The 57671-nt window shown below is 36.7% G+C and carries 47 protein-coding genes and 2 pseudogenes (1 of these 49 running past the window's edge); 17 read left to right on the forward strand and 32 right to left on the reverse strand.

The genetic code is table 11. The features are described from left to right. The 19 genes and pseudogenes from MP478_RS15995 to MP478_RS16080 form a co-directional block, all read right to left on the reverse strand. A pseudogene (locus MP478_RS15995) lies at nucleotides 1-218 on the reverse strand (hypothetical protein); the annotation flags it as partial. A 363-nt stretch (nucleotides 219-581) separates the two neighbouring features. Then, nucleotides 582-905 carry a hypothetical protein gene (locus tag MP478_RS16000; RefSeq protein WP_257200973.1) on the reverse strand — a complete coding sequence of 108 codons (324 nt, stop codon included), beginning with the start codon at nucleotides 903-905 and terminating at the stop codon, nucleotides 582-584. Nucleotide 906: 1 nt separating this feature from the next. Further along, complete coding sequence (locus MP478_RS16005) at nucleotides 907-1491, reverse strand: hypothetical protein (protein ID WP_257200974.1); 585 nt, start codon at nucleotides 1489-1491, stop codon at nucleotides 907-909. Between the two features lie 138 nt (nucleotides 1492-1629). Next, nucleotides 1630-1815, reverse strand: a pseudogene (locus MP478_RS16010) (RHS repeat-associated core domain-containing protein); the annotation flags it as partial. Between the two features lie 194 nt (nucleotides 1816-2009). After that, on the reverse strand, nucleotides 2010-2183 hold the full coding sequence (locus MP478_RS16015; protein ID WP_257200975.1) for a hypothetical protein: 174 nt from the start codon (nucleotides 2181-2183) through the stop codon (nucleotides 2010-2012). A 240-nt stretch (nucleotides 2184-2423) separates the two neighbouring features. Beyond that, nucleotides 2424-3005 carry an Imm53 family immunity protein gene (locus tag MP478_RS16020; protein WP_047495325.1) on the reverse strand — a complete coding sequence of 194 codons (582 nt, stop codon included), beginning with the start codon at nucleotides 3003-3005 and terminating at the stop codon, nucleotides 2424-2426. A gap of 1 nt (nucleotide 3006) precedes the next feature. Beyond that, the gene (locus tag MP478_RS16025) at nucleotides 3007-4392 is read right to left on the reverse strand and encodes an RHS repeat-associated core domain-containing protein (RefSeq protein WP_257200976.1); all 1386 of its coding nucleotides are present in this window, start codon (nucleotides 4390-4392) and stop codon (nucleotides 3007-3009) included. A gap of 214 nt (nucleotides 4393-4606) precedes the next feature. Then, nucleotides 4607-5071, reverse strand: a complete 465-nt coding sequence (locus tag MP478_RS16030) for a hypothetical protein (protein WP_230038520.1) — start codon at nucleotides 5069-5071, stop codon at nucleotides 4607-4609. A 5-nt stretch (nucleotides 5072-5076) separates the two neighbouring features. Next, nucleotides 5077-5433, reverse strand: coding sequence for a hypothetical protein (locus MP478_RS16035; protein ID WP_230038519.1), 357 nt, complete (start codon nucleotides 5431-5433; stop codon nucleotides 5077-5079). Between the two features lie 110 nt (nucleotides 5434-5543). Beyond that, nucleotides 5544-5789: a hypothetical protein gene (locus MP478_RS16040; RefSeq protein ID WP_257200977.1), complete on the reverse strand. Its 246-nt coding sequence runs from the start codon at nucleotides 5787-5789 to the stop codon at nucleotides 5544-5546. A gap of 6 nt (nucleotides 5790-5795) precedes the next feature. Next, a complete protein-coding gene (locus MP478_RS16045) occupies nucleotides 5796-6599 on the reverse strand; it encodes a hypothetical protein (RefSeq protein ID WP_257191395.1) in 804 nt (267 codons plus the stop codon). Nucleotides 6600-6904: 305 nt separating this feature from the next. After that, nucleotides 6905-7363, reverse strand: a complete 459-nt coding sequence (locus MP478_RS22610; protein ID WP_373691721.1) for a transposase — start codon at nucleotides 7361-7363, stop codon at nucleotides 6905-6907. After that, the gene (locus tag MP478_RS16050; RefSeq protein ID WP_257200978.1) at nucleotides 7326-7595 is read right to left on the reverse strand and encodes a hypothetical protein; all 270 of its coding nucleotides are present in this window, start codon (nucleotides 7593-7595) and stop codon (nucleotides 7326-7328) included. The genes MP478_RS22610 and MP478_RS16050 overlap by 38 nt, the downstream gene beginning before the upstream one ends. Before the next feature lie 3 nt (nucleotides 7596-7598). Then, nucleotides 7599-8120, reverse strand: coding sequence for a transposase (locus MP478_RS16055; RefSeq protein ID WP_257200979.1), 522 nt, complete (start codon nucleotides 8118-8120; stop codon nucleotides 7599-7601). Nucleotides 8121-8477: 357 nt separating this feature from the next. After that, nucleotides 8478-8990, reverse strand: coding sequence for a hypothetical protein (locus MP478_RS16060; RefSeq protein WP_257200980.1), 513 nt, complete (start codon nucleotides 8988-8990; stop codon nucleotides 8478-8480). Beyond that, nucleotides 8956-18789 (reverse strand): SpvB/TcaC N-terminal domain-containing protein, encoded by a 9834-nt coding sequence (locus tag MP478_RS16065; RefSeq protein WP_257200981.1) that lies wholly within the window; start codon nucleotides 18787-18789, stop codon nucleotides 8956-8958. The genes MP478_RS16060 and MP478_RS16065 overlap by 35 nt, the downstream gene beginning before the upstream one ends. A gap of 8 nt (nucleotides 18790-18797) precedes the next feature. Beyond that, complete coding sequence (locus MP478_RS16070) at nucleotides 18798-20765, reverse strand: T9SS type A sorting domain-containing protein (RefSeq protein ID WP_257200982.1); 1968 nt, start codon at nucleotides 20763-20765, stop codon at nucleotides 18798-18800. A 7-nt stretch (nucleotides 20766-20772) separates the two neighbouring features. After that, nucleotides 20773-23013, reverse strand: a complete 2241-nt coding sequence (locus MP478_RS16075) for a S8 family serine peptidase (RefSeq protein WP_257200983.1) — start codon at nucleotides 23011-23013, stop codon at nucleotides 20773-20775. A 2-nt stretch (nucleotides 23014-23015) separates the two neighbouring features. Further along, nucleotides 23016-23903: a hypothetical protein gene (locus MP478_RS16080; RefSeq protein WP_257200984.1), complete on the reverse strand. Its 888-nt coding sequence runs from the start codon at nucleotides 23901-23903 to the stop codon at nucleotides 23016-23018. 882 nt (nucleotides 23904-24785) lie between these two features. Here MP478_RS16080 and MP478_RS16085 point away from each other — a divergent pair. From MP478_RS16085 to MP478_RS16125, 9 genes are all read left to right on the forward strand, one after another. Continuing rightward, nucleotides 24786-25280, forward strand: a complete 495-nt coding sequence (locus MP478_RS16085) for an AraC family transcriptional regulator (RefSeq protein WP_257191384.1) — start codon at nucleotides 24786-24788, stop codon at nucleotides 25278-25280. A gap of 117 nt (nucleotides 25281-25397) precedes the next feature. Beyond that, on the forward strand, nucleotides 25398-26279 hold the full coding sequence (locus tag MP478_RS16090; protein WP_230038503.1) for a cupin-like domain-containing protein: 882 nt from the start codon (nucleotides 25398-25400) through the stop codon (nucleotides 26277-26279). A gap of 188 nt (nucleotides 26280-26467) precedes the next feature. Continuing rightward, complete coding sequence (locus MP478_RS16095; RefSeq protein ID WP_257191383.1) at nucleotides 26468-27181, forward strand: hypothetical protein; 714 nt, start codon at nucleotides 26468-26470, stop codon at nucleotides 27179-27181. 69 nt (nucleotides 27182-27250) lie between these two features. Then, the gene (locus MP478_RS16100; RefSeq protein WP_257200985.1) at nucleotides 27251-27793 is read left to right on the forward strand and encodes a TetR/AcrR family transcriptional regulator; all 543 of its coding nucleotides are present in this window, start codon (nucleotides 27251-27253) and stop codon (nucleotides 27791-27793) included. A gap of 231 nt (nucleotides 27794-28024) precedes the next feature. Beyond that, nucleotides 28025-28906 carry an AraC family transcriptional regulator gene (locus MP478_RS16105; RefSeq protein ID WP_257200986.1) on the forward strand — a complete coding sequence of 294 codons (882 nt, stop codon included), beginning with the start codon at nucleotides 28025-28027 and terminating at the stop codon, nucleotides 28904-28906. A 67-nt stretch (nucleotides 28907-28973) separates the two neighbouring features. Beyond that, a complete protein-coding gene (locus MP478_RS16110; RefSeq protein ID WP_257200987.1) occupies nucleotides 28974-29711 on the forward strand; it encodes an SDR family oxidoreductase in 738 nt (245 codons plus the stop codon). A 212-nt stretch (nucleotides 29712-29923) separates the two neighbouring features. Beyond that, the gene (locus MP478_RS16115; protein ID WP_257200988.1) at nucleotides 29924-30307 is read left to right on the forward strand and encodes a hypothetical protein; all 384 of its coding nucleotides are present in this window, start codon (nucleotides 29924-29926) and stop codon (nucleotides 30305-30307) included. A 121-nt stretch (nucleotides 30308-30428) separates the two neighbouring features. Continuing rightward, a complete protein-coding gene (locus tag MP478_RS16120) occupies nucleotides 30429-33239 on the forward strand; it encodes a TonB-dependent receptor (RefSeq protein ID WP_257200989.1) in 2811 nt (936 codons plus the stop codon). Between the two features lie 7 nt (nucleotides 33240-33246). After that, nucleotides 33247-34293, forward strand: a complete 1047-nt coding sequence (locus MP478_RS16125; RefSeq protein WP_257200990.1) for a phytase — start codon at nucleotides 33247-33249, stop codon at nucleotides 34291-34293. Between the two features lie 94 nt (nucleotides 34294-34387). Here MP478_RS16125 and MP478_RS16130 read toward each other — a convergent pair whose 3' ends face one another. Then, on the reverse strand, nucleotides 34388-36640 hold the full coding sequence (locus MP478_RS16130; RefSeq protein ID WP_257200991.1) for an excinuclease ABC subunit UvrA: 2253 nt from the start codon (nucleotides 36638-36640) through the stop codon (nucleotides 34388-34390). 50 nt (nucleotides 36641-36690) lie between these two features. Between MP478_RS16130 and MP478_RS16135 the strand changes: the two genes are divergently transcribed. Next, nucleotides 36691-37113 (forward strand): MarR family winged helix-turn-helix transcriptional regulator, encoded by a 423-nt coding sequence (locus tag MP478_RS16135; RefSeq protein ID WP_257200992.1) that lies wholly within the window; start codon nucleotides 36691-36693, stop codon nucleotides 37111-37113. A gap of 169 nt (nucleotides 37114-37282) precedes the next feature. Here the strand turns inward: MP478_RS16135 and MP478_RS16140 are convergent, their stop codons facing one another. From MP478_RS16140 to MP478_RS16175, 8 genes are all read right to left on the reverse strand, one after another. Beyond that, nucleotides 37283-38005 carry a sterol desaturase family protein gene (locus tag MP478_RS16140; RefSeq protein WP_257200993.1) on the reverse strand — a complete coding sequence of 241 codons (723 nt, stop codon included), beginning with the start codon at nucleotides 38003-38005 and terminating at the stop codon, nucleotides 37283-37285. Nucleotides 38006-38090: 85 nt separating this feature from the next. Continuing rightward, nucleotides 38091-38360 (reverse strand): hypothetical protein, encoded by a 270-nt coding sequence (locus MP478_RS16145; RefSeq protein ID WP_257191373.1) that lies wholly within the window; start codon nucleotides 38358-38360, stop codon nucleotides 38091-38093. A gap of 85 nt (nucleotides 38361-38445) precedes the next feature. Further along, nucleotides 38446-39783 (reverse strand): S41 family peptidase, encoded by a 1338-nt coding sequence (locus MP478_RS16150; RefSeq protein WP_257200994.1) that lies wholly within the window; start codon nucleotides 39781-39783, stop codon nucleotides 38446-38448. Nucleotides 39784-39789: 6 nt separating this feature from the next. Then, nucleotides 39790-40530 carry a hypothetical protein gene (locus MP478_RS16155; RefSeq protein WP_257200995.1) on the reverse strand — a complete coding sequence of 247 codons (741 nt, stop codon included), beginning with the start codon at nucleotides 40528-40530 and terminating at the stop codon, nucleotides 39790-39792. A 184-nt stretch (nucleotides 40531-40714) separates the two neighbouring features. Further along, nucleotides 40715-41638 carry a T9SS-dependent choice-of-anchor J family protein gene (locus MP478_RS16160; RefSeq protein WP_257200996.1) on the reverse strand — a complete coding sequence of 308 codons (924 nt, stop codon included), beginning with the start codon at nucleotides 41636-41638 and terminating at the stop codon, nucleotides 40715-40717. 79 nt (nucleotides 41639-41717) lie between these two features. After that, complete coding sequence (locus MP478_RS16165) at nucleotides 41718-43016, reverse strand: hypothetical protein (protein WP_257191369.1); 1299 nt, start codon at nucleotides 43014-43016, stop codon at nucleotides 41718-41720. Nucleotides 43017-43312: 296 nt separating this feature from the next. Then, the gene (locus tag MP478_RS16170) at nucleotides 43313-46597 is read right to left on the reverse strand and encodes a TonB-dependent receptor (protein ID WP_257200997.1); all 3285 of its coding nucleotides are present in this window, start codon (nucleotides 46595-46597) and stop codon (nucleotides 43313-43315) included. A 63-nt stretch (nucleotides 46598-46660) separates the two neighbouring features. Then, entirely contained in the window at nucleotides 46661-47608 is a 948-nt protein-coding gene (locus MP478_RS16175) for a FecR family protein (RefSeq protein ID WP_257200998.1), read from the reverse strand. A 242-nt stretch (nucleotides 47609-47850) separates the two neighbouring features. On the opposite strand from MP478_RS16175, the gene MP478_RS16180 reads away from it, so the two are divergent. Beyond that, the gene (locus MP478_RS16180; RefSeq protein WP_257200999.1) at nucleotides 47851-48477 is read left to right on the forward strand and encodes an RNA polymerase sigma factor; all 627 of its coding nucleotides are present in this window, start codon (nucleotides 47851-47853) and stop codon (nucleotides 48475-48477) included. Between the two features lie 97 nt (nucleotides 48478-48574). On the opposite strand, the gene MP478_RS16185 is transcribed toward MP478_RS16180, so the two are convergent. Then, nucleotides 48575-49195, reverse strand: a complete 621-nt coding sequence (locus MP478_RS16185; protein ID WP_257201000.1) for a metalloregulator ArsR/SmtB family transcription factor — start codon at nucleotides 49193-49195, stop codon at nucleotides 48575-48577. 194 nt (nucleotides 49196-49389) lie between these two features. Between MP478_RS16185 and MP478_RS16190 the strand changes: the two genes are divergently transcribed. The 4 genes from MP478_RS16190 (at nucleotide 49390) to MP478_RS16205 (ending at nucleotide 51678) form a co-directional block, all read left to right on the forward strand. Next, the gene (locus MP478_RS16190) at nucleotides 49390-50016 is read left to right on the forward strand and encodes a superoxide dismutase (RefSeq protein ID WP_257191364.1); all 627 of its coding nucleotides are present in this window, start codon (nucleotides 49390-49392) and stop codon (nucleotides 50014-50016) included. Between the two features lie 16 nt (nucleotides 50017-50032). Continuing rightward, complete coding sequence (locus tag MP478_RS16195) at nucleotides 50033-50527, forward strand: DUF2480 family protein (RefSeq protein ID WP_230038459.1); 495 nt, start codon at nucleotides 50033-50035, stop codon at nucleotides 50525-50527. A 6-nt stretch (nucleotides 50528-50533) separates the two neighbouring features. Then, nucleotides 50534-51106: an NADPH-dependent FMN reductase gene (locus MP478_RS16200; protein WP_257201001.1), complete on the forward strand. Its 573-nt coding sequence runs from the start codon at nucleotides 50534-50536 to the stop codon at nucleotides 51104-51106. Nucleotides 51107-51327: 221 nt separating this feature from the next. Next, complete coding sequence (locus MP478_RS16205) at nucleotides 51328-51678, forward strand: 4Fe-4S dicluster domain-containing protein (RefSeq protein WP_230038455.1); 351 nt, start codon at nucleotides 51328-51330, stop codon at nucleotides 51676-51678. A gap of 218 nt (nucleotides 51679-51896) precedes the next feature. Here MP478_RS16205 and MP478_RS16210 read toward each other — a convergent pair whose 3' ends face one another. Next, complete coding sequence (locus MP478_RS16210; protein ID WP_257201002.1) at nucleotides 51897-52832, reverse strand: ketopantoate reductase family protein; 936 nt, start codon at nucleotides 52830-52832, stop codon at nucleotides 51897-51899. Nucleotides 52833-52895: 63 nt separating this feature from the next. Then, nucleotides 52896-53477, reverse strand: a complete 582-nt coding sequence (locus tag MP478_RS16215) for a Crp/Fnr family transcriptional regulator (RefSeq protein WP_257191361.1) — start codon at nucleotides 53475-53477, stop codon at nucleotides 52896-52898. A gap of 748 nt (nucleotides 53478-54225) precedes the next feature. Here MP478_RS16215 and MP478_RS16220 point away from each other — a divergent pair. Next, nucleotides 54226-54981, forward strand: coding sequence for an AraC family transcriptional regulator (locus MP478_RS16220; RefSeq protein ID WP_257201003.1), 756 nt, complete (start codon nucleotides 54226-54228; stop codon nucleotides 54979-54981). Nucleotides 54982-55008: 27 nt separating this feature from the next. Then, a complete protein-coding gene (locus MP478_RS16225) occupies nucleotides 55009-56163 on the forward strand; it encodes an NAD(P)/FAD-dependent oxidoreductase (protein WP_257201004.1) in 1155 nt (384 codons plus the stop codon). A gap of 115 nt (nucleotides 56164-56278) precedes the next feature. Here MP478_RS16225 and MP478_RS16230 read toward each other — a convergent pair whose 3' ends face one another. Further along, nucleotides 56279-57671, reverse strand: the 3' portion of a protein-coding gene (locus MP478_RS16230; protein ID WP_257201005.1) for a tetratricopeptide repeat protein. The gene runs 32 nt beyond the window's last position; 1393 of the gene's 1425 nt are visible here — the last part of the coding sequence; its start codon lies off the right edge, out of view; it ends in the stop codon at nucleotides 56279-56281.

A 57671-nucleotide genomic window follows, 5' to 3' on the forward strand; every position in this document is an offset into this window, starting at 1 on the left:
GTCTGTTTCCCATTAGGGTCAGTATAATTTATAGGGCTTTGATAACAATAAATATACGGATTATTATTCCCAGAATTATACACTCCAACATTATGTTCCCCATCAATATAATGCTCTGCATTATAGAAAGGATTGTAGTCCGCCAGCGGATCCACATTCAACCAAAGGCTCACTCTAGGGTTATAATATCTCGCACCATAATAGTAATACCCAGTTTCATCATCCTGCTCCTTACCATTAAACTTATAAGGTGTATTGTAAGAGTTCTTATGATTTTGCCTCTTTCCTTATTTATTGTTTTTAAAAGAATCGGCGAATCTCCTCCGTCGATTTCTACAAAGACCTCTCCACTTGGGAAATACTCGATATTCTGGGTTACTTCACCGTCTAAATCGGTAATAAAAGAACTGCTGCCTATCCCCTGGCGCGAGCTTCAAGCTCGTACTAAACTCATAAAATTAGCTAATTTCGTGAAATATCCTTTCTAATCATATTCTAAAACACGAAAAATGATCATAATAATATTCCTTTTATTCTAGACACGAGCAAGATGCCCGCGCTAGCAAGGGGAATTACAAGTCTTATTCATCGCTATTTAAAATGTTAAGGATTTCACGGGCTTTATTACGGGCTTTATTCCAAATAGAATTATTAAGTGTTGAAAAAAAAAATAATCTCCCTTCATCTATTTCATCTAATATTTGCTCTAACTCAAAAAAAGCTTTCTCAAGATTAGGTTTATATAAATATTCATCTTTCAAATATTTCACATCCTCATAATTTAACAAAATCTCTTCAGCATTCTCATAATCTACATCTTTAAATAGTCCTTTTATATAATTCTTTTGCCCAGAAGGATCCTTAGAAATTATTTGTAATGATTCAATTAACTTTTTATTTTCCATACTATTTACCTTTTATTGGTTCAGATTTTACATTTCCATTTGATACTCTCCAATAAGGGGCCCCCTCTTTTCTACCATATTTTGAACCGGGATTATATCTTATATATTTTCCTGTTGGATTTCCTTTTGGATCGTATTCTGTAGCCTTGTATCCACCACCTTTATTACTTCCTCTTTTGAGAGTTTCAGCTTTCCAATTATTAGGTAGTTCAACATTAGTTATAAAGTTCTCAGCAGATTGATTTTTCAACAGATTCGGATTCTCCAAAACTTCATTTACACTACTGTATCTAGAAGTTGATGCTCCAATTGCTCCCATCATTACAGCTCCGCAATTACAACCTAATTCAGAAATAGATTGCCCAGTTATAGATCCATCGTTATAATTTTGAGGGCGTTTAGAAGTGTCATATATATCACTTCCTATTTTAGCAGATGAATTAAATGTGGCGTGATGAGCTTCATTATTGTTAATAGCATCCAAGTTATTAATAGCCTTAATATAAGCCCAAGCAGTTGTATTATCTTTGAAATAAAAACTGTCATAACCAATATTAACTTGAACTCCTGAGACAGGATAATTCATCCTAGTATATTTACTTAAGCCATATGCAAGATTGAACGACGTTGATCCCGTACTTCGGCTCGATACATTCCAACCTCCAAGATATCCACGATAAGACAGAATTAACATTCCTGGTCTTGGATCTCTTCCATCAGGGTCAACAAATTTAATAGGACTGCTAAAAGCATACTCATAAGGTGAGCGTTCTGCAAATTTCTCTGCCAATGGGTCCACATTCAACCAAAGATTCACCCTTGGATTATAATATCTCGCTCCATAGTAATAATACCCCGTCTCATCATCCTGCTCCTTACCATTAAACTTATAAGGTGTATTGTAAGAGTTCTTATGATTTTGCCTCTTTCCTTATTTATTGTTTTTAAAAGAATCGGCGAATCTCCTCCGTCGATTTCTACAAACACTTCTCCGCTTGGGAAATACTCGATATTCTGGGTTACTTCACCATCTAAACCGGTAATAAAAGAACGCCTACGCGACAGTCTGGCTCGTTCGCTAAAAAGGTCCACCGGACCTTTTCTTTACGCTCCGCCCTCCAGGTGATCAGGATGATACCAATACGTATCTTTCTCCTCTACACCTGTATACGAAGGTACACAATTTTCATTATAGCCTGCATTTTGTCCATAGTTAGGGGGAGGCGTAATTCCATTTGCTGCCATAATCGCTAAACTGGCAGCAGTATTGGCCTCCAACTTTTCTTTAGCTACCGCTTTTTCATTGATTGCTGCACTTCCTGCTCCAAAAGGAATAATCAGCCATCCGCAATTAAATTGCCCTACATCTTTTCCTTTTCCTAATTTACTGTTGATACGCTGGCTGGCTGCATAGATTCCTAAATTTAAAAATTTGTGTATATAAACAAAACCACCACAATTTGCGGTGGCTTCGTTTTATCTACAGACACGAGCGAGACGTTCGCACCAGCGGGGCTATCATACATTCGATTGAATAACTATAGCTGGAGAATCATAAAACATTTCAGACTTATATTGAACTTTTTTATTTATTAAACCAAGAACAATATTTTTGAGATTTTCTTCATTAAGATTTTCAAGCATTTCAAATTCTTGAACATTCTTAACTTTTATTTCATTAATAAAGTCTTCCTCTAATGAAATCACTAAAAATGTTTGATAGTCAATTGAGATAGCTTGTAATGGTAAAAATATATCTAATGAATTTTCTAATCTATGTTGATAAAATATACTATATATAACATCCTTTCTATTTGACATTTTAAAAAAATCATTCAAAAAAAATTCTATGACATATTCAATTCGATTCAGAGAACAATAAGATGTAAAATATTTACCATTTGATGATATTTTATACCAATCCATATCATCAATAAAGCTATCATGTTCATATATATAGTCTTCTAATGAAGTACGAACAATAGGTATTGATATACTCCAACCAGGGTTATCTGTTGTTGATATTTTCACACTATATTCATGTTCCCAATCTCCATCAGATTGAGCTTCTAACCATTTTTGTAAATTTAATAATGTCATTTTATTTTCCTTTAAATCTGTTGTTACGAGGATATTCTTCTGACGTAGGTTTTCGAACTGGAGTTTTTTTATCCTTAAAATTAATATGTGGAGTTGTTATTCCATTATGATCAGCTCCATCAGTACCATCCTTTTGACCTCCATCAAAACGTTTCTTAGGATTAAAATGACCTGTTTTTGTCTTTTCATAGGTTTCGTATTTATAAATATCGCCATTGTCATCTGTTTCAAATGTACTATGATCTCCAAAAGCACCTTTATCTGGTTCAAGCTTATTATCTTTTCTCTTAGAGGCATTTAAAATGATAATTCCTTGCTGTTCTTCTTTTGGAAAAGTCCTAATAGTTAATTTGTCTTTCTTAGCAGCTGGATAAATTTCTGCTCTTAAAGATTCTTTTTTATCCCTAAATATTTCCTCTCTTGTTATTTTGGGACTCTTAGCTGGAATTGTCTCACGATATACAGGAGGAGTTTCATATCTTGAAAAGTCAGCTTTTTTAGCCGCCTCTGAAACATTATAAGCTGCTACAACAGCTACAACAGCTCCAACCAAATAGACTACGGCTGGTATTTCCCAAGCTCCAGTCTGTTTCCCATTAGGGTCAGTATAATTTATAGGGCTTTGATAACAATAAATATACGGATTATTATTCCCAGAATTATACACTCCAACATTATGTTCCCCATCAATATAAGCCTGATCATTCATAAACGGATTATAATCCGCCAATGGGTCCACATTCAACCAAAGACTCACTCTAGGATTATAATATCTCGCCCCATAGTAATAATACCCTGTCTCATCATCCTGCTCCTTACCATTAAACTTATAAGGTGTATTGTAAGAGTTCTTATGATTTTCTACAAACACTTCTCCGCTTGGGAAATACTCTATATTCTGGGTTACTTCACCATCTAAACCGGTAATAAAAGAACTGCTGCCTAAGTGATCAGGATGATACCAATACGTATCTTTCTCCTCTACCCCTGTATACGAAGATACACAATTTTCATTATAGCCTGCGTTTTGTCCATAGTTAGGGGGAGGCGTAATTCCATTTGCTGCCATAATCGCTAAACTGGCGGCAGTATTGGCCTCCAACTTTTCTTTAGCTACCGCTTTTTCATTGATTGCTGCACTTCCTGCTCCAAAAGGAATAATCAGCCATCCGCAATTAAATTGCCCTACATCTTTTCCTTTTCCTAATTTACTGTTGATACGTTGGCTGCCTGCATAATAATGCTTGGTATAATTCAGAATATACTTTCCGGTTTGCTGATCTAACGTAAGAGCGGCAGAAAGCATACCATTCGGGTAGATTGTATACCTGTTATTGTTTACTATACTTTCATTTCCTCCTGTATTAATAATAACGGCATCACCCAATACATTTTTGATAATTCTTTCTCCTCCGGCATCATAAGTATAGATAGATGCTCCGTCTACTTCCGGAGTGGAAGGATTGGTATCTACAAAACGAAGACGGTTCTCTTCATCCCACAGATCCTATAAAAACAAAACCCTCACTATTGTGAAGGCTCTATTTTTTTTTGCTGGGTAAGAGCTGGAAGCTCATACCAGTGAAAGGAGAATATAATTTTTAACAATCAATAAAATACTTTTTGAAAGCACTATTCTCTTTTAATTGAGGAAATGAAACAATTAATTTATTCAATGTTTTTTTTCTGAATTTTTTGTAGCTCTGTTTAAAATCATCATAATTACAATTGATCTTAAATAACCCGGCATTACTCTCAGAAATTACTAATTCATTAGTATGCTCATTATAAAGGTAATCAAGACTATTACTATAAAAATCATACGATACAGTAAAAGCCTCATTATTTCCTTCATCAATATGAGAAAACATAGAGTCAAATTGATTAATGTAATCTAAAATCCCTGTTTCAAGTATTATTTCTTTTCTCTCCCCAGTACTATAATGAATATGTATATATATAACTCCACTGAAGCTTTTTTTCAAATCGTATATATCATAGTATTTAATTTTAATATTATCAAATATCTCGTTCTCTAATTTATATTCAAAAAAAATTGAATTCATATAATTTATTTTGTAGGATAAGCATTTTTAACATTCCCTGCATTATCGAAATATACAGTAATTGTTTTTGTTTTATGGCTCATTATTTTAGTCCTTTCTATACCATCTACCACGTTTTTCACTTTCGTATCATAAGTCCCAATTACTTCATCAAATTCATATATTACTTTATAATTATCTTTAGTTCCACTATGTTTGCCTTTCGTTATAGCTTCTTGAACTAATTTTTTGACACTTTTTGTATTACTCAATGCTTGTGAAAAACGACTGCTTTCTCTACCAATTCTTGATTTAAAAAAATGTCCCGCTGCAATATGTTCTATTGCTGTAGTTCCATAATCTGCAACAAAGAAAGGTTTCAAGAGTTTATACTATTATAGTTAAAATATATCAAATGAGTTGATAAATTTTAAATTATGATTTTTTTAAAATCAGCTATATATTATTTGAAACAGATTAGCCTTATCAATAATTATTTGAATATTTTTTTTATTGACCAATATAAAAAGGTTATTAGCAAAGACCCTCCTACTATTATTATCCACCAATAAGGCAAAACCCAAAAAATAAAATATTTTATAGAATTAATAAGGTATGATGGCACATTTTTAGAAGGATAAACTATTTGGAAGGCATCATCTGTAAGTCCTAAAAAACAGGCAATTACTGATAATACTATAATGCTTATAATAAATACATTAAAAATTGGTTTTTTCATATTACATTATTTTGCTGCTTTTCCAGATTGGACATTTCCATCTTGAGGATTTAATTTTTGAAATTGTACATTCCATTGATTAGGAGAATAATTTTTACCCTTATAATTGACACCTTTAAATGTATCATTTTTATTTAATAAAACTTTGAATCTAAAACTAGACATAGGTCTCTCATTATCTCCTGCTAAAGAAGTATAAGGAGAGCCATCTGCTCCAGAAGCACCTAAAAATAAAGAATTTCCTTTTGTATCTGTGATGAATGTTTCATTTGATGGGAACTTATCTCCATAAACAGTTCCTTCAATGTCAAAACTTTGTCCTTTCATTACATTTGAAACATTAAAACTCACATTTGTATCAATATCAGGAGATACAATTCCCCATAACATGGCTTTATTCGATCCATACATATGTACATAAAATGATTGTTTATTGCTATTATAGGCATTACTTCCTTTAACATTTGTAGGCGAAGTAGCACTACTAAATTCAGTTCCCAGCCAGTCTGAATGAGTTATATGAGGTGTCATGGTCATACTTCTATTATCCAGATTAATTTTTGCCGTAGCAGCAATTCTATATGTATCTGATTGACTTGTAGAAAATTTTCTATTATTTCCATCTCCTTCGAACCCCATTCCAAATCTATTAAATGGTGCAAAACTTCTGGTTTGCATAAAAAATGTTTGTTTGCCATTAGGGTCAATATATTTAATAGGATTTTGGTATGTATAGATATATGGATTTAGGTTTCCAGAATTATACACTCCACCATTATGTTCCCCATCAATATAAGCTTGATCATTCATAAACGGATTATAATCCGCCAGCGGGTCCACATTCAACCAAAGACTCACTCTAGGGTTAGTGATCAGGATGATACCAGTAGATATCTTTCTCTTCCAAGTCTATATACGAAGGTATACAATTTTCATCTTGCTGTAAAGAGGCTGTCTCAAAAGTGTGGCAACCTCTTTTTGTTATTGCTCAAAGTCACAGACTTTGCGCAGCGGGTGACTGGACGAACTAGAAAGTTTACCCGAAGATGAAAAAAAACACGTATTCCACTACATGGATTTAATTAGTCATTCCTTAAAAAGCCACCCATTTAGTTTCAACAAAAATATTGGTTTTGTTTTTTGATAAAAGGTTGAATACTATTTGAATCCACAAAATTATTTGAGCTTTGATTTGATTTAATTTTAATTTTAAATTGTAGCCAATTCCTGCTAATAGGTAGGGCATTATGAATATCTCCTGCAATACCTTTTAGGAAGTTTAAGCCCATAGAATGATTTCTTTTTAAATGCGATATTGTGGGTTCAATCGCGGCTCTCGCCCGGAATCTTTTTCTCCCAATTTCTTGCTGATATTTGGTGGTTGCTTTTTTGTTTTGCGGAATTAATATTTGGGTATTTTCAACTTCCTTTATTCCTCGGAATCCACGATCTGCACTTGCAGTCTGGGGTCTTGTTCCGCCAATTAATTCTCGTACTCTTTGGCTTTGGGATAAAGATTCTTCTAAGGTTTTGCTGTCATGAGGGTTGCCGGAAAATCTTTTTATCGAAGTGATTACTCCTGTTTTGGCCTCTCACAACAGCTATCTTTGTCCCAAATTCATAAGATTTATGGGCTTTTCCTTTTGCAATACACGCAGTTTGTGGCTCATGTAAGCTGTAGATTTTATCTTTCGTATTTCGTTCCTGGGTTACTATTTTCTTAAATTTCTCAAACTCCAATTTGTAATTTCCCAAAACATCTTCCGGCATTTTTCTTTCTAATTCCCGAACCAGTCTTTTTCCCAACGTTCAGAGCTTTTTCCTTGCCATTACTGCCTTCTTTTTCCGCCTCAGATGATGACCGAAATACGCATCCCGAAGCAATTGTTTGCTCACTCTTTTGTACGTCTGTCTTTGTTTAACACCTTCTTTTTTAGCAATTTTTATGCAATTGTCAATCACTTTTTTAGCCAATTTTGCATCCGTCGGGAAAGTGATATTTTTCTCCTGAACCGTAGTGTCAATCTGAACTTCTTTCTCAAATTTTGCCTCTCGATGAAGATTTACACTTTGGCTCAATAAATATTCTAAACCTTTTTCGCCAATACGTTTTCTAAAATGTACAAACTGACTTGGATCAAAGGGGCCTTCAGTTTGAAAAAAGGTTTCCCCTGTAAAATATTGCCAATAGGCGTTCTCAATCCATCGTTCCACAACACTCTCATCACTTTCTTTAAACATCTCTTTTAAAAGCAATAAACCAGCAACTTTTCGAATCGCAACACACGGTCTTCCTTGGGTTGAAAATAATTTTTCAAACTCTTGCTCCATTTTATCCAATCAATCTCATTGGACAATTTCACCAACGGATGATCCATATTAATGAGTTCCGTGAGTCTCGTTTTGAATAAATTCTGCTGTAAATCCGGTTTAATCTTTCCTAACATTTTGCCAGTTTTTATACTGTAAAATACCGCTTTTTGGCAAGTATTCCTAATGATTTTTTGATTATTTTATCACTAAACAATTGAATTTAAAATAGTTAAAATGTTTTTAAGGGATGACTAATTATTAGAGACTACAAAACTAAAACTACTTATGGTAGATAACAATAAAAACCACCGCTATTGCGGTGGTTTCTTCTTTTTATCATCCCAAAGTCACAGACTTTGCGCAGCGGGGGACAAATTACTCATAAACCAAACTATCTCTTGGACTTAAAATTCTTACAACTTTATATATTTTATATTCATTATCAAAGAAAAGGCGAATACCTGTATTCCCAGAAATAGATGTATATAAATATTTATTAGGTCCAATGTTTCTTATTGATACATTCACTTTCCCATCAAAAGAAGGCATAGGCATAGGGATATTATATGTATAGTTATCATTATATTTAATCAACACTTTCCTGTAGTCCCTAATGCTATCGTTATTAACCAAGTCAACATCTTCATAGTACCCATCTTCTTTTTTTGTCAGATAATTTTTTGATTTATAATATTTTCCATTCTCAAATGTTGTCAATACTTCCTCAATTCCATTAGAACGATAGCTAAAGAATATAGTATTTTTAGGATTAATATTATTTTTCAATAAAACGCTATTCTCTTTATTTTTTTCACAAGAGATGATAATGAAAAACAACAATCCAAGCAAAACCCTAATCATTCTTATAATTCTTATAGTTTTTTTCATAATTCTTATGGCTTGAATCAAAGGTTTGTTGGTATTTAAGATTCCTTTTTATTAAATCTTTTTTCATACTGTCATATTTTTTATATCCAGAATGTTTTAAGTTCTGATCTCTTAGAGAAATATGATCTTCTTTTCCTTGGTCATTTTGTTTTAGGTATTGATTAAAGCCTTCGACACCAGTTTCTTTAAGCTTTTCAAGATATCCTTCATATGAGTCTCCATGAACTAGTCCCTCATGTCCCATTACTTCTACAATACCATCATATGCTTTATCATCACCAGAGTCTAAATAAATATTTAAATTTAACTTATTGTCATTTTTTGCTTCAAAAACTGCCATTCCGTCCCATGGCTGGCCAGTAGCTCCTGTAGCGTATGCTTTTTCCATTTGAGTAGCATCATTCATATGCAGATCAACAATATTCAACGTTTGATCGCTATACTTCCCATTCTCGTAAGCACTAACCCCTGCAAATGATTGTCCTTTCTTTAAAAACTGTCTAAAAAAAGCGGTACCAGCAGCTGTTTTACCAAACTCATACATAGACTTTAATGTTGTATTAGACAAATAACCTTTTGTCATCCTTGGTCTATTAGTATTTCCATTTTTAAACGAATTTATTAACCATGGAACAATATCTCTCCCATCAGGATCAACATACATCAAAGGATTATTCGCTGCATAAATATAAGGAGACATTGAAGGATACTTCTCCGCTAATGGATCGACATTATACCAAAGGCTAACCCTTGCATTATAATATCTCGCCCCATAATAGTAATACCCTGTCTCATCATCCTGCTCCTTGCCATTAAACTTATAAGGTGTATTGTAAGAATTTTTATGGTTTTCTACAAACACTTCTCCGCTTGGGAAATACTCGATATTCTGGGTTACTTCTCCGTCTAAACCGGTAATAAAAGAACTGCTGCCTAAGTGATCAGGATGATACCAATACGTATCTTTCTCCTCTACACCTGTATACGAAGATACACAATTTTCAGTATAGCCTGCATTTTGTCCATAGTTAGGGGGAGGCGTAATTCCATTTGCTGCCATAATCGCTAAACTGGCGGCAGTATTGGCCTCCAACTTTTCTTTAGCTACCGCTTTTTCATTGATTGCTGCACTTCCTGCTCCAAAAGGAATAATCAGCCATCCGCAATTAAATTGCCCTACATCTTTTCCTTTTCCTAATTTACTGTTGATACGTTGGCTGCCGGCATAATAATGCTTGGTATAATTCAGGATATACTTTCCGGTTTGCTGATCTAACGTAAGAGCGGCAGAAAGCATACCATTCGGGTAGATTGTATACCTGTTATTGTTTACTATACTTTCATTTCCTCCTGTATTGATAATAACGGCATCACCCAATACATTTTTGATAATTCTTTCTCCTCCGGCATCATAAGTATAGATGGACGCTCCATCTACCTCCGGAGTGGAAGGATTGGTATCTACAAAACGAAGACGGTTCTCTTCATCCCATAAGTACTTTGTTTTAGGTTCTGTTGCTTCACAGGTTTGCTGAGCAATGGCTGTAGGGTTTCCTTTTTTATCATAGGTATAGTTCTGGAACTTCACCTGAGGATTGTTTACATCACAGCATAAAGCACCCGGCACATTAGGCTCATCTACAATGGTTGTTGGCGCATGAGGTTTTGTGCTTTCATATTTGTAGTTCAATCGGTAAGAACTCACTTCTATAGTATTCCACACATTCCCGGTATTTCCCATCGCTTTTTCATGCTTTTGGGTTTTACCCATCACATTATGCATGTTGTCGTAAGCCATGGTAACGGTGTAACGCTGACGTTCTTCCTGGCTTTGCGGATTGATGCCACGCCAGTTTCCACTTGCAGAAGTCAGTCTGTATAAATCGTCATATCCATAAGTATGGTTGGTCCCTCCACCCAATAATCCGGCCTGTGCTACAGGAGCATTGTTATGGATCTGAAGAACATTACTTACCACATCATACTGATACAGGTTCTTCATAAAGTAACGGTTACCGGGAGTCTGGGCATTCATTTTCAGCAGTCTTCTTCTCTTGGTCTCATACTCATAGCTGGTTGCTGTTCCGTTTCCGTATTTCAGGAATACTCTCTGGTCAAATTTATCATAGCCTAATTCATTAATGATATTTCTGGTGAAACCATCTTTTACCGAAGCCATATTCTTAAGGTTTCCGGCCAGGTTGTAGTTATACGTTAGTTTTTCTCCATCCGGATAGGTAATCGTTTTCACACGGTTCCAGGTATCGTATTCCCATTCTGTACCGAACCAGTATACTCCTGCTCCCGGAACGGCTACTGAACGGCGCTGATGGGTAAGTTCTCCCAATCTACCGTATTTCATATACTGTGTTCCGGTAGCATCTACCTGATACCATAGCCTGCCTACCGAATTATTATCCATAGCTGAAGCGTCCATCGCCTGGCCATAATAGTATTCCACTGTATTTTCAGGATATTTTGGATACATCACAGCATTCAGACGGCCAAAATCATAGGTGTAAGTAACGGTTTCATTTTCAGCATTGGTTCTGGAAGTCATATTGCTGGCAGCATCATATACAAAGGTGGAAATTCCGCTGTCCGGATGGGTCATGGATGTTCTTCGACCTAAATCATCATAAATACTGGTTGTCAGATTATTCTGTACATCTCTTACTTTTAACAACTCGTCAATAGCATCATGGGTGAAGCTTGTAAAAATATCTCCGGTATTGGAAGGTTCATGTACAGTTGTTGTACGCCCTTTAATGTCTGTATACGCTTTCTTGATCGTTCCTAATTCATCCGTCATAATAGTACGGAACATCAGTCTTCCTTCGCGGTCATTTCCAAAGCCATATTCCATTTCAGAAATCAGATCTTCATCCGGTAATTTAGTGGTAAGGACTCTATCCAGTACATCATACGTATTGATGGTAGGAACAATATTATCTACCGTGGCATCATAAGTATATCCTGAAGCCTGTGCTTCTGTAGGGTAATATGTTTTCAGAGCTCTGCCGAAAGCATCCTGTTCTACTTTTCCGGAAACCACATATTTAAGGCCTTTTTGGTAGAGATCTGCCGTCTTTTTCACCTGTACGGGGCTTCCGAAACCATCAGAAATACTTACGGTATTAATGGTATTGTTAGCATTATCAGGATCATAATGACGGGTTACGGCATAAGATTGTGCCCCTGTAGCATTCAATGGTGCATCGTTGACCGGTTTATATTCAAACTGTATCGTCCATGGAATATCGTTGAACATTTCATAAGGACCGGTAATTTCAGTTGTTCTTCCCGCTGCATCGTAAGCATACTGTGTCGGCTGCAGATTCATATCTTCAGTGAAGACAGGGACTCCAAACCGGAAGTCATATTCTGACTTGCTGCTGTATCCGAAGGCATCTTTTACCATCGTTGGATAAGTCGCTACATTAGAATCATAGGTATACTCATGGAAGAAGCGTTGTCCCTGGTGGTTCACCGGACCGGTTGCTTTTTTAATATTTCCATAGATATCATACTCATAATTATTGACAGGATTTCCGGGGCCTACCATGGTAATGGCAGTAACATTTCCTTTACTGTCATACTGAGCTGTTCTTTCCCTTACTACCCCTGCAGCAGTTGACTTTACCCCTGTAGGCAGGATGAGATAGTTTGAAGCATTGTCTGTAACCTGATATGTTATAATAGAAGTAAGCACTTCTCCGGCTCCGATCTGAACGTCTCCCGCATCTTTATTCTGTTTCAGGTTACCATAATTGTCATATACCATTTCTGTAGAGGTAGATTTACCTGCAACCGCCTGCCCTTCATAGAAGCTGGAAGTGGTTTTGTCCAGTGCAGTAAAGTAGGCATAATTCGTCAGCGATTTTTCTCCTTCTTTCACTGGCAGATTAGTCGCTACCGTAGCCGTATTATGAATCGTCCTTAAGGTAAGCGTATTATTTTTCTCCGTCCATTTTTTCCCTGCTGCATCGTATAGTATTTCAGATAATAAAGATCCTTTTAGGAAATAAGAATTATTATTGAAAACCTGGTCGGTATATCGGTAGATTTCTGTAGCAGCAGCTCCTCCATTTCCTGTATTGATCTGATTGGTTCTTACCTTCTCAAATCCATAAAATGTTCTTTCTCTTCTGCTATGGTAAGGATTTTCGTAGGTTACAGTAATTTTGGAAGCATCCGGTCTGAACTGATTGTCTCCGGTAAACCCATCATTTGTCACCACAGAAGTCATGATCCATTTGCTTTGCGGCAAATCATAAGTATTTCCTGTTCTTTCGTAGGTTACCTCCCAGGATCCACCCATTGGAGTGGTTACTTTTTTGAGGAGGTTGGTAGTTCCTATCGTGGAATACTTTACAAATCCTGCTGTATTACTGAAATTACCATCTCCATCTGCCTGTGATTGTAATAAATCCGGGAAGCCGTCTCCGTTCAGGTCTACTATCTGCTGCTTAACGTTACTGTCTCCTTCCCCAAAGCTCGTACTTGGGTTTACTGAAATTTTAAGAGAATTTCCGGTAGTGCCGATAGGAATAAGGACAGACGCCGTAACTCCTACATTCATATTAAATCCCCGGGAAACATCCTGCTGAATATTGAATGCAGCATTCCATGGAATGGCAACAAAGCTGTTTCCTGTATTGATCTGGACGCTCAGATTTCCGCCCGAACTGGTTACCAGATCTGCCAGACCATCATTATTGATATCTATCAGTGATGTTTTCTGATCATTAAATGTTTCAGATTTTCCGGCTCCAAAAGCAATACTACCGTTAAACATGCTTACTCCTTTAGGCAAGCCGCTTGTTATGGTTCCTCCAATGGAAGCTCCTGCCCCAAGATTAGAGGAAGTAGTGGTTCCATTTCTGAAATTATCATATGAAAGATTTTCAGGAGCGGCATAAGAGTACCCCAAATTTAACTGAACTTGTCCATTCTGAGAAACTTTATCCAATAGTCCATCTCCATTAATATCAATATAACTATAAAGAGAAAAGTCTGTGCCATCAGATGATCCTGCAGAAAAGTTAAAGCCTGGTTCAACAGCTTTTAATGCATTTTTATTACTGGATTCATTGGACTTTCCTGATAATGGATAGCTTTGTCCCACTCCTTTTCCAGAATTTTTATGCTCTGTTCTGTGTGGATTATCGTTGGCTCCTGTTAAGGTACTTCCGGAAAGCATACCGATCATATTGGTATATTGAATAGCATTTCCGTTCAATACATCAGGATAGCCGTCTCCATTCATATCAAAATAATCCAGTGTATTAATTGTACTTCCTTTCGATTTTGTATTATTTAAAGAGAAAACGGAAAACCCTCCTGAAATCCCTTCATTATCATTTGTCGTTTTTGATTGTTTAACAGGCGCGTTAAAAATGCCTGGTGTATTTGCAGGTGACCCTTGTGAAAGAACAGTCATATCATTCATTCCCATTCTTGAAGTGGAAACATCTGTACCTTGAACGTAAGTGGTTTTACTGATTCCAATATACCTTTGAACGTAATCAGGATTAGTGGGTGCATTAAAATCTTTTCCATTATAAGCGTTCATCATCATGAAAAGCCTCTGATTCAAAGGAGTAGAATCATTCTCATCAACAGGAGGAACTAATTTACCGGGATCTATAAGCTGGCTCCCATAATCTGTTAACTGATTTTGCAGTTCACCACAAGTTGCCGGCAATGTACCATAGCCTCCATGATAAATAAACTGACCCCAGCTTCTATACATAGCTCCAAACCTTGCATCATCTTTAGACAGATCCGTATTAGATCCTTCCTGATATATTTTATCGGTATCTTTTCCGTAAACATTGATTCCATGGGTTTCAAATACTGTAGGAGCAGCAGGATTTACATTTACAGACTGGCGAATTTCCACTTCCAGACTAGGGATCGTTCCATCTAATCCTTTATCAGTTTCAAGATCTGTATAACATTCCACATAATAATCATTATAACGTACAATAGGTTGTGAAATAGAAAGCTCCTGCATACTGCTCACACTACCTGTCCAATTGATGGTAGTAATGATCGGATCCACAAAGTTTCCACGCTGCATTAGTCTTTTTCTAACGATATAAGTATATCTTCCTGCCGGTTTGCCCATTAATTTTGCATATAATGAATAATTCCCGTCACGGCTACGCATATCAATCCATGGCTTAAATGTGGAAACTGTATTGGTTCTTAAATTATAAAATTGAATGTCCGGGACTACGGGTAGTTCCATATCACTTCCTTCATAATTGATAGTCAGCTTTACATTATTAAACTTTAAGTCTTCCCATTTTTCATTTAAGTCAGATTGTACCTGAAAATACAGGATATCACCTTCAGCCAAAGCACCTGTGTTAAAAAGCAGATTCTGACTTCCGGTAGTTGTGCTAGGATACTGCTGACTTCCTATGGTTGTTACCGTACCATTTGATTGTTTTCTTACAATATTCAATGTAATGTCTTTTACCGTAAGAGGCTTAATAAATATTCCCGTAACGGTTGCCGAGCTTACACTGACAGGGACTCCTGTCCCGTTTTTACTGCTTATGAGGCTCACATTGCTAAACTGGCCTAAGAGTGTTTCTGATGAATCTCTATACCAATCCTTAAGAGCACCCGGGTATGGATAGGCCATTGCAGCACTGATATAGGTAATATTCATAGGAAATTCTACAATATCCCCAACACCATTGTCCCTTGAATTTGCCCTGAAATAAAAATAATCACCCGGTTTTACCTGTATTGATGTCTGAACAACACTATATAAGCTGCTTGCAGCGTTGAGTACCGTAAACGGAACTAAAAAGCTTGAAGTATTTGTTTCTGCATTATACTGTTGCACACTTATTTTCACTCCGTCCGGGCTAGATGAAGGATTCTTTAGTCTAATTACTCCTAATATATTAATAGTTCCTTCATAAGGCGCCCGCCAAACTTTAACAACATCGTGAAGGGGGGAGTTTTTATAATCCTCCAATAGATCATTACAGTCTACAGCCGGAGTACTTATAGCAGCTCCTTTACTGATTGGGTTTGGAGTCAGTAAAACATCTGTCGTATATTTTAGAACCCCATTTTCTATCCTTCCAAAATAGACCTGCCCGTTGCTGACAATATCCTGAATTCCATCGCTATTGGCATCTGTAAAATAATTATAAGTGAGATCTTTTGTTTTGGATGTTCCTCCAGATATCCCTGCCGAAGCCAGTATTGAGGCGGTTGCCTCGAAACCAAAACTATTCGTATAGCTTTTTGAATAAGAAAAAGATTTCGAGTTTTCAGGAGTCAATAAAACACTTCCAAAAGAACTTATATCTAATCCTTTCTTTCTATATTTAAAAACAGAATTCGGAGAATTCCATTCATTCTTCAAAACCTTATCAGGTAGCCCATCTCCATCTACATCGGTTATGGTAAGCCTTCCTCCACCTTCTCCTTCAGTATACTGATAATCTCCCCCAAACGTTGCACTTTTGGTAAGCGGATTGTAGGCCTGGGTATCACCTACTTTTGCAACACCAAAGGTAAGGGCTCCACCAACCGTTGTATTTTTCGAGTCACCATGCCCCAATAATGAAGAACTTTTTATTCCTGCATCGTTAGCAACAGCATCAATTGAAGTCTCGGGTGAATACTGTGTGGTTTCTATAGTATTAAAATATTCTATTCTATTGGTATAAAATACACTTCCATTTGCGTTTTTTTCAGTAATTGCTTCTAAAAGCGATTTAGAAAAGGCTCCTTTTTTATATTGAAACTCATAACTTCTCACCTGGGTTCCATCATATGATATCTGAATGTTTCCCAGCCTTTTTGATGTTACCCTTACAAATCCAAGTCTTGCATCTACCTGTACGTCTTCTCTTTGATTGGAATCATATCCAAAATTGACCCTGTATTTCTTTAAAGAAGAATTAGCATCATTAAGGGTATATTCTATTGTATTGATATACATTTCTTTCCCCCCATTTCCAAGAGTTCCTGACGAACTGTATGTGGGCGTATCATAATTGTACTTTACATAATTTCCATTCGTATCAATTGTTTTATAAAGCGACCAGTAGCCGATATTATTTGTTCCGGGTTGCCTCAGTACCGCATTTTCTACGACGGCAGTACCATCTCCTCCAAAATAATTTCTGGTACCATCTTTACTGATCACTTCCCACCAGTAACTGGACGGGCTGCTTCCATGTCTGATGATTTTATGATACGCACCTTCTATTCTCGGATAAAACTGACGTTCTGCAGTTCTGTCTTTATCAAAACCTTCTGCACGATTTGGCAAAACGTATTTATCACCATCTTTAAAAGTCAGCTGCTCCCCACCAAAAGAATAGATTTCTGTCTCTTTTGCTCCGTCATATTTTGGTACTCCCCATCTTGTATCAATACTTATCGCAGGAGTAGAAAGATCCCAGCCTAAACCCAGCCAGCCATTGCCTCCCTCACTGCTGTAGTTTACAGATAATGACGGCTGCATTCCCTGTCTTCCGGCAGGAAGCTTAATAGGAAAACTTGTATTTACTGTTCCCATACTATTGGGTGAAGGTGCTCCTATACTCACAATTCCTGTGGATGGGTCTGCTGCTTTGATATCTTTAATAGAATTGGGAGCATAGCTGCCGGTTTCCGGAGATTCAGGTACTTTGATAATTCCTGCAACCATATCCGTAAAGTGGGTTGTTTTAGAAACCAACATCTGCTTGTCACTCATCAAAGAATCCTTTTCCAGTGCCATCCATTTTTTCTGGATATCATCAAAGTAAAAAGCCCTGATATCCTGTTCGGTATATCCTGCAGGAATTTTAGATTTGTCATAATCCATTGATACTTTTGCAGGAATGCTGAAATGCTCTCCATGAGGAAGAAAACGATACGCAAAATGCTGTTTGGTAACATTAACGAATTCGGGAGTGGTAACAGGAATATCAATATCCCGCAAAGGGGTTACTGAAAAGTTCTGTGATGTTTTCAGAATGCCTTTGTTTACTTCAAGACCTGCGCCTTCCCAATGTAATTCTCCAGCTTCTCCTGCAGCAATATTTTTTATCAGTGCTGAAGAAATAGCTTTTACCGCTTTATAAGAGGAAGGTATAGATGTATCAATCCTGATATGGACATTACGAACCTTATAGGTATATTCTGCTTCGGAAGGAATGGTAAAGGTGATTTTATTTTTCCCCAGAAGAACAGCAGAGGGCGATAATGCTTCGGAATGAAAACTCCATTGGTTATTTTTTTCCACAACCTTACCTCCCGTAGCCAATTCATCATTGATGTATTTGCTGATACCTGAGGCCTCGCTCACTCCATAAAGCTCATATTCCAGCCATATAGAAGAATTGGGTTTTACAACGTCATTCACCAACACTGTAAATATATTATCAAATACCTGGTCTATAGGATGTTCCTGGTCTTTACCAATAACCCCCTGTTTAATATCTGACCTGTATAATTTGGATCCATAGCTTTTTACATCGGATATATTAAAAGTTTTAACGCTTTCTGATGAGCTTTGAGGTATCTTCTCTACAGTCTCCTTATTGTTTACAGGAGCCTGTTCAGGTGACGAATTTCTTTCGTTTTCAGAAAAAGATAACGGAGAATGCGAAGATGAAATACTTTTATATTCCCTATCGATTGGTTTTTGCTCTTCTTTATGTAAAAAAAGACTGTTGGCCTGAGCATGGATCTGTGACCATGAAATAAGAAAAATAAAAGAATTAACTATTTTTTTCTGTCCTCTGATGAGGTTAAATAAAGATGTCTTCATAGCCGTTATTAGTTAATGATTAGTTTAAAATTTTTCTTCTGAGAAGACGTTTCCACAACCACAACATAGGTTCCTCCCACCTTAAGTGATTCTTTAAACTCATAGAAAGATTTCCCCGATTCCTTAATTTCTTTAGCCAGTCTTCCGGACATTTCAAAAATTTTAACATTTACATCTTCGGATTTTGACAGACGGATACGGATCGTAAAGTTTTCTCCTGCATGAATAGGGTTAGGGAAAATTACGATGCTGTTTTCCAAAGGCTGGGTTACTGAAATTTTATTGGTTTTTATACAGCCTCCGGGAGTGGTGGCCGTGATTGTATAGTCTCCGGGTTCATAGATTTTAATTTTTGATCCGGAGCTCGTAAATCCATTATTGGAAGTCCATTGATAAAGGGTTTCTTTATTGCTGATATTTTTAGAAGCATCCAATTCAACAAATCCATTTTGAGGCAGTATATAATTTTCTTCCAAATTCTGATCTATAGCCTTAAAATCAGTAATGTTAAAACTAAAACGGGAGGAAATATTGGTTTTATCCAAAATTTCCAGCGTATAGCTTCCAGGTGTAAGGTTATTAAAATCTACCTTCGGACTTTGTGAGGTTTGACTTTGCACCGGCACGTTATCTTTCGTCAGATTAATTTTAAATGGAGCGGCCCCTCTTTGAATATTGATTTTTAAAGCTCCAAAACTATTTTTACAGTCTGCCTGTATAATTTCTTTTGCCAGTAAGAGTTGTGATCCCAAAGCAAAAGTAAACACATCCGATCCTGAAAAATCCTTATCAAATATTATATTTTTAAAATGAATAAATCCCTTATCGTCCACAGATTCCATAGGATACACTTCAAGGTCAGTGTTGTTGAAATCTCCTTTTCCGGAACGGTCAATAACCAGTAAGACCTTCTTTCCTTCAGGAAGGACAGGAAGGATATCTTTGGTATAAAAAACGACTTCAGTTGGGAAAGAAGTCTCCTTCTCTTCAGATAAACGTATTTTCCATTTCCGTTTTAAAAGTTGCTGTCCGAGTACTTCTTTATCAAATTCTAACGCTTCACCAGTATTTCCCCAGATCAGGAAAGTCTGGTTAGGGAGTTGAGCTGTATTTTCTTTATTACTGACCATTAACTCTTGAGCTGCAATAGACAAGCGTTTGTTTTCTGAGGTACTTGTAGACTGCTTCTGATAAAGCCCTGAATATTGATCTATTGCAATACCGGCAACATTCTCCGGATAGTCTGCATAATCTTCTTTTTTCCATATTTTTCTACTTTTGGAACTCAGATATTCAGTCATTGGCATGGTGACACCATATTTTATGGCCAGATAGGAATTCACCCGGTCTCTTTCGTTTTGGGTTAAAATCTTACGATATATAAAAAATTCAGGTAATTTTCCTTTAAAAGCATTCCCATTTCTGTTTCCTCCATCTTTTCCTATATACAGATTACTTTTTCCTGAGCTTCCCAATACATCACCTATCCGCTGAGAAGGCACATCAAATTTGGAATACATACTCAGGGAAGTCATGCTGTCCAGTTTTTCAGGCTCTATATAATTGATCTGTTCATTATTATAGCGAAAAACACTGCTTGTACTGTAGTATAGCGCCTTCTCACCGGCAAAGTCTGTTGAAAACAATGCAGTTTCTCTATTTGTATTTTTGTTCTGGTATACCATAAAAAGGGTTACCTTATTCAAGGTTTCCATGACATAAGGAACTTTCAGGAAGTTATTGGTTCCGTCAAAATCCAGTGTTTCGTTATAATTCAGTAAACCATATCCCGGTTTATTCTTTTCTGTATCTGCAGATATAATATGCTGATTGCTGCTATAATCTGTATACAGAAGGGTCGTATTTCTTCCCGTATCAGGTTTCAGCCAAAGGCTTACTTCGCCCACTCCACCGGGACTTTGTGAAAATATCAAAGAACTGAACGACACAAAAATGATTCTATATAAATGCTTCATAGCTCCTTTATTTAATGATTATTTTTTTACCTGTTTTTTGAGTTGCCGTTTCCACATACAGAATATATACTCCACCAGGCAGTCCTTTTACATATAGGGTTTTCATAAATCCACCAGCAGGGAAATTCTGAGAACTTTCCTGACGCAGAGCCTCTTTTCCTGAAGCATCGTATAGGGTAAAGGTGACTTTAGAAGAACTTTCAAGGCTGAATTTGACATTGAGTTCATCATGTACCGGATTTGGATAGACGGCCAGTTCATTTCGTTTTTCAGCTTCCGTTTTTTTAGAAAGAGCAGATGTGGCTGCAGCTTTATTAGTTCTTGTCAGTGACTGTGCCTGATACAATAAAGGAAGGTCTACTCCGGCACCACAACTGGGATCGATATAGGCTAAAAATGTGGCTCCCGGCTCTGTTTCAAAACCTATTATATTATTGCCTCCTGATGCATCAGGTAATAATTCCACAGATTGGGCTGCTTTATAAGTAACATCTGCTGTACTTTTAATCACATTAGACGCTTTGATATTTTTGGCTGTACCTACAAAACTAGGAGCATCTATATTGTCTTTTTCTCTTACCAGTACATAAAGATCATCCGAATAGCAGAAAGAAACCCCGGAAAGTATCAGCGAAAAATTTTGGTTTCCCTGCTGAAGATTTCCTTTATGCCTGATAATTACCTGATATAATCCGTCCGGATGATCAACTTCTACTTTTTCAATATTATCTACGGAATTAACAGAATTTCTTGTAGCTGATGCTGTATAATTTTGGATTCCTCCCAGTTTCCAGGGATAGAAAGTTTGGGTATTTCCGGAATTATCTTTTTTAACAATACTGATATCCAGATCATTGACGAGAGCTGAAGTTTCATCATCCGCATTACTATTTCCTATATTCCCGGCAGGGTCTGTCCATGCCAAAGTAGCTATAAGCGGCTGATTTGCTTTGCCAGCAACTACATACAACCGGTATTCTTTTCCGTTCGCCAGATTTTCTTCTTTCACCAAGGTGCTTTTGTTATTGCTGTAGATCAATTGAGCGGCCCTCTCCGTATTCATCAAACCCCATCCGTAAGCATAGTCGGGGCCAAGCGCTCCTCTATCATTAGCTGTATGGGTAATAATGCCTCTCACAGAAGATGACCACATATAATTAGAATTAAGGGTTTTCCAATATTGCTGTAATAAAGTAACCACTCCCGACACAATAGCTGCCGCTGAGGATGTTCCTTTGTAAACACCATAAGCAGCATTATAAGTTTCTATTGCAGAATATATATCTTCTCCCGGCGCACTGATATCAGGTTTTATCCTGCCATCATCCGTAGGCCCATAGCTGCTGAAAGAAGTTGTAATAAACTGATCATCAGCCTGCATATTTTCATCTTTTTTGACAGCACCTACTACCAAAACATTTTTAGCAATACCAGCTCCTTCCAAGAGATCGTAGCCTCCTTTGGCCTGAGTCTGGGGAACAATATCATAATTGAGGTCACGGGCATTACCCACAGCTTTTACAATTTGAAAGTAAGGATTACCATACATGAGGGCATCCCAATTTTGGGCTGTATTATTGTATTTTCCAAACTGATAGGTCTGTAAATACATAGGATCAAAACCATAGCTGTTATTAGCAACCAGCATCCCGGTCCCAGCCTCTGCTAACATTTCCGAAACATCGTTCACCCAGTCATACGCATTTAAAGAGGCTCCGTAAGCAATTCCCCGCGCACTAGGATTGGAAGTATTGTTTCCGGCAATTGTTCCTGCTATATGGGTACTATGCCGGGAAATAGTTTGGTTCTGGCTTTGAGGATAAGTAATCTTTCCAACCAATAACTGATGACTAAGCCTGGGTTTTGAAAAATCCCATTGTCCGATCAGCATATTCTGCCCGGAAATATCCAATCCTAAACCTCCTCCATTATACATTTTTGCCGTTTTCACCATTTTGGATGCTCCGGCATTAAGAGTCGTATAGTACATGGGCCTTCCTTTCTCATCAGCTCCAATAAGCTGTTTGTAATTATCTTTTTCGATAATAAATTCTTTATAGCCTAAAACTTTAAACCTTTGAATATGCTCCTTTTGCTTAGCAGATTCAGAAGAAAACCGAATAGCTAATTCTCTCCCAATAGCCTGCTTCTTTATCAGTAGGGTATCAGCTGTTTCCTGTGCTGAAAGATAACAGGAAGATACAAGCCCAACCAAAAGTATTTTATTATGAAATATATTTTTACTCATCTCTATTTGGTTTTATTTTCAAGAGTGGTTATTCTTTGTATCAGGTCATTTATTAAATCCTGCTGTTTTCTGCTTTTTTCTTCTCCATCAATAAGTTTTTTATTCTGTTCAATAGAATACAGAGTCAATTCCTCTATTTTTTCCAATAATTTGGCATCCATTTCTCCGAGATTAATACCATTTTTTACCACATCATCTGCTGAAGGAATATTGGGTAAATGCCCTTTATCCTGAATATGTTTTTCCACTTCAGATAAACCCATCAGTTTATAATCTTTTTTGAATACATAATCTGCCCAGCCGTTAGCCGAAGCGATCTCTACTTTTACTTTCTCTGTTTTTATCCCATCTTTTACAAAAAGTAAATATGAATCACAATCTGCACAGTTAATATTTTTAGTTCCCATCGCTATTTTGCCATTATTAGCAAGATATAATTTGTAATCTCCAAAGCTCGGGGAAGGCCATGGCTTACCAAAACTCAGTCCCCCTATAGAGTTATCCTGTGTTGCTCTTTCAATATATTCAATACTCCATTCTCCCCTATTATACTGCTGATTGGGATTATCATTTGAATCCCCAAATACAATTTTTGGCCCTCCTCCCACAGATGTATCAGTACTATTATATCCACCAGTAAGTCTTATGCTCCCATTATGAATTGAGAGTGTCTCTAATGGGGCACTTGTCCCAATGCCTATTTTTCCAGTTGCATTGATGTGCAAAGCATCTTTATTATTCGTTTTGATCACCAAACTCTGGTTATCAATAGTTCCAATAAAATTCGTTGAAGGATTAGTCCCTGAGTTTCCAGTTATATTCCACGGCTGTGTCTGAGAATAAGTGAATGAAAAGACAAAAGCAGATAGTGTAAGTAGGTATTTTTTCATGATTATTATATTTTTTTTGTAATTATTTTGTAGAAGTTATTCTTTCAGTTCAATACTTAATTTTCTATATTTCTTGTTAAGCTTTTTAATTGATCGTTCCTGTATTTCAATACATATTGCTGCGCAGTCCCGCACTGTTATTTTACTACTCAGGTTACTGTTTACTCACCAGTATAGTGAACTTTAAGTATAGTATCCCGATTATCAGTAATTTCTCATTATGGATAGATAAATCTATTTCCGAATTGCATTTGCCAGGTTATATGGCTGGAAATACTTAAGTAAAAAGATAAGAATGGATAAAAAAGACCTTATTTCTTTTGCCTTTTAAAAGAATAATGGATAAGTAATGTAGCGTTGCCAGATTTTTGTGTTTTCATTGTGTTTTTTGTTTAGAATAAATCTATAATAAACCTTAGTTCCCATCCAAATTTATATATTATACATCTCATTAAATTGATAAATACAATCAGTAAAAACATAAAATATGTGTGTAAAAAAAAGTATTAATAATTTACAAATAATTAAAAATCAAATGATTGTCAACTCAATTCAATTTTGTACTTTTATAAAAAATAATTCATTGCCATGAGAATTTTTCTATCCGTTTTGTTTCTTTCTGCCATTTCTTTTCAGGCCTTTATACGAAGTCCTTTTCAGACTATATATGCTTCAAATAAAAGCATATCCAGCAGCCTTGTAACTCACTTAAAAAGCTCTACACAAGATCAGATAATATGGAATAAGAAATTGGAAAAGGCAAATAAGGAAAACTCGAACTTGCGGCAATTACACACCTGGGAAAAGAGATTATATTCTGTGACTATAGTAACTACACTCATTATACTCGCTGGTCTTATGCATCTGGTCTTTACAACACATATGAAAAAGAAATACTATAAGGGTCTTTATCTTCAGGAAATAAAAAAACAAGAAGTACAAAACAGTTTCCACAGAGCAGAAACAATCTTACATAGTGAAGAGAGTATTTTTGAGCTTACAGATATTAATCCTTTAATTGTTGAAAGTATCCTTCACTCTCTTGAAATTTTTGAAAAAGAAAAAAAATATCTGGATAAAAATGCCTCTTTATCCAATTTAGCAAAAGAATGTGCTACCAATACATCCTATATGTCAAAAGTAGTCAATCATTATAAAAAGCAGAATTTTGCTTCATATCTTAATGATTTACGGTTAAATTATGCCACAGAGCTATGGAAAAAACATCCTAAGCTACGCTATAAAAGTATTCAGGGAATGGCAGATATGACCGGCTTCAATACAGCCCAAAGCTTTTCTAAAAAATTTAACGAAAAATATAAAATATCTCCTACTCATTTTCTAAAAAACCTCAACCAAAATATCAAAAAAAGCTAAAATTGCTAAAGTAAAAAACAGCTAATTCTTTTTTTATTTATATTAGTTCCAAATAATTTAAATTCATTATATCCATTGTCATAAATATTTAATAATTTAGCCTAATATTTTAAACAAATGGGACTATTCCTTAAACCTATTGATGTAGTAGATGACATTTCACAAGAAGATTTCCGTGAAAAGTATCTAAAGCCATGTAAGCCAGTGGTAATCAAGAATATGGCTAAAAAGTGGCCTGCGTATCAAAAATGGACGATGGAGTACATGAAAGAGGTCGTAGGTGATGTGACTGTTCCTTTATATGACAGCGCAAAAGCTGATCCTGCAGCTCCCATCAATACACCCACTACAAAAATGAAATTCGCAGACTATATTGATTTGATTCAAAAGGAGCCTACCGATCTGAGAATTTTCTTTTTTGACCCTATTAAATTTGCGCCCAAATTACTGGATGATTATATCCCACCTAAGAATCTGATGGGAGGATTTTTGGATAAGTATCCAAGTATGTTCTTTGGAGGAAAAGGTTCTGTGACCTTCCTTCATTATGATATAGACATGCCTCATATTTTCCATACTCATTTTAACGGAAGAAAGCATGTTCTTCTTTTTGAATACAAATGGAAAACCCGTTTATATAAGCTCCCTTATGCAACATATGCATTGGAAGACTATGATATTGCCAACCCTGATTTTGAAAAATTTCCGGCACTGGATGGAATTGAAGGGATAGAATGTTATCTGGAACATGGAGACACTTTATTCATGCCTACCGGTTGGTGGCACTGGATGAAATACCTGGATGGATCTTTCTCCATCTCTCTTCGTGCATGGGACAAAAGCTGGGCTGTAAAAGCACATTCCCTGTGGAATCTGACTGTTCAGCGAAACTTTGACAATTTCATGAAAGGCCGTTATAAAAAAAGATATATGGACTGGAAAGAAAGAAAGGCTGTTGAAAGAGCTCATACAGCATTAAAGAAAGGACTGCCAAAATAAGCAATAAACTCATCAAAAACGGGTTGAAAGAGATTTCTTTCAACCCGTTTTTCTTATCATAGCTGAAAAATCTCTTTATTCTTTATTCTTTATTCTTAAATACACTATTTTACTTTTATCCATCATTTCAATTAAAATTTTTAATTAAATTGCATAGACAAATAACTTCTATCCTTTATTTGGTCTATATGTTTGAAAAACTTATTGATAGCTTTGAAAAACTCTGCCTTCAGATTATTATAGAAATACTGTTGGTTCCGGTAACTATTTTTAAACTGTTCCAGAAACCCAGCCGTTGTTATGACTTTTCTGTACATGAAATGGAAAAGGAAGAATCAGAACGCTTCCGGGATTATTTATCTCCAATCAAACTTTCAGTATACACCTCTGTCATTATTTCTGTATTATTGATGGATTATGGTGGCGAACAAAATTTTATTTCCAAGATCAAGGAATTAAGCATGGTAGAAAAGGCTTTATTTATATTCCTGATCAACAATTGTACAGCCGTATTATTCAGCGTGATATTATTGTGGTATAAAAAAGAAAAGGTAAATACCGTAACCTTTCGTACGTTGCTGTTTTCTTTCATTTATACAACTGTTTATACTTCTACTCCATTCTTTTTACTCATTCTTTCTGCCATGTTTCTTGGGCAGACCATCAATGTGCAGGCTTATCTCACTCATCTTGAAAAGCTACACACTTACGGGGTAAAAGATGATCTGTTTTTTATTGTTTTATTATTATTTGCAGTCATAGGAATTATTGGGCTTTTTAAATTATTCAAAGCTTTGCATTATATCCTGAAAGAAAATTTTCGGTATCACCCTTATGTAATATGGATCTTTACCCTGCTATTTTTTCTTATTCAGCTTTATTATGCAACAGGATTTGTATAAAACAATTATGCAACCCAAAACATACCAGTCTGTTCATATTTTTCTTAAATTTGTCGGAAAGCCACATCAATGTCCAGACCTCACGAAAGAATAATAAGTACAGCTATGGTCCTCTTCCATCAGCAAGGTTATAACAGTACCGGTATCAATCAGATTATTGAAGAAGCGAACGTATCCAAAGCAAGCTTCTACCAACATTTTAAATCTAAAGATGACTTATGCATAGAATTCTTTAATAAAAGATTTGACTATTGGATCTCCGAGCTGGAAAAATTTACATCTGATGCACAGACTATAGGAGAAAAACTCATAAAATCATTTGATTTTCTGATCTATATGAATGAGAAAGAAGATTTCAGAGGGTGTAGTTTCTTAAATATTATGTCTGAAATACCGACTGATAAAACAGAAATTCATGATGTCATTCGTGATCATAAGGGTAAGCTGAGAAATTCTTTCAGTAAGGATCTTAAGAATGATATTTTAGCTGACCATATTTACCTTCTTTTCGAAAGCTCAATACTTACCAGCCAGCTCTATAGGTCAAACGAATTAATAGAAAAATCCAAACTCATCCTAAAAGACCTGCTTCAGTCTTCCTTTTTAAAATAAGGAAACGATATAGTAGGCATTATAGATTTTGGCTAAAGCCAGTGGAATATTTTATATCCAGAGCGGACTAAAGTCCACTCCTATTGAATGGTAACCAGAACATCCGTTGCCTGATATTTGTAAAGGCCCGGATAAAGTGGGAAAACAGTGTCTAAATTAAGAGAGAGAATTTATAAATTTACAAGACAAAAATAGGTAAAGTAATCCTATGCAGCCATTAACCGATATCTTATGCAAAAAGCAAATAAAATATATGACAGCATTCAACAACAGCATGATAAGTTAGGCATACAATTCAATTCAACTGAAAATCCCTATCCGTCTGATGATATTCAACAAAAACTTCTTCAACCCCGTAAGTTGTCGTCTTATTTTATTGTACTGATTGAAAGCGGTTCCATCAACTATACATTGGATCTGCAGAACATTAGCCTCACTGAAGGACAATTGCTATTTGCAATACCTAATCAGATTTTCACCCCACCCCATAAAGCAGATAATCTTACCTACTATAAGGTAATATTTGATGAAAATACTTTAGCATTGCTTCCACAGCAATTTTCTTTTTTAGTTAATCCTTTAAACACGCAAAAAGTAAGTCTTGATGAGGCAGCCAGGCAGCGCGTACAAAAAGTTTTTGAAATTTTAAACCAACTCCTTCAAACTGATAAAACCCAATCAGACACAGAGATAATATTAGCTTATCTGAACTCATTATTAGCAGAATTAAATAGTGCCTATTTTAAAAATAAAGAGCCGGCCAATATTTTAAACCCCAACTTGTCAAAATTTATTGAGTTTAAATTTGCAGTGGAAACCCATCTCACCGAGCAACCATCTATCCATACGATTGCTGAAAAACTAGCCCTGACCACCAACAGTTTATACCGCATTGTAAAAGAATATTCAGGCGTCTCACCTAAGAATTTTTTCACCAGCCGTTTGATGATAGAAGCACAGCGAAAACTACATTATTCAAATCTTTCTGTAAAAGAGTTGGCTTACGAGTTAGGATTTAATGACGCGGATTATTTTTCTAAGTTTTTCAAAAAATGTACAGGAAAAAGCGTCACTGAGTTTTTAGAAGGCACACAAGATTTGTCTGGTAAATAAAGTGATTTGTCCATCTCTCTTCTCCTGTAGCCTTATACATTTGTTGTATTAATTTTAAAACAAAGAAATGAAATCAGCATTAGTAACAGGAGCTAACAAAAGTATTGGCTTTGAAGTTGTAAGACAGCTTGCCCAAAAAGGAATTTATGTTTATCTCGGCAGTCGTAATCTACAAAATGGTGTAGAAGCTGTTGACCAACTGAAAGCAGAGGGATTGAACAATATAGAAGCTATTCAGCTTGACATTACGGATGACGAATCGGTAAAAAATGCCCGTTTGGAAATAGGAAAAAAAACAAAAATACTGGACATACTTATTAATAATGCGGGTATTTATGGAGGCTATCCACAAACTGCACTCGGCGCAACCATTGACCAGTTTAAAGCAACTTATGATGCGAATGTTTATGGTGTAATAAGAGTTACCCAGGCGTTTATTGATTTGCTGAAAAAATCGCCAGAACCCCGTATTGTAAATGTAAGTTCAAGCCAGGGTTCAATTACTCTGCATAGCGACCCAACATATAAATACTATGACAACAAAGGCGTTGTATATCTTTCTTCAAAATCAGCCATGAATATGTTTACCGTTGTTTTGGCTTATGAGTTAAAAGATACTGCTTTCAAAATAAATGCTGTTTGCCCTGGATATACTAAAACAGATTTCAACGGTCATCGTGGGCCGGGCAGTCTCGAAGATGCCGGAAAACGGATTGTAAAATATGCTTTACTGGGCAAAGACGGGGCCACAGGAAAATTCTCTAGTGAAGAAAACAATCCTGAAACCGGTGAGATACCTTGGTAAAACCAATACAATAGGTTGGATAACAATTTCTTATAAGAACACTCCTATCCTGAGGGAGTAGATATTTCTTGTACCGGAAATAGTATATTGAAATTCGGAAAAATTTCTTTGCAGTACTATTCTTTTGTTTTGCTATCACATTCACATTTCTTTACAAATGTTATCGTTCAGCAAAGAATGCCAGATGTAATTTTGTTTCAAATAATAAAATTATGAAACATTTTATACAACAGGTATTCGGTGATGTGCTGGAAAACCCTGTATTTGATCAGACAGCAATCGAAAAGTACTTTTCTAAGCAGTATGTCCAGTTTGTAGACCATACCCGTCTAAATTATGAAGAATTCGTCCTGCATATAAAAAAACTTAAGGAAAAAATAGCTGAACAAAAGCTCGAAATTATTAGCTATGCTGAAAATGGGAATACTATTTTTACCAAGCATATCGCAACCTCTGTTTTAAAAGATGGAAGTACCGTTCTGCATAAGGTATTGGCAGAATTTACCATTCAGGATGGTAAAATTATACAATGTGATGAATTGACTTTCTTACTGGAGGGAAATCATTCAGCAAAGGGGTTAGGATCTGAAACCTAGAAAAATAGGAAGCTTCACGTTTCTTATATTAACAAATCTTAAAACAATCTTAATTTTCACTTCAACACTTTTTCCAAACAGACGTTTAAATTTGTTCCAATTTTTAATCTAATAAAAGAAAGTGAAGAAAATTTTTACATCCGTTTTGTTTTGTGCTTCTATTTTTTTCTATGCACAAACCGGTTCTCTTTCCGGAAACATTAATGACGACGCTAAGATTGCATTACCGGGAGCCAAAATATCTTTAAATCCCGGAAATATCTATACAACTTCTGATGAACACGGAAATTTTGTATTCCTGAATGTTCCTCCAGGCACTTATACCATGAAGATTGATTACCTGGGATATGGAGTGCATGAATATAACGTAACCGTTGAACCTGAAAAAAACACCCGTCAAAATATTGTTTTTGATAAAAAAGAAAACTCTATTGCAGAAATTGTGGTTTCGGGAGCTACTTTAAAAAATCAGGCAAGAGCCTTAAACAAGCAAAAAAACAATGCCAATATCACCAATGTGATTTCCTCCGATCAGATCGGACGTTTTCCTGATGCCAATATTGGAGATGCATTAAAACGTGTTCCGGGGGTTACTATCCAGAATGATCAGGGTGAGGCAAGAAATCTTATTATCAGAGGTCTTGCCCCAAATCTTAATTCTGTTACCCTAAACGGAGACAGAATTCCTTCTGCTGAAGGTGACAACCGTAATGTACAGATGGACCTGATTCCTTCGGATATGATCTCTGCCATTGAGGTTAATAAAACCTTAACTCCTGATATGGATGCTGATGCTATCGGAGGTTCTGTAAACCTTATCACAAGGGCTTCCCCTAACGGACAGAGAATTTCAGCAACCCTGGCCGGAGGATACAGTCCGATTCGCGAAAAAGGCAATTATACAGCAGGATTAGTCTATGGGAACAGATTTTTAAACAAAAAACTGGGTGCTGTATTCAGTTTTTCTTATAACAATAATAATTTTGGCTCAGATAATATAGAACCAGTGTGGAGTCTGGCTAATGATGCTGCACAAACAGCCTACATCAGCAAAATGGGTGTACGTTACTATAACGAGCACCGCATCAGGCATAGTTTTGATCTTAATATGGATTATGAATTCAATTCAAAAAATAAGATCTATGCTTCAGCGATGTATAATTTCAGGAATGATAAGGAAACCCGTTATGCTTTGGGATATAAAATAAAGCCTGTTTATAATGCTGATGAAACGGAAATTACAGACTGGAAAGGCAGTATTACCAGACAAAATAAGGGTGGAAATGCAGATAACGATAACACCCGTCTGGAAAAACAAAAAGTTCAGAACTACGCGTTACGGGGTGAGCATTTGCTTGGATCTAAAGTAGACCTTGACTGGTCGATGAATTATGCCATAGCCAGTGAAGATAAACCTCATCAGCGCTATATAGAATTTGAAAACAGCAAAATGAACTTCTCCCAGAATCTCAGTGATCCCGAAAATCCGGTTATCACCCCTCTGGCTGCAGATAATTTAGGAAGCTATAAATTAAGTGATCTTTCGGATGCCAACAGCTTTACTCAGGAGAAGGAGTTTGGCGCAAAAGTGAATGTACGTTTTCCTTTTTCTGTCATTGAAGATCAGAAAGGAAGACTCCGTACAGGTTTCCGTATGCGTCTGAAGGAAAAGGAAAGGGAAAATGACTTTTATGCTTTTCAACCGATCAGCAATATGGGAAGCCTTCTTTCTGTACCTACAGTATATCTTGATGGGCATAACTTCCAAGCAGGAAATTATATCCCGGGCACATTTGTTGATCCGGCATACCTGGGAAGCTTAGATTTATTTAACCTAGCTTTGTTCAATGGAAAGTCTAAGCCTGAAAAATTTCTTTCAAGCAATTATACTGCAAAAGAACAGATCTATGCAGGCTATGTCCGTTGGGATCAGGATTTCAATGATCAGCTTTCCATGATCGTTGGGGCACGTGTGGAAACAACAAAGATTGATTACACCGGGAATTACGTTATGAATGAAAAAGACCTGCTAGGGCAAATCAATAACACCAATACTTACACCAACGTGCTTCCCAACCTGTCTTTCAAGTATGTTCCGGTACAGGATCTTGTACTTCGCGCTGCATTTACTACAGCACTTGCCCGTCCGAACTATTACTCATTAGTCCCTTACCTGAACGTGATCTCTGAAGATGAAATCGTGGCAGCCGGAAACCCTAATCTGAAAGCCACTTACGCCTATAATTTTGATTTTATGGCTGAAAAGTATTTTAAGTCTGTGGGAATTCTTTCAGGAGGAATTTTTTATAAGAACCTTAATAATTTTATTTACACCTACTCCAAAAGAAATTATACGGCTGGTGACTTCGCTGCCGACTTTGCAGGACAATCCAACCCTATTCCTTCCGGTGAAAGCAACTGGAAGTTTACCCAACAACGTAATGGTGATAATGTAGATATTTACGGATTTGAAGTCGCATTGCAAAGACAGCTTGATTTTATTCCGGGAGTATTCTGGAAAGGTCTTGGAGTGTATGTTAACTATACTTACACGAAATCAAAGGCGAAAGGCATTACTAATGAAGACGGTATAGAAAGAACGGATGTAGGACTTCCCGGAGCGGCACCCCATATGTTCAACGGCTCTCTTTCATGGGAAAACAAGCGTTTTTCAGCCAGAGTTTCTATGAATTATGCTTCTCATTATATTGATGAGCTGGGAGGAAAAGCTTTTGATGACCGGTATTATGACAAACAGTTTTTTCTGGATGCCAACGCTTCCTATAAAATTACCAGCCAGCTGAGAATTTTTGCTGAAGCCAATAATCTGACCAATCAGCCGTTAAGATATTATCAGGGAATCCAGAGCAGAACGGCTCAGGCAGAATATTACAGACCCAGATTTACCATGGGGGTAAAATTTGATTTTTAAAACAGTCATGAAGAAAATAAAATATTACATCATTGCTCTTTCAGCTTTTCCTTTTGTGATCAGCTGTACAGGGCAGAAAGAATTAGGAGAAAACCTTAAACCAAGCGTTATTACTGAAACCGTAGCTCATGATACTGATGATCCGGCCATATGGATCCATCCTGACGATGCTTCAAAAAGTATCATCATCGGAACAGATAAAGATACTGATGGCGGATTGTATGCCTTCGATCTTAACGGTAAAATAATTCATAAAGTTTCAGGGCTTAAACGCCCTAATAATGTAGATATTGAATACGGTTTTACTGTAAATGGTAAAAAAACGGACATTGCAGCGGTTACAGAAAGAGAAACCAATAAGGTAAAACTGTATAGCCTTCCTGATCTGAAAGAAGTGGGAGAAATTTCTGTATTTGAAGGAGAAACTGAGCGCGGCCCAATGGGTATTTCTATGTATAAAAACCCGGAAACAGGAGATATATTCGTTGTTGTCGGAAGAAAATCAGGTCCAAAAGACGGTTACCTCTGGCAATATAAACTTTCTGAGAAAAACGGCAGCGTAACAGGTGAGGTAGTCCGGAAATTTGGAAAATACAGCGGTTTAAAGGAAATCGAAAGCATTGCTGTAGATGATGAAAAAGGCTATATCTATTATTCTGATGAGCAGTTTGGAGTTCACCAATATTATGCAGATCCGGCGAAAGGAAATGAAGAGCTGCTTGTTTTTGGAAAGGGAGATTTCACTTCTGATGTAGAGGGAATTTCCATCTATCCTACGTCCTCACAGAACGGATATATTTTGGTTTCCAATCAGCAGAAAGATACATTTAATGTCTACCTCAGAGAAGATCCTGCAAAGGGAAAAATTGCTGAGATTCCTGTTTCTACCAGTGAAAGTGACGGTTCTGAAGTGACAAATATTAATCTGGGACCTAAGTTTCCAAAAGGAGTATTTGTTGCCATGAGCAATGGCCGGGTATTTCACTTCTATGACTGGAGAATGATTGAAGAAAGAATCAAAACGGTTATCAAAACCGCAGATCAATCCAAGTAAATAGGTTTAAACCATTAGCTTTAAGTAAGAATAATAGAATGATTTTAAATGATTCTAATATTCTTACTGTCTTACTATTTTTAACCGTTTATTTTTATCCCTGAATATGTTTCCTCAAAAATTCGGCAGTATAGGATGTTTTATTTTTCAACAGTCCTTCCGGAGTTCCTTCAAACATAATTTCACCTCCAAATTTACCGGCCCCCGGACCTATATCTATAATCCAATCTGCCTGGGCAATAATATCTAAATTGTGTTCTATAACAATTAATGTATTCTTTTTATCCGTAAGAGTATTTAGAAAGGATAATAATTTACGCGTATCACTGGGATGCAGACCTGTGCTTGGTTCATCCATAACAATAGTCCGGTTACCGTGCTTCAGTTCTTTGGTGAGTTTCAGGCGTTGTCTTTCACCTCCTGAGAAACTGTCTAACCGTTGCCCTAGCGTCAGGTAATCCAGTCCTAATTTTATCAGTACCTCAAAATGTTTAATGACAGATTCATCGGCAAAAAAGGATATCGCCTCGGAAACGGTCATATTCATGACTTCTACTATTGTTTTTTGATTGTAGTGATATTGAAGGACCTTATGATCAAATCCTGAACCGCCACATTCTTCACAGGGCTGTTCAATATCGTCCATAAATGCAAGATCTATTTTTTCGATACCCAACCCTCTACAGTTTTTACAGGCTCCTTCACTGTTTCTGCTAAACAGCTTCTCTGAAACATGGTTGGCATGGGCAAAAAGCTGACGTACTGTATCCGATATATTTAAATAAGTAAGCAGGTTGGAACGGACACTGGCTGCAAATAAAGATTGGTCTATAATTGTCACATCAGGATAGAAATCCGGTAATACTCTATTGATCAAAGTGCTTTTCCCTGAACCTGCCACCCCCGTTATCACAGTCATCACCTCTGTCGGAATACTGACGTTTATATTTTTAAGATTGTACAGCCGGGCATTCCTGATCTTCAAATAGTCTTTTGGTTTTCTTGGATGTAGGTTAATAACCGGCTTTTCTGCAAAGTAAGATCCCGTTTTGCCTGCAGATTGCTTTAGCTCATTAAAAGTTCCTTCATAAATCACTTTACCTCCGTTTTTTCCGGATCCGGGACCCATATCAATCACCCAGTCTGCCATTTTAATAATATCAGGATCATGCTCTACAATTAAAACGGAATTTCCTTTATCTCTGATCTGTTCCATAATACGGATAATGTTCTGTAAGTCTTTCGGATGAAGGCCAATACTAGGTTCATCAAAGATATACAGCAGGTCAACAAGGCTGTTTCCAAGGTTTCTCACCATTTTTATCCGTTGAGATTCTCCTCCGGAAAGCGTTTGTGTAGTTCGGTCCAATGTAAGGTACTGTAACCCGATATTGATTATATTTTGGAGTTTTGCGGAAAGTTCCTTAATGATGACGTCATACGTTTTTGATTCCAGCGAATTAATAAATTCAAACAATTCATCCATTGAAAGGGCGGTACAATCCGCAATATTTTTTCCTTCGATGGTACAGGACAGTATTTTGTCATTAAGCCGCTTTCCTTTACAGGATGGGCAGGTCTTTGTTGTGACAACATTTTTCAATGCATCTTTTCTCGTTATATTTTCTTTTGAATCTTTTTTTAGGAATGCTTTTTCTATTCTTGGAATAATCCCTTCATATTTTACCGTTTTCCCCCATTCTTTATGAGGATGTTTGGGTTTATGTTCTTCTGCATAAAGTAACATTTCCCATTCTTCGTCAGTAAAATCTTTCAGCTTTTTATCATTATCAAAATAACCGGATAAGGTGTATCTTGTCAGACGCCAGCCTCCCGGCTGAAAGGTCGGAAATCTGACAGCCCCTTCATGTAAAGATTTGTTCTTATCAATCAGAGTGGTAATATTCAAGGCCTGGATAAATCCCAGTCCTTCACATTCCGGGCACATTCCCTGGGGATTATTAAAGGAGAAAACATTGGAATAGCCTACAAAAGGCTGCCCCATTCTTGAAAACAACAGCCTCAGGGAAGCATACACATCGGTAGCTGTTCCTACGGTAGATCGTGCATTGCCTCCCAGTCTTTTCTGATTGATAATGATGGGAACATTCAGGTTTTCAATTTTATCCACGTCCGGGATTCCATAATGCTGTAAGCGGTTTCGTACAAAACTATTCTGGGTTTCATTAATCTGACGCTGGGCTTCAGCTCCAATGGTTTCAAATACCAGAGAAGATTTTCCAGAACCCGATACTCCCGTAAAAACAACCATTTTATTTTTTGGAATTTTTATGGAAATATTTTTGAGATTATTTTGCCTCGCATTTGTAATTTCTATATTTTCCATGGTATAATGATTACCTTTGTTAATAGTTAACTAAGTTAAGTATATTTCTCATGAAAGCTATTGAAAAAGAATTTTTTAACACATTTACTGATTTTCAATGCCTCATTCTTGCTCACATGAACAGAGGGGACATCAATGGAGTAACAGCAGCTCATTATAATATTATGGAGTTTATTTTGAGGAAAGAAGGTGCTACAGGAAGGGAGGTATCCACTGCTTTTAATATAAGCCAGGCAGCTATTTCAAAGCAATTAAAATTTTTGATTGACCATGACTTTATTATCCAGAAACAGGATGAAACCGACCGCCGGAAATTTAATCTTTCAGTAACGGAAAAAGGAAGGTTTATCATCGAAAATTCAGAAACATTCCGGGAAAGTATCACCCGGCAGACTGCTGCCATATTAACATCTAAAGAATTGAAGAGTTTTAATGATCTGCTGGGCAAGGTTTTAAAGCATCTCAAGCTTTAAATTAACCAAATGCCATTTTAAACACAACTTCTTTCCTCTCTTAAAATAATCAATTCTCATTTCAAAACTTTGCGTTAAAGCATATTATTATTGGAATAAGTCTTATGTCAGTTCGTTTTTTTAACGAAGATTATCCTAGTATAACTTTATATCTAAGGCTTCAGTTCTCTTACTTATATGTTCCAAACAGTCTGTCCCAGATAGAGGTATAAAAACCAAAATTTTTACTGCCATCCAAATGATGCTGGTTATGAAATCTGGTGGTTCCTATCCAATATCTGTCAAATTTTGCAGGGAAAAACTCTCTGTTCAAATGCCCGATCGTCCCCCAAATAAGATTGAGCAGTAGATAAATAGAAATGGAAACAACAGAAAAAGGATAACAGATCAACAAAATAAGCATCATCATTCCAAAACCAATCGTTTCTAACGGATGGAGTACAAAAAGACTTAAGTAATTGGTGCTTATATGCTCATGATGTTTACCATGCAGCAGTTTATATACAAAGGGTAGATGAGCGGCATAATGAAAAAAATACATCAGCAGATCCATTACAAGAAGTAAAGCAATGACCTCTGATACTATCCCAACCGCCAATTCTCTATTTCCCACTTCAATCCAACCGCTTTTCCATAAAAACACACCCAGTAAAAGTACAAGACAGTTGCAGGCAATCGTCAAAATACTAAGATAAAAATCGGATGCCGTAATGGGATGATTTTTTTCCTGAAGTCTGCTTTTAGGACATGTTTTCTCTATAAAAAGGTAGAGTCCAATAGAAAACAGATATAGGAAAACATTAATAATAAGGCTGAATACGATCCATTCCAGCCATGAAAAATGCCAAAATATCTGTAAATAGCCGGAAAGTTCAGTCGCATTAAAATTCATAAATATACCTCTGTCATCTTGATTGTATAAATGTATGAATTTCGCAAGAAAGCTAGCAAAAATAATGGTTACATTATATAGAGGATTATTTCTGTCTTGCTTTTCTTTTAAGCTCCCGGAACCTTATGGTCAGTCTTTTTCTTAAGTTTTCATGATACTCCCTGTAGTTTTTTATACTTTTCTCAAGGTTCTTTTTATTGGATAAATAATCTTCATACAGGCTTCCTAATTCTGAAATTTGCAGAGCAATATCAGAAGACCGGGATTCAGGATCTTCCAAAGCTTCCAATAAAAGACGGTAGTTTTCGATACGGCTGGTAATGCTTGTATGAAGTTGTGGTTCTATTCCCTGCATGATACTAATTTTTTATCTTATTATTTTTTAATTTTTTTTAAAGAAGATTAATAACAGTTTTTTATTCATTTTTTAATTTTTCCGTTTACTTTCCTTTTGCAGCAAAAGGTACATCACTTTGATACAGAATTTTTGTTTTGTTGTAGGATTCAGACTGAACCTGTTTTAAATAAACATTGGTTAAAGCTTTTGAAATTAAGGTTTCTCCGGGATCTCCCAATGGAAGTAATGGCAGCTGAGCGTATTCATTCACCTTAAAATGTGGGGAAATCCCATTGCTGTATTCCCCTGTACCGTTCGCATTGAAAACTTTATAAATAACCGGATGGATCTGCCAGGAAACCTTTTTGGGCTTCCTTTTGTCTTCCACTATAAACCCGGCCATATCTTTTCCTAAGGTAACATCTCCTATTTGTACAACCTGCAGATAGGGTTTCAGGTTATTGATTACTATTTCTGCGGCTGATGCAGTACTGTTTGAGGTAAGAACATAGAGTTTATTTAACCCTAATGAATTGGCATGCAATACATTAAAATCAAGCGCTTTAGGATCGTAAGAAATCTGTTGAGCAAAGGTTCTTTTGACTTCACCTCCGTTTTTATTTCCTTTAAAAATAATAAAGGGTGAACTGGCTGATATTCCTGCGGGAATTAATGCACAAAGTGCTGCGGCAGATGACACGGAACCTCCATAATTATACCTCAGATCAAGAATCAATTCCTGAACCCCGGCAGCTTTAAACTCTGCAAACTTCTGATGAAGCATAGGGGTCATCCCATCCGGAAAATCATAGATATACAGATACCCCGTCTTTTTACCGTTTTCATTAAAAATTTTAGATAACAGAGGCTGTTCCAAAGAATACCCATAATACACGGTGACATCCTTTTCATCGGTAACAGCTCCATTTTTCCAGCTTCCCACCTTAAGATCTATCACCGTTTGATCTTTCATAGAAGAAGTAATGGTTTCTGCATTGGCAGCCGTAACTGCTTTTCCATTTATTTTTGTAATAATCATTCCTCTTTCCAGACCGGCATTGAAAGCCGGAGAGTTGGTGAGGACCAGTTTGATCACTGTCACCACGTCTCCACTGGTAAGCTGGACCACGCTATAATCAAAGCCATACATATTTCGTATGGAACGCGGATACGTAGAGGAATCTTGTGTGTTAACAATAAAAGAAAACCTGTCCTGAGGGGATAACAGACTCTTAAAAAAATCTTTTACCGGAAGGTGATAATCCGGTTTGGCAGGCATCTGATCAGCCCAATAATAATACCTTTTCATGCTGTCCTGTACCCAGACATTCAGGGATTCTGTACTTCCGTCGGGGAAAACAGGCGCAGTTTCGTCATTATTGGTACACGAAACGAAAAAGGCTATAATAGCAATAAGCTGAAATTTCAAAAATTTTTTCATATATAATTACAGATATTCTGCGACATCAATGTCTCCCTTTACAAGCCATACTCCATTTTCCAATTTTTCCTGAAGTACAATCATATTGGCCCCCATATGTTGTTTTACGGTCACCTTAATCATTTCGGATCCTACATAAGGTTCTGTAGTTCCCGGTTTATATAATTCCAGATATACCGGAGCGGTAGCGCTGAATGAATTATAAATTTTCACCGCGGTAAAATCATCCTTTCCAATACTCTCGAATTCTGCCAGTACCACTCCATTTTCTCTTTTTAAAATGCCTTTTACATTGGTAAGTGATGATCCTGAAAATTCTCCCAGGTTAGGAAAAATAAATTCAAATCCTACTTTCCCAAAATTAACCTGAGGCTTTACAGCATACGTTTGCAGGAAAATGCCGGGAAGATTAAAAAAGTATAGATTTTTATAATCTGCTATATTGTCATAGCTAATGGTATATTTTCTGATTTCGGCTCCTGTTTCATTGTTATATATTCCCAGTTTGTTGGTTTCCCCTTCATCCAGTACAAACTGAAGCTGAGTTTCTATTTTATTGGTGTATGAAGTATTTCCGTTAATAGATACCGGAACTCCATTAAACCTCAGCTGAAGCACATCAGGTTTTGAAAATCCTTTAATGGTTACTTCTCCGGGTTTCTGTATTTTATCATACCTTTCCATTACAGTGTTGTCTGTACATGAAAACAGGATGGTAAAGAATAGTAATGCAAAGATCTTATTCATCTTTTTGAATTAATTATATCATTTAAACTTTAAAATATTGCCCCACCCGATGAGCAGGGCAATAGATAATTATAAAAAAACGGGTTGGATATGTTTCGGACAGCCTTTCAGTTAAAATGCTATCCATTATTGTCTATGTAAAATTTGATGGTCTATTTAATGATTGTTTTTAAGAGTTAACTTATTATTTTTTAATAAATTTCAATCGCTCTGTAGTCTTTCCGTCAGTAATTTCCGCGATATAAGTTCCTGCCGATAATCCTGCTACATTAATAGATTGGGAATACTGAGCTGTAATCACTTTTTGGGCTGCAACATTGTAAATACTTACTACTGCTGTTTTTTCTTTCAATTCCGGGTTAAGCTTTAATTTCAGAGTTTCTTTTACAGGGTTCTCTGCTATTTGAGTTAGATTTTTCTTTGTTTTCACATCCTTTGTTCCTAAAAATGCGCTGGCATAGATAGCCATTTCATCGATATTGATATTTTGGATATTATTACTGTTAGGTTTTCTGTTGGACCATAATCCGATATAGATTTTCTTTCCTGCAAAAGCAGAGATATCTACCAGATCCTGTACAAATTGGGTAAGATCTGTAGGGAAAGGATTATCAGATCCTCCTACTTGTATTTTATAAGGGCTTGGAAGCTCATTACCTGCAGTATCTACAGTCATTGCCTGGAAATCTGATAATTCAGGAACTGCTTTCTGAGGAGTACTCACATAGATATAAAGGTCTCTACCGAGCGTGGTATGGGTAGTTCTTTGTCTCCCGACATAGGCAGCAAGAGTGATGGTTCCTGCCGTATTTGACAAATCAATCTGAGGAGAAATGATCCAGTCATTTTCTGAGCCAAATCCTGTTGCGGTTCCTGTTGGAACTAAATTAATGGAATGACGGAGAACACCTGCAGTTCCATATACCATAGAAGTACCATTGTGATAAATATTTTGTCCCTGAAGCCATCCATTGCTGTTGTTATTCAGATCATGGAAGGTCCATCCCTGAAGATCAGCAGGAGTATCAAAAGTATTTCCCCATACCAGGGTTTGTGCTGTAGCCAGCTGAGATAAAAACAGAACAGATGATAAAATTATTTTTTTCATGACAATTATTATTATGATTTTTTTGAGTAATAAAAAGCAAGGAATCAGCATACGCTGTTTCCCTGCTTTTAAAAATTTATTATTCTACAATAGCAAAATTGTATTTTGTCCAGGTTCCCTGGAAGTTTCCACAGTTTCTAGGTGAAACATTCCAAAGACCTTCGTTGAAGAATGGCTGGCTCATTCCCCATAATGCCGCTGTATTTCCTGTAAGAAGGTTAGCTGCCGGAATTCCTGCTGTACCTGCACCTGTCACAGAAGTTGTAAATCCATGAACCTGAATAGAGTTTAAAGTAGAGGCAGCAGAAAGCTGAGAACCTGTACCTTCTACTTTGATTCCCACTGGATAACCTGTTACTACAGCATTATTTAAAGTTAACTTACCGTTTCTTCTGATATGGATACCGTTTTCGTAGGCAGCTCCTTGTCCTGCATTACCATATTTAGCGCCAATGATCGTAAGGTTATTGATCACAGGATTTGTAATCAATGAAGTAGCTGTACCTGTTGCGTTGTTATCCAACTCAATACCGTTAGAATCAGGGCTTCCACCACTTACAGTATGTGCTGAATTGTAATCTGCCAGAGAAAGAGCACAAGTAATAGTTCCTGTATACCCATTATCAAAGTCAAAATTATCATCTTCAGCAGCAAAAGAAATTAGGTTTGAAGCATTTACTGTACCTCCAAAGAACTCAAAAGAGTCATCCTGACCGTAAGAAACCTGGATATGATCTAAAGTAGTTCCGTTTCCAACACCTCCTAATGATAAAGCATTCACTTCATTACCAGAGTTAGCTCCTACGAAATCGTACCCAGCAAACTCGATACGTACATACTTTAAGATCCCTGCATTATGAGAAGGATTGGTTCCTCCGAAATAATAATCACTTCCTGTAAGACCTTCAATAGTAGTGGTAGAAGGTACATTGGTAGGTGCATCTCCTAAAAGGATTACCCCTCCGAAATCTCCAGGAGTTGCAGTAGTGTCTTCGTTTCCATCCAATAATTTGTAGCTGGTAAAAATAATAGGCTGAGATTCTGTCCCGGTAGCATTAATTTTACCTGTTTTTGTAACTACTAAAATTCCTGAACCTTCTCCTGAAGCGTTTGGTTTAGCTTTGATAAAAGTTCCAGGCTGAATAGTAAGGGTAGCTCCATTTTTAACAGCTACAGTACCGTCAAGCTCTATAACACCACTCCATGTAGTATTAGAAGTAATAGCACCGCTAACAGTAGTAACAGGAAGTGCAGAAGCCGTAAGATATTCCGCAGAAGTTGCTTTCATATCGAATGGTGTAGAAGAATCTGCTAAGTTATCGTGTTGACAAGCAGTAAGAGATAATGCAGCAGCTGCAATAAGAGTTAGTTTTTTCATTGTTATAATTTTTAAGAGATCCGGTGTTTATTTTATGGCCGGAAATTTTAATATTGAGGAATATCCGCCTCTATATTCCTGCGATTTGGTTTTTATTTCACCCTGCATCCCATGAGGAGCTGATCTGCCGGGGTTTCCTGTTTATCCGCTACTACCCGGAAAAATATAGTAGCGTTCGGTTTTTGGCTGATCCGGTACTGCTGTGCGCATCATCAGTATTGATCCGGTTCCTGTTCAGGATTCCGAAACCTGTACATTTCTATATCAAGAGCTCTTAACTTCTATCTTATCATTGATCAAAATGTATAATTCACACTCAGCCCGAATATTCTTCCGCTGTAGGCACGAAATAAGATTTTGTCAATATTTTTATCATATTTATTGGTAGCGCCCGGTAATAATTCCAGGGATTCCCTTTCTGTTTCCAGGCCGCTTCCGCCTCCACTTTTCTTTCCTGCATAGGAATTAAAATTGTTATAGTATTCTTTTACCCTGTTGAAAAGGTTTTTGACATTTAATTTAACTTCAAGGTTTCTGTTCTGAAGAAATTTATATGAGATCTGGGCATCTGCTACGGCATAAGGTCGTTGTATTTCCTCCCCGTTATAAGAATATCCTACGGTAATATATTGATCACCTTTGGCGTTATACAGGAAGCTCAGTCCCAGTCTTTCATCATCATACATTAACCCTGCATTATAAGCATAAGGAGTCTGCCCATACAGAGGCCTGGAAACTTCATAGGTGGCATCATGATCACCGGTTTTTTCACGGTCTTTAAAAGCAATTACTTTAGTATCGTTATAGGTAAAATTTCCGCTCACAAAAAGATGGGATAATATGGAATTGGCTGCAATGAACCCCAGGTTTTTCCGTACTTCCACTTCAAGGCCCTTCAGTTTTGCATTTTTAGAATTTCCATTATACAGATACAGGTTTCCTTCATTAGAAATATAGCCCTCACGTTCAATGGGGTGGTCTAAATTTTTATAGTAAATTCCTGCAGAAAAAATCTCTCCTAATCCCGGAAACCACTCCAGTTTAAAATCATAATTATTGACTACAGAAGACACCATTTCTGTATTGTAAATCTGACCATTGGCTACAGGATCAAAATAGGGCAATCCTGTTCTTTCATTAAACTGGGGACGGATCACGGTTTTATTATAGGCCAGTCTCACATTGATTTTATTGGTGGGGCTGTAGGTAAAATTGGCAGAAGGCATCCATTGCCACGGTTGATCATCAACGCTGGGTTTGTTTACATTTCTGGAGTCTTCAGTATCGAGCTGTTGGGAAATAAGATCATATTTAAAATATTCTGCCCGTAATCCCCAGACCAATCTGAACTTGTTTCTCCAGCGGTTATCAAACATAAGATATATGGCATGCTGTTCCACTTCACCTTCATATTTATCATTTTTATAGAGAGGCCTGGTCTGCCATCCAATTCCACCGGGGGCATAATGAGAACCGTCAAACCAATCGGAAAGGGCACCGTACATCTGTAATATTTTACTGTTCGGGACGTTCCTGTTCGGATCTACTCTCAATAAAAATTTTTGCTGTTGGTTGGTATTTGTTTTGGATGCCCCGGCATACCCTATTTTGATATCATTTTTAAAGGCTTCTCTGTCTAAATTCCATTTGAATGAAGCTCCATAATTATAATCTGTTTCTTTAGTACCAATATATCCCCTGGCAAAATCACTTGAAGAATTATTGACCTCATGATAGCTTAAAATCTCACTTCCTATAAAATTATATAAACTCTGATGCAGTGTATAATCTTTTGTATCCGAAGATACCCCGGTTCTGGCAGCAAACCAGTTGATCTCCATATTTCCAAGCTTGTGATTACCTTCCAGCTTATTCTGCAGGAACATCTGGTAAACAGGATAATTGGTGTTTCCTGTAAAAGGTTTATCCAACGATTTAATTTGCGAAGGATCATTGTTTGGAATAACACCGTTATAAAAATAATTATAGGAAGTTTCCGCATTGGAAGGTAAACCACTTCCACTTGTATATTCATTCCAGCCCGTAATCCGGGTCAGGGTATTATCATAAATATGTGTGTAGGAATTACGGAAGGAAATTCTGCTTTTATTAAGCTGCAATCCAAAATTCAGCATCCCTGCCAGCGTAGAATTGTAATTGTAAGAAGCCCCTGTATTTTTAAAATTATAGAAAGGAACCTGCCCGCTGGCATCAAGAGGTCCGGTAGTATCCAGCCAGTTTCCTCTTCCCGTATGGTCGATATCCAGTTTATTCTGTTCATTTTTAATGATAAAGGCGCCTGCAAAACCCCATTTATTATTGTTTTTAAGAGCATACGTTCTTCCCAGTGCCATCTGTATATTAGACCCCATATCGCCTTTTGTCTTATACGTCGTAAAATTATCATTGACGAACTGTTTAGACTGTTCGAAAAACAATGGGTTGTTTATACCCATCGCCTCGAGGCCTTTCGGGAAGTTTCTTGTTCCGTCATCATATCCGAAATAATCATATTTCCCCCGTTTCCGGGTCAGGAATTCTTTAAATGCTGCCTGATCATTGTAAGAAGTTCCCAATGTAACGGTAGTGAAGTTTTCGTTGGGAATATCTTTGGTTCTTACTTCTACATACCCTCCTGCAAAGCTGGCATTCATATCCGGGGTTGCAGATTTACTCACCACTACACTTTCCACCATGGCGGTAGGAATAATATCGAAAGAGAAATTCTGGTTATAAGCTTCAGTACTGGGCAAATTGATCCCATCCATAGCAGCGGTATTCCAGCGCTCTCCCATTGACCTTACCACTACATATTTGTTATCTATAGTCGTGATTCCAGTGACTCTTTTTAAAGTTCCCCCTACATCACTGTCCGGAGTTTTAGAGATCTGTTCCGCAGAAATTCCGTCACTCATCTGGGCTGCTTTTTTCTGTTGAGCCAGTAATCCTGCCTGCGTATCTGCTTTACGGGTAGCTGTTACCACCACTTCTTTAATGTCTGTAATTTTATCGGAAGCCGTATTTAATGCAAATGAAACCGTATTGGTTTCCTTATTGGTAACGGATAGCTTCTCTACCCTAAGTGTATTATATTTAGGGGCTTTTATCGTAAGAGTATAGATTCCTGACGGAAGATCTATATTAAAATCCCCGTTATTATCCGTGGTTACGGCTTTCTGGGCGCTACTTACTTCTGCTCCGGCAATCGGGTTTCCCACTTCATCAACAATTTTTCCTGAAATACGTCCGTTTCCCGGTACAGAAACAGCTGAGCCGGCATATTGTATTGAAATAAGGTCGCCATGCAGACGGAATACTACAGGAAGTCCGCTGGTAATATCTTTCAGGCAGCTGTTGATAGAACTGTTTTCACATTTTATTCCTTTTACCTTCAGCTCTTTAATATCTGTTTTTGAGTAGGCCAGTCTCATTCCGGTTTTTCCTGCAAATTCTTCCAATACTTCAATTAACGGTCTGTTGGTAGGAACAGAAAATGACACTTTCTGAACCAATTCCTGTGCTTCTGCTGCTACAGTAAAAAATAACGCTGCTATGGTAAAACCACATTTCAAACTTTTCATACGTGAGTGTTCTCTTTTAAATTAATGGTTATCTGATTATTTATTTTTTGGTGATTATCTTTTTTATTTTTTCAAAATATAGATGTTGTCTTTTTTCTGTACTTCCAATCCCAATATGAAAGCCAGTGATTCAATATTTTCACCCACTGTTCCTCCTGTAAAATCTGCGGTAATCTTTTTATCTTCTGCTTCTTTAGGGTAATAAATCTTTGTACTGTAATTGCCTTCCAACACTGCAATGACCTCCTTTAGTGCAACATCAGTAAAGCTTAAAGATAATAGTGCAGGCACTTGTTTATTCAGGGTTCCGTCCGGAGCAAATGAAATAATGGCAGTAGTACGGGCTACTCCGAAGTTGGTCCACTTCTGATTGGGCTTCAGGTAAGAATCGGGAGCACCTGCAGAAGAGACGGCCACTTTTCCTTCATAAAGGTCCACTGCTTTTTTCTTTCCGGATTGTGAGATTTTGAATACCGTTCCCAATACTTTTGTACTGAAACCTTCAGCCTGAACTATAAAAGGATGAGCTTTTGATTTGGCTACAGAAAAAACAGCATCTCCTTTCAAATCTACAATCCTGGTAGATGCCGGAAACGATGGATCCACACTAAGCTCAGCTCCCGGCAGCAACGTTACCACAGTTCCGTCTGAAAGATGTACCGTTTTATTTCCAGCCCCTGCAAGGTAAACATCATGTTTAAAGAATGTATTATAGGTAAACCAGCCTCCCAATGACAAAAGCAAAACAATAACAGCTGCAACTCTGTAGGCATACTTTTTAAAACTTCCGATATGCCTGCCTTTTTCAATAGGTATAAAATAATGTTCCAGCGCAGATAATACCCTTTCTTTGACTTCTTTCATATGAATGGGATCCAGCTCTTTTTCTGCATGGATTTTCCATTTCTCTATAATTTCACTTTCCTTATCAGAGATTTTTTCCTCCGAAACTTCCCGTGCCCAAAGCCTGAAAACAAAGGCTTCAATATTTTTATATTTAAAACGTTTCATAAAATAGTTCATCGTATTCACAGATACTTCTATCTATAAGACGGTGAAAATGGAAAACTTCCCCAGGGCATTCTTAATATTCTATTCACATTAGCCTTCTATTACTTATCATTTTTAATATTTTTTACATTTATTCAACATTAGATTCATATTTAAGCTCTGATCTTCAGAAATATTTAACCTTACCATAACTAAAGTTCATAAAAAGTTAATTTTCCTTTAAGTAATTTTGTTTCAACAATATGAAACTAACAGACACAGCTTTATTAAAGAAAATAAAATCAGGAGACCGCCCTGCATTTACGCTGTTGTATGACCGATATTGGGATAGTTTATACCGCTTTGTTTTTGTACGGACCAAGGATAAAGAAGTTTCCGAAGAGCTGCTCCAGGATTTATGGATGAAAATCATTGAAAATACGGATACCATACAAACAGATGAGTCAGAAAGTGCAAAAGGATATCTGCTCCGCCATCTTCACTACCGGATCATTGATTATTACAACAGCTATAAAAAAGCTCCTCCCATCCTGAGTATTGATGAAATTGATTTCCCTCTGGAAACATATCTGACAGATACTGAGTATTTTGAAATTCTTGAAGAAAATGAAATTTCTACATTATTATCCATGATTGATGATGTCGTTTCGCAACTTCCCTCCACAGAGCAGCAAGTCTATGATATGAGGATCCGGAGAAATATGTCTGTGAATGAAACAGCAGAAGCTTTAGGAATAAGCAATAAAACCGTTAGTAATAAATTAAGCAAAGCATTGGGTGAAATCCGGGAAAAACTGAATCCTGAGTATCAGTCCTCCAAAAAGCTGGTATCTATCCTGATGCTTATAGAAATGATGACAAGATATTGATTAAGTGAATAGTCAATTTGCTATGCAGCCAATGGTCAATCATGTGCGCCTTATAAATTCACAGCAGAGCGGATTTACTTTTTCACTATATCGTCAATTAATTGCTGATCTTGTACACGCAACGCTGACCCCCTGAAATAATATGATCTACCCTTTCTACGGTATAGTTTTTTCCGATCAATGATTGAAAATTTGATAATTCAGCCCGGCAAAACCCCTGGCACTCGGTGGCTGCAGCACATATTGGGCAATGGTTTTCAATCAGGAAATAGTCATGCCCTTCTTTTTTCCATTCTGCCATATACCCTTCATCACTGCGGACTTTTACCAGAATTTCCAGCCGTTGTTCAAGAGATTTTGATTTGGCAATTGCTTTTTCGTACCGGTTATGTGTGTTTTTTTCGCGGTCACTGATCAATAAGTCTAAAGCATTTTCACCTAAAAGATTCTTTACAGACTTTAAAAGCTGGACGGTAACGTCGGCATGGGTATCCGGAAACCGACCCAATCCTTTTTCGGTGAGTGTATAATAGGTAGATGGACGGCCAACTCCCTCACTTTTTACAGTGGATTGAATCAATCCTTCCTGGGCAAGGTTCAGCAAATGCTTTCTCGCACCCTCTTTTGTAACAGTCAGTTCTTCAGCAATAAGAAGTGAAGTTGCCTCTCCCCTCATCTTTAGAAACATCAGGATACGATCTGCTGCCGACTTTTTCATTTGACAATATTTAGGTTGTTTTATTTTTCAACAACAAAGATAGTCATTTTCTATAATCTCAAATAAACAACAATAAAATATTGATTTAAAACATATTATTACAAAAGTATGTCAACTCTATAAAACAACTAAAAAGTTGTTTTATTAAAATATATGTTTACCTTTGTGATACAATAATCAAAAAAATAAATACAATGAAACTGTTTACACTACCTCAGCTTTCTTATGCTTATGACGCTTTAGAACCTTTTATCGATAAGGAAACAATGACCATCCACCATCAGCGCCATCACCAGGCATATGTAGATAATCTGAATGCAGCCCTGGAACAAACCAGTGAAGTCAATCCTGATCTGGATTCACTATTACAAAGAATCAGCGAATATAGTCCGGCTGTAAGAAATAATGGTGGTGGGCACTATAATCATTCTTTATTTTGGAAAATTATTTCCCCGTCACCAAAATTAAACCCTGAAGGCCCACTGAATGATTCTATTACTGCAACATTTGGAAGCCTTGAAAACCTTAAAACAGAAATGAAAAAAGCCGGACTGGGTCAGTTTGGTTCCGGATGGGTTTGGTTATACATGAAATTCAACGGGTCCCTGGCAGTAAGCTCTACCCCTAATCAGGACAATCCAATGATGGATGTTTTATCAATGAACAGAGGCTTCCCAATTCTTGGAATAGATGTTTGGGAACACGCTTATTATCTGGCTTATCAAAATAAAAGAGCAGACTACCTTGATTCATTCTGGTCTGTGCTGAATTGGTCTGCAGTAGAGAAAAAATATGAAGAAGCCCTTTTAAAAATAAGATAATTGATTACAGAAGATTATGGAAACTTTCATCAATAAAGCAGAAGCTTCAGGCATTATTGCTTTAGATCTTTTAGATTATAAACCTACTACAGAAATTGTAGAACTGGATATCAAGGATTATCTTTTTATGGGAATGGTTGTCAAAGAGAAAGAATTTAAAGAATCAATTGCAGCAATCGACTTTTCCGTGTACAACGAAAAAGCTGTCGGAATCATCTGTTCCACCGATGCTATCATTCCACCATGGGTATATATGTTCCTAATGGAAAAGTTATCACCTTATGCCGTTTATGTAGATCTAAACAATGCCGAAGCTGTTCTTCTTGATCTTTGGAAACGCCGTCTCACTTATGCAGACCTGAAGCATTATAAAAACCAGAAGGTAGTTGTCCGGGCAAGGGCTGACCATGATTCTTCGCTCTATTTACTGGCTGCCGGACTTCTGAAACCTCTTGTTAAAAGCCTGATGTATGGAGAAATAGGGCTACCTAAAGTAATTTTCAAAACATAAAACAAAATGAAAGCACTCATATTCAACGGATCACTGGAAAGAAGAGCGGAATCCACATCAGGACATATTTCCAATTATTTTGCAGATCATCTGAAAACGATGGGAATTCAAACTGAAATTTTCACACTCGCTGATTCCGGAATTCCTTTATTTGATCTCAGTCTTACCAAAACACCCTTGGCTGTGGAGCGGATGGCTCAACTATTTACGGATGCAGATCTTCACATCTGGCTCGCTCCCTTATACCATGGAAGCATTCCCGGAGTTATGAAAAACTGCCTGGACTGGCTTGAAGTAACAGCCGGCAGATATGAACCTTACCTTACAGATAAAACGGTTGGCCTGGTATGCTGGGCCGACGGACTGCAAGCTATGCAGGGAATCACTGCAATGGATGCTATTGCCAAATCACTAAGGGCCTGGCCATTGCCGTTCAGCGTACCTATCGTCCGGTCCGCCTTATTTGACAGTGACCATAAGACAGAAATTTCACCTTTATATTCGGGAAAGTTTGACAAGCTTATCGGCATTGCCACCTCGAAAAGAATAGAAAAAACTACAATAAATCAATCATCATAATATGATAGAACAAACAGCAGATTAGCCAGCCAGATCTACTTAAACGCAGACATGGATGGACTTGCTGTGAAGATTGCTAAAGATTAACAGCTTCAAAATAAAAGTTTGCACAGTTTATGATGTATAAATTACTGAAACTGTTTTAATTAAGTTTGTAGGGGATTTCTAAAACAGGACAACGTTGAAGAAATCCCTTTTTAAACATATAAATAATAAAAAAAATGGCCATAAAAATAACGGATGCCTGTATCAATTGTGGAGCCTGCGAACCTGAATGTCCCAACTCAGCCATTTATGAAGGAGCTATAGACTGGCGCTGGCAGGATAAGACAAAACTTTCAGGCAGAGTAACATTTCCTGATGGTACTGAAGCTGATGCCAATGCCTTTAATCCCGCTGTATCGGATGAGGTATATTATATCGTCTCCGGAAAATGCACCGAATGTAAAGGTTTCCATGAAGAACCACAATGTAAGGCTGTATGCCCGGTAGACTGCTGTGTTGATGATCCTGATCACCGTGAATCGGAGGAAGTACTTTTGAACCGACAGAAATTCATGCATGGAACCTGAGCTGTATATACCGTTTACCACTACAATTCATTTTTATAACATTATTTAAATTTCTTCTAGCTGATACTTTTTTTAAAACAAAATTCAGAACCATCAAAGACAGGGATCGTGAGTTTTAGAATCAAAGAAAATGAAATATAAAATTTCAAATAAATAAGACGAGTTAAAACCCGCCCTATTTATCAATCCTCCACTGGTTTTATCCAATTTTTTTGATATTATTTTGTCTTAATCTCAGTATATATTTTTTGAGTAAATGGAGTCTCAATACCGAGCTCAGCTCCATATTTTAAAATTGCTCCTGCAAATAATTCCAGTTCATTATCTTTTTTCCCGGAATGAATATCCAGCTGTAAAGAAGTTGGGGTTTCAAAAGGAAATGTAGATGCCTTGGCAAAGGTTGCCTCAATAATATCGTCCTGCAAAGGAATTTCCTTCTGAACGGCAATCTGTTGTATTTCTTTCATGATTTCAGAGGCTTCAACTTTCTGCTGCTCATCGGTACACACTGTTCCGATAGATGAATTATGCTTTGCAGTTACCATTCCAAAGCTGGCGATAAAGAAAAACTTGGTCCAGATATCCGTTAACGAGTTGTCTTTAAAATCAAAATCAATTTTACTTTCTTTCAATAGATCAACTATCCAGTTCACATCGCTGGAAAAATGGTCAGGATCCCTACCCACGATCATTTTACCGGCTTTTCCCTTATGTTCTACCGTTCCCCTTTCTTTAATATGGGAAGCTACGTAAATACAGGTTGGCAATACCGTATGATCAGGGATTACCTGTCTGATCCTGTCATAAATATCGGCTCCGTTCATCATCGGAAGCAGTACAGTATCTTCGGTAATAACTTCTTTAAGCTGCCTGCAGACATTTTCAAGGTCATATTCCTTGACACAGATCAGCACAAGATCAGGATTTTTTATATTACTGATATGCTGCTCTACAGCATCAGGATGCGTGCTGTTGTCAGGGTGTTCCGGAGACACTAAGATCAGTCCGTTTTCTTTTACCTTCTTATAGGTTTCTCCCCTGGCCACAAAGGAGACTTTATATTTTCCGGAAATTTCATTAGCCTTATTTATTTTAAATCCAAAATAACCGCCTACACCTCCTAATCCAACAACAACAATATGTTTTTTATTCATGAAATTATTTTTAGCAAAGATCAGGGATAAGGTATGAAATACCACTTGACAAATGAAAAGAAATTACTTTTTATGGATATCTCTTCTGATCCTGCTCAGCGAACTGTCTTTAATTCCCAGATAAGAAGCAATTACTTTCAACGGAACATGCTGAAATATATTGGGATCTTTCTTCATCAGATTGAAATACCTTGTTGAAGCCTTTTGGCTGGCCATTTCTATCAATCTGTCATGAATATGATAATAGTTAACCACGAAAAGAAGCCTGCTGAACTCTCTGAATTCCGGGATATTATGAAAATTATGTTGTACATTTTCTAAACCTGTCGCCCAAAAGCTACAGTCTGTCACCGTCTGGTAAACTTCCTTAGTGGGCTGTTGCCTGAAAAAGGATAAAAAGTCATTCACAAAACACGGCGCCGCATAAATATTAGTCGTAATTTCTTCATTATCTTCATTTAAAATATAAGAACGGACATAGCCTTTTTCCAAAAAATAAGTTTTGGTGCTGATGGTATTTTTATCCAGCAAAATGGTATTTGCCTTTAAATCAAAATGACTGAAGGTTTCTGTAATTTTTTCAACCACCTCTTCTTTGATACTGAATAAGGAGTGAAAATAATTGTTGATTGATGATTTGTCCATTCAATAAGTACTCAATACGAACATTAGGTATTCGGCTAAAGCAAAAGTAATACTTATTAAAGAAAAGAATGTAGTGAGCTTAAAATATTAAAGTTTTTATTAACCACAAATCGAAGATTTGACGTAGTCAAAAGTCACAAAGTTTCTTGAACACTTAAGATTTTTTTTAGTTAATATCATACTGCTGAAAAGTACACATAAGTTTTATGAAAATCTCTGATTTTCTCCTAAAGTGAACTTACTTATATGCAATGATTTTTACACTTGCTTAAGTGAGCTAAAGTGTTAAAATATATGGCATTAAGGTTCTTTTATACGATGTAGTAATAAAAATCTGCTTGATTTGCTGAATCAGCGAGAGAAATATTAACCACAAAAGTCATAAAAGATTTAAACACTTAATAAAGCTGGGAAAATAAGCTCACATAAGTTTTTAAAAAATCAAAGATTTTTTTGCTTAAGAATACTTTTATTTTCAATCCGTTTAAACTTAAAATAACTAAAGTGTTTATAGCTTTTTACTCAGCTTTTGTTACTAAATTTTTAATTAGTTTAAACAGGCTTATTATTAAAACCACCCCGTCAAAAATTCTTTGAATTTTCACCACCCTTCCAAAGGGAGGTGAATACGTAAACGTAAGAGTCTTCCCGTTTTCCAATATCTATTACGGTATAAAAATTCAACAAATTGGTTTCCGGCTGTCCATTTTTTGTATCTTCATGTGCTGAAAGCTTATTAAGAACAATCATGGGTAATGACTTCCATTATAACTTCATAGAACCGGATCAGGCAATTGCCGATTTTGTAGAAAATCTGGGGACATTTCAAAATCTTTCTGGTGAACCTAAGGAAGTTGTTATCATTCCTGACGGGCGGGTTGATCTATTTTTCATGCAATCGCCGGCTGAACCTTTTTGTGTTACACTTCTCGGTTTGGAGACCTATCCGGAGCAAAGAGAAATACCTTCGAAAACTACTGCTTTTGTGGTCAGTTTTAAGCCTATCGCTGTGGAATATATTTTAAATACTTCTATTGCAGATGTATTGAATAAGGGAAAAGTACTTTCCGATGATTTTTGGGATTTTAAAGCTGAGGATCTATATGATTTTAAGCTTTGCTGTAAAAAAGCAACGCAAAAAATAAAAGAACTGCTGCCTGAAAAAGCAGATGAAAGAAAACGGAAACTTTTTGAACTTATGCATCTATCAAAGGGTGAAATGAGCGTGAAAGATCTTTCAGAAAAAACAGCCTGGAGCAGCCGTCAGATCAACCGTTATTTTACAAAACAATTAGGGTTATCCTTAAAAGCCTATTCTACTATTTTACGCTTCAGAACTTCACTGGAACATATCGCACAGGGAAAACTCTTCCCTGAGCTCAATTATACAGACCAAAATCACTTCATCAAGGAAATTAAAAAATTCTCAGGAGTTGCCCCCAAAGAATTATCCAAAAACAAAAATGACCGATTTGTACTATTATCAGTGTTGAAAGGAAAATAAATTTGCATTGTATAATTTAAATTAACAATGCTGATAAACAATACATCAATAGCCATCGTTGGGGGCGGTCCTGCAGGACTTACCCTAGCAAGACTTTTACAATTGAAAAACGCAAACGTAAAAGTATATGAAAGGGATTATAATAAAAATGCACGGGTAAAAGGCTCTCCTCTCGATATGCATGAAAATTCCGGGCTGGCGGCCTTACGTAAAGCTGATCTGTTGGATGAATTCAAAAAGACATTCCGTCCCGGTGCAGATAAGACCCTTATTATGAATGAACAGGCTGAAGTATTTTTCAGCGATCATGAACTAAAGCCTGAGGAAGATTTCGGAGCTGAACACTTCCGTCCGGAAATAGACCGTGGGCCCCTAAGAAATATGCTGCTGGAGTCCTTACAACCTGAAACAGTAGTTTGGGACAGCCATTTTTTATCGATGGAGGCTTGGCAGGGAGGCTGGATGCTTCATTTCAAAAATGGCACTTCCGCTTATGCTGATCTTGTGATTGCAGCAGATGGTGCCCATTCTAAAATACGTCCTTATCTTACAGAAATTAAACCTCTTTATTCCGGAATTATTATGCTTGAAGGTAATGTTTCGAAGGAAGCAGCCCCACATATTGATGCATTAATCAAAGGAGGTAAAATAATGGCTTTTGGAAATTCTAAAAATATTCTGCTTGGTCAGAAAGGCAATGGAGACCTCGGATTTTATGCCAGCTTTAAGGCAGATGAAAACTGGAGTATACACAGTGGCCTGGACTTTTCGGATAAGCTACAGGTTTTGGAATGGTTTAAAACAGAATATGCTGAATGGAACAACATCTGGGATGAATTATTTGAAAATGCCCAGACTCCTTTTATTCCACGCCCGATCTATTCTATACCTTTGGACCAGACCTGGGAAGCAATGCCTAACTTGACTCTGCTGGGTGATGCAGCGCATGTGATGCCTCCCTTTGCAGGAGAAGGCGCTAATATGGCCATGCTGGACGCTTTGGAGCTTAGTGAATGCCTTACAGACAATACATACCCTACTTTACGGGAAGCTATTTCTGCCTATGAAATCAATATGCGCAAAAGAGCTGCCATTGCCACCCGGGAATCCCTTGAAAATGGTGAACAGATGCATTCTGAAAAAGCCCTGGCAACCATGCTGGCATTTTTTAGCGGACACTAAACCAGCCTAAAAGCTTATTCAACATTCAAATTTTGAGGAAGTACCATCAAAAACCTGTAAAAAATAGTTCACAAAAACAGCCTGATGAAGCCATCAGGCTGTTTTTATGTCAGTATTACTCCAAACCATCAAAAAAATGATAGATATCTGTTTCTGTTGGGATATGGAGTCTTTTTCTGATCCGGTATTTTTTCTGCTGAACAGTCCGGTGTTGGATGAGCGTATAAGCAGCAATTTCTTTGGATGTAAAATGTAATTTGATCATTGCGCAGAATGTAAGTTCAGAAGTTTCAAGATTAGGATTGATATTTAAAAGTCTGTTGATAAAGTTCGGATAAGTTTCTTTAAACCGGTTAAAAAATTCAGGATCATTTTTCCTTGCCAATTCTAGAATTTCGTCCTGTTTACTACCATCTACTCGGGCTTTTAATTTTTCAGTTTCCGTTGTAAGCGCTTCTTTTTTCTTTCGCAGTAAGTCTACAATTCTCCAGGTATATATTCCCACCACAGAGAAACCAACAAACGATAAAAGGATCACCCATTGTATATTTTTATCATGTTGTTCGGTATCTTTTTTTGTCTCGCTAATAAAAGCCTCCATATCCTGATTAATCGTTTTTAATAACGCAGCATTGGTCTTATTTTTTGCATTAGCAAAAGCCTGGAGATAAAAATAGGCATTGACATCATCATTTTTCTCCTTATGCAGCCATTTAAAATCATTATAAATATATTTGGTATAATAGGTATAAACATCTCTTGTTTTTTTATCAATTTCTAAAGCACGTTTAAGATTTTTTTCTGCTTTATCATACTGTTTATCCCAAATATAGCATTCAGCTAAAATAGTATGGGCAGTAAGGGCATCAATATCCATTGCCTTTTCTTTATCCGGATCATCAACTACTTTTCTTAAATATATTTCAGCAGAATCCAATCTCTTTTCACCCCATATATAATGTTCTCCAAATATTACATTCAAACGTCTTGAATCATTCAATAATCTGGCTTTATGCAAATAATATAAAGATTTATCAGCCTGTTTGCTAATATCAAGGTAGGCAGCCTTGTTTGTATATATTTCTGACAGTAATTCTTTTTTGAATGGGGATTCATCGATTCTTTTTGAGTAATCAAGTGCATAACTATTATATTCGAGCGCTCTATTAAGTTTATGCATCTCTACATTCAACTTGCTGTAATTATTATAAAATATTGCTTTATGAAGATTACTTTTTGAGTCTTTTAAAATTTTTTCGGCCTGATTAAAAAGAACATCCGCTTGCTGATAATTTTCTGTTGACGTATTTATTTTTGCTAAATTCGTATAACACAAAGCTTTACCTTCCTGATAGCCTATTTTATTAGCTTTTCTATAATAGTTTGTATTCAGGTTAACGAGAGAATCATATTCTCCTAAAAGCCTGAGCCTTTCATTTTCATGTAATAGAGGAATATCAAAACTTTTTTCATACTTCTTATAATTGCGAGTACATGAAACTAAAATA

Origin of the sequence: Chryseobacterium sp. WG14, from assembly GCF_024586945.1 — a bacterium.
GTDB lineage: Bacteria > Bacteroidota > Bacteroidia > Flavobacteriales > Weeksellaceae > Chryseobacterium.

What these genes read in the sequence shown, in the direction of transcription:
- MP478_RS16030 (WP_230038520.1), bottom strand. Translation starts at nt 5,071, where the DNA reads ATGAATTCAATTTTTTTTGAATATAAATTAGAGAACGAGATATTTGAT.
- MP478_RS16180 (WP_257200999.1), top strand. Translation starts at nt 47,851, where the DNA reads ATGAAACTAACAGACACAGCTTTATTAAAGAAAATAAAATCAGGAGAC.
- MP478_RS16225 (WP_257201004.1), top strand. Translation starts at nt 55,009, where the DNA reads ATGCTGATAAACAATACATCAATAGCCATCGTTGGGGGCGGTCCTGCA.
- MP478_RS16150 (WP_257200994.1), bottom strand. Translation starts at nt 39,783, where the DNA reads ATGAAAAAATTTTTGAAATTTCAGCTTATTGCTATTATAGCCTTTTTC.
- MP478_RS16070 (WP_257200982.1), bottom strand. Translation starts at nt 20,765, where the DNA reads ATGAAGCATTTATATAGAATCATTTTTGTGTCGTTCAGTTCTTTGATA.
- MP478_RS16040 (WP_257200977.1), bottom strand. Translation starts at nt 5,789, where the DNA reads ATGAAAAAACCAATTTTTAATGTATTTATTATAAGCATTATAGTATTA.
- MP478_RS16165 (WP_257191369.1), bottom strand. Translation starts at nt 43,016, where the DNA reads ATGAAAAAACTAACTCTTATTGCAGCTGCTGCATTATCTCTTACTGCT.
- MP478_RS16000 (WP_257200973.1), bottom strand. Translation starts at nt 905, where the DNA reads ATGGAAAATAAAAAGTTAATTGAATCATTACAAATAATTTCTAAGGAT.
- MP478_RS16020 (WP_047495325.1), bottom strand. Translation starts at nt 3,005, where the DNA reads ATGACATTATTAAATTTACAAAAATGGTTAGAAGCTCAATCTGATGGA.
- MP478_RS16060 (WP_257200980.1), bottom strand. Translation starts at nt 8,990, where the DNA reads ATGAAAAAAACTATAAGAATTATAAGAATGATTAGGGTTTTGCTTGGA.
- MP478_RS16045 (WP_257191395.1), bottom strand. Translation starts at nt 6,599, where the DNA reads ATGAATGATCAAGCTTATATTGATGGGGAACATAATGGTGGAGTGTAT.
- MP478_RS16065 (WP_257200981.1), bottom strand. Translation starts at nt 18,789, where the DNA reads ATGAAGACATCTTTATTTAACCTCATCAGAGGACAGAAAAAAATAGTT.
- MP478_RS16215 (WP_257191361.1), bottom strand. Translation starts at nt 53,477, where the DNA reads ATGGACAAATCATCAATCAACAATTATTTTCACTCCTTATTCAGTATC.
- MP478_RS16095 (WP_257191383.1), top strand. Translation starts at nt 26,468, where the DNA reads ATGTTTGAAAAACTTATTGATAGCTTTGAAAAACTCTGCCTTCAGATT.
- MP478_RS16055 (WP_257200979.1), bottom strand. Translation starts at nt 8,120, where the DNA reads ATGGAGCAAGAGTTTGAAAAATTATTTTCAACCCAAGGAAGACCGTGT.
- MP478_RS16205 (WP_230038455.1), top strand. Translation starts at nt 51,328, where the DNA reads ATGGCCATAAAAATAACGGATGCCTGTATCAATTGTGGAGCCTGCGAA.
- MP478_RS16170 (WP_257200997.1), bottom strand. Translation starts at nt 46,597, where the DNA reads ATGAAAAGTTTGAAATGTGGTTTTACCATAGCAGCGTTATTTTTTACT.
- MP478_RS16110 (WP_257200987.1), top strand. Translation starts at nt 28,974, where the DNA reads ATGAAATCAGCATTAGTAACAGGAGCTAACAAAAGTATTGGCTTTGAA.
- MP478_RS16175 (WP_257200998.1), bottom strand. Translation starts at nt 47,608, where the DNA reads ATGAAACGTTTTAAATATAAAAATATTGAAGCCTTTGTTTTCAGGCTT.
- MP478_RS16090 (WP_230038503.1), top strand. Translation starts at nt 25,398, where the DNA reads ATGGGACTATTCCTTAAACCTATTGATGTAGTAGATGACATTTCACAA.
- MP478_RS16210 (WP_257201002.1), bottom strand. Translation starts at nt 52,832, where the DNA reads ATGAATAAAAAACATATTGTTGTTGTTGGATTAGGAGGTGTAGGCGGT.
- MP478_RS16220 (WP_257201003.1), top strand. Translation starts at nt 54,226, where the DNA reads ATGGGTAATGACTTCCATTATAACTTCATAGAACCGGATCAGGCAATT.
- MP478_RS16155 (WP_257200995.1), bottom strand. Translation starts at nt 40,530, where the DNA reads ATGAATAAGATCTTTGCATTACTATTCTTTACCATCCTGTTTTCATGT.
- MP478_RS16130 (WP_257200991.1), bottom strand. Translation starts at nt 36,640, where the DNA reads ATGGAAAATATAGAAATTACAAATGCGAGGCAAAATAATCTCAAAAAT.
- MP478_RS16085 (WP_257191384.1), top strand. Translation starts at nt 24,786, where the DNA reads ATGAAAAAGAAATACTATAAGGGTCTTTATCTTCAGGAAATAAAAAAA.
- MP478_RS16145 (WP_257191373.1), bottom strand. Translation starts at nt 38,360, where the DNA reads ATGCAGGGAATAGAACCACAACTTCATACAAGCATTACCAGCCGTATC.
- MP478_RS16135 (WP_257200992.1), top strand. Translation starts at nt 36,691, where the DNA reads ATGAAAGCTATTGAAAAAGAATTTTTTAACACATTTACTGATTTTCAA.
- MP478_RS16005 (WP_257200974.1), bottom strand. Translation starts at nt 1,491, where the DNA reads ATGAATTATCCTGTCTCAGGAGTTCAAGTTAATATTGGTTATGACAGT.
- MP478_RS16200 (WP_257201001.1), top strand. Translation starts at nt 50,534, where the DNA reads ATGAAAGCACTCATATTCAACGGATCACTGGAAAGAAGAGCGGAATCC.
- MP478_RS16140 (WP_257200993.1), bottom strand. Translation starts at nt 38,005, where the DNA reads ATGAATTTTAATGCGACTGAACTTTCCGGCTATTTACAGATATTTTGG.
- MP478_RS16195 (WP_230038459.1), top strand. Translation starts at nt 50,033, where the DNA reads ATGGAAACTTTCATCAATAAAGCAGAAGCTTCAGGCATTATTGCTTTA.
- MP478_RS16080 (WP_257200984.1), bottom strand. Translation starts at nt 23,903, where the DNA reads ATGAAAAAATACCTACTTACACTATCTGCTTTTGTCTTTTCATTCACT.
- MP478_RS16100 (WP_257200985.1), top strand. Translation starts at nt 27,251, where the DNA reads ATGTCCAGACCTCACGAAAGAATAATAAGTACAGCTATGGTCCTCTTC.
- MP478_RS16115 (WP_257200988.1), top strand. Translation starts at nt 29,924, where the DNA reads ATGAAACATTTTATACAACAGGTATTCGGTGATGTGCTGGAAAACCCT.
- MP478_RS16105 (WP_257200986.1), top strand. Translation starts at nt 28,025, where the DNA reads ATGCAAAAAGCAAATAAAATATATGACAGCATTCAACAACAGCATGAT.
- MP478_RS16185 (WP_257201000.1), bottom strand. Translation starts at nt 49,195, where the DNA reads ATGAAAAAGTCGGCAGCAGATCGTATCCTGATGTTTCTAAAGATGAGG.
- MP478_RS16075 (WP_257200983.1), bottom strand. Translation starts at nt 23,013, where the DNA reads ATGAGTAAAAATATATTTCATAATAAAATACTTTTGGTTGGGCTTGTA.
- MP478_RS16160 (WP_257200996.1), bottom strand. Translation starts at nt 41,638, where the DNA reads ATGAAAAAAATAATTTTATCATCTGTTCTGTTTTTATCTCAGCTGGCT.
- MP478_RS16125 (WP_257200990.1), top strand. Translation starts at nt 33,247, where the DNA reads ATGAAGAAAATAAAATATTACATCATTGCTCTTTCAGCTTTTCCTTTT.
- MP478_RS16190 (WP_257191364.1), top strand. Translation starts at nt 49,390, where the DNA reads ATGAAACTGTTTACACTACCTCAGCTTTCTTATGCTTATGACGCTTTA.